Annotated in this window: 35 protein-coding genes, 1 tRNA gene, 2 rRNA genes and 1 pseudogene (1 of these 39 cut by a window edge); 17 read left to right on the forward strand and 22 right to left on the reverse strand. The window is 60.7% G+C overall.

The genetic code is table 11. The features are described from left to right. The 4 genes from araD to OVA00_RS38090 form a co-directional block, all read right to left on the reverse strand. Positions 1-1,557, reverse strand: the 5' portion of a protein-coding gene (gene araD / locus OVA00_RS38075) for an L-arabinonate dehydratase (RefSeq protein WP_268090981.1). It extends 159 nt beyond the left edge of the window; only the first 1,557 of its 1,716 coding nucleotides appear in the window; the start codon lies at positions 1,555-1,557; the stop codon falls past the left edge of the window. 165 nt (positions 1,558-1,722) lie between these two features. After that, the gene (locus OVA00_RS38080) at positions 1,723-2,499 is read right to left on the reverse strand and encodes an SDR family oxidoreductase (protein ID WP_268090982.1); all 777 of its coding nucleotides are present in this window, start codon (positions 2,497-2,499) and stop codon (positions 1,723-1,725) included. An 11-nt stretch (positions 2,500-2,510) separates the two neighbouring features. Next, positions 2,511-3,659: a galactonate dehydratase gene (gene dgoD, locus OVA00_RS38085; RefSeq protein ID WP_060530195.1), complete on the reverse strand. Its 1,149-nt coding sequence runs from the start codon at positions 3,657-3,659 to the stop codon at positions 2,511-2,513. Between the two features lie 56 nt (positions 3,660-3,715). Continuing rightward, on the reverse strand, positions 3,716-4,483 hold the full coding sequence (locus OVA00_RS38090; RefSeq protein WP_090301412.1) for a FadR/GntR family transcriptional regulator: 768 nt from the start codon (positions 4,481-4,483) through the stop codon (positions 3,716-3,718). A 182-nt stretch (positions 4,484-4,665) separates the two neighbouring features. Between OVA00_RS38090 and OVA00_RS38095 the strand changes: the two genes are divergently transcribed. The 9 genes from OVA00_RS38095 to OVA00_RS38135 all read left to right on the forward strand — a co-directional run bounded on the left by OVA00_RS38095 (position 4,666) and on the right by OVA00_RS38135 (position 13,705). Next, positions 4,666-5,649 carry an arabinose ABC transporter substrate-binding protein gene (locus tag OVA00_RS38095; protein WP_029742701.1) on the forward strand — a complete coding sequence of 328 codons (984 nt, stop codon included), beginning with the start codon at positions 4,666-4,668 and terminating at the stop codon, positions 5,647-5,649. A 174-nt stretch (positions 5,650-5,823) separates the two neighbouring features. Beyond that, positions 5,824-7,338, forward strand: coding sequence for an L-arabinose ABC transporter ATP-binding protein AraG (gene araG, locus OVA00_RS38100; RefSeq protein ID WP_268090983.1), 1,515 nt, complete (start codon positions 5,824-5,826; stop codon positions 7,336-7,338). Then, positions 7,335-8,285 carry an L-arabinose ABC transporter permease AraH gene (gene araH, locus OVA00_RS38105; protein ID WP_029742703.1) on the forward strand — a complete coding sequence of 317 codons (951 nt, stop codon included), beginning with the start codon at positions 7,335-7,337 and terminating at the stop codon, positions 8,283-8,285. The genes araG and araH overlap by 4 nt, the downstream gene beginning before the upstream one ends. A 3-nt stretch (positions 8,286-8,288) precedes the next feature. Then, positions 8,289-9,176 carry an aldose 1-epimerase gene (locus OVA00_RS38110; protein ID WP_268090984.1) on the forward strand — a complete coding sequence of 296 codons (888 nt, stop codon included), beginning with the start codon at positions 8,289-8,291 and terminating at the stop codon, positions 9,174-9,176. A 332-nt stretch (positions 9,177-9,508) separates the two neighbouring features. Next, a complete protein-coding gene (locus tag OVA00_RS38115) occupies positions 9,509-9,952 on the forward strand; it encodes a PRC-barrel domain-containing protein (RefSeq protein WP_210333416.1) in 444 nt (147 codons plus the stop codon). Positions 9,953-10,273: 321 nt separating this feature from the next. After that, a complete protein-coding gene (proV, locus tag OVA00_RS38120; protein ID WP_268090986.1) occupies positions 10,274-11,506 on the forward strand; it encodes a glycine betaine/L-proline ABC transporter ATP-binding protein ProV in 1,233 nt (410 codons plus the stop codon). Between the two features lie 22 nt (positions 11,507-11,528). Next, complete coding sequence (locus OVA00_RS38125) at positions 11,529-12,413, forward strand: ABC transporter permease (RefSeq protein WP_029742707.1); 885 nt, start codon at positions 11,529-11,531, stop codon at positions 12,411-12,413. A gap of 71 nt (positions 12,414-12,484) precedes the next feature. After that, complete coding sequence (locus OVA00_RS38130; protein WP_268090987.1) at positions 12,485-13,360, forward strand: glycine betaine ABC transporter substrate-binding protein; 876 nt, start codon at positions 12,485-12,487, stop codon at positions 13,358-13,360. Between the two features lie 78 nt (positions 13,361-13,438). Beyond that, the gene (locus tag OVA00_RS38135) at positions 13,439-13,705 is read left to right on the forward strand and encodes a helix-turn-helix domain-containing protein (RefSeq protein ID WP_226020894.1); all 267 of its coding nucleotides are present in this window, start codon (positions 13,439-13,441) and stop codon (positions 13,703-13,705) included. A 153-nt stretch (positions 13,706-13,858) separates the two neighbouring features. Here OVA00_RS38135 and OVA00_RS38140 read toward each other — a convergent pair whose 3' ends face one another. The 12 genes and pseudogenes from OVA00_RS38140 to OVA00_RS38195 form a co-directional block, all read right to left on the reverse strand. Next, on the reverse strand, positions 13,859-14,770 hold the full coding sequence (locus OVA00_RS38140; RefSeq protein WP_268090988.1) for an FAD:protein FMN transferase: 912 nt from the start codon (positions 14,768-14,770) through the stop codon (positions 13,859-13,861). A 4-nt stretch (positions 14,771-14,774) separates the two neighbouring features. After that, positions 14,775-15,356 (reverse strand): nitrous oxide reductase accessory protein NosL, encoded by a 582-nt coding sequence (locus OVA00_RS38145; RefSeq protein WP_029742711.1) that lies wholly within the window; start codon positions 15,354-15,356, stop codon positions 14,775-14,777. Further along, a complete protein-coding gene (locus tag OVA00_RS38150; RefSeq protein ID WP_029742712.1) occupies positions 15,353-16,174 on the reverse strand; it encodes an ABC transporter permease in 822 nt (273 codons plus the stop codon). Before OVA00_RS38150 ends, OVA00_RS38145 begins: the two co-directional genes overlap by 4 nt. After that, positions 16,171-16,497 (reverse strand): hypothetical protein, encoded by a 327-nt coding sequence (locus OVA00_RS38155; RefSeq protein WP_268091183.1) that lies wholly within the window; start codon positions 16,495-16,497, stop codon positions 16,171-16,173. Before OVA00_RS38155 ends, OVA00_RS38150 begins: the two co-directional genes overlap by 4 nt. Before the next feature lie 73 nt (positions 16,498-16,570). Continuing rightward, positions 16,571-17,113 (reverse strand): annotated as a pseudogene (locus tag OVA00_RS38160) (ABC transporter ATP-binding protein); the annotation flags it as partial. Beyond that, a complete protein-coding gene (locus tag OVA00_RS38165; RefSeq protein ID WP_268090989.1) occupies positions 17,037-18,365 on the reverse strand; it encodes a nitrous oxide reductase family maturation protein NosD in 1,329 nt (442 codons plus the stop codon). The gene OVA00_RS38165 and the pseudogene OVA00_RS38160, both read right to left, overlap by 77 nt. Before the next feature lie 3 nt (positions 18,366-18,368). Beyond that, positions 18,369-20,297: a TAT-dependent nitrous-oxide reductase gene (nosZ, locus tag OVA00_RS38170; RefSeq protein WP_268090990.1), complete on the reverse strand. Its 1,929-nt coding sequence runs from the start codon at positions 20,295-20,297 to the stop codon at positions 18,369-18,371. 35 nt (positions 20,298-20,332) lie between these two features. Then, on the reverse strand, positions 20,333-22,492 hold the full coding sequence (locus OVA00_RS38175; protein ID WP_112977106.1) for a NosR/NirI family protein: 2,160 nt from the start codon (positions 22,490-22,492) through the stop codon (positions 20,333-20,335). Between the two features lie 495 nt (positions 22,493-22,987). Further along, positions 22,988-23,695, reverse strand: a complete 708-nt coding sequence (ric, locus tag OVA00_RS38180; protein WP_060520879.1) for an iron-sulfur cluster repair di-iron protein — start codon at positions 23,693-23,695, stop codon at positions 22,988-22,990. A 167-nt stretch (positions 23,696-23,862) separates the two neighbouring features. Beyond that, entirely contained in the window at positions 23,863-24,192 is a 330-nt protein-coding gene (locus OVA00_RS38185) for a DUF6522 family protein (RefSeq protein ID WP_113293484.1), read from the reverse strand. Between the two features lie 490 nt (positions 24,193-24,682). Continuing rightward, positions 24,683-25,993, reverse strand: a complete 1,311-nt coding sequence (locus tag OVA00_RS38190) for an epoxide hydrolase family protein (RefSeq protein ID WP_268090991.1) — start codon at positions 25,991-25,993, stop codon at positions 24,683-24,685. Between the two features lie 134 nt (positions 25,994-26,127). After that, a complete protein-coding gene (locus OVA00_RS38195; protein ID WP_268090992.1) occupies positions 26,128-26,568 on the reverse strand; it encodes a VOC family protein in 441 nt (146 codons plus the stop codon). A gap of 289 nt (positions 26,569-26,857) precedes the next feature. Here OVA00_RS38195 and OVA00_RS38200 point away from each other — a divergent pair, with 289 nt between their 5' ends. After that, the gene (locus tag OVA00_RS38200; RefSeq protein WP_268090993.1) at positions 26,858-27,808 is read left to right on the forward strand and encodes an alpha/beta fold hydrolase; all 951 of its coding nucleotides are present in this window, start codon (positions 26,858-26,860) and stop codon (positions 27,806-27,808) included. Here the strand turns inward: OVA00_RS38200 and OVA00_RS38205 are convergent. Next, positions 27,805-28,713, reverse strand: coding sequence for a LysR substrate-binding domain-containing protein (locus OVA00_RS38205; protein WP_268090994.1), 909 nt, complete (start codon positions 28,711-28,713; stop codon positions 27,805-27,807). The two genes, OVA00_RS38200 and OVA00_RS38205, sit on opposite strands and share 4 nt — an antisense overlap. 81 nt (positions 28,714-28,794) lie before the next feature. Next, entirely contained in the window at positions 28,795-29,712 is a 918-nt protein-coding gene (locus OVA00_RS38210; RefSeq protein WP_268090996.1) for a LysR family transcriptional regulator, read from the reverse strand. A 143-nt stretch (positions 29,713-29,855) separates the two neighbouring features. On the opposite strand from OVA00_RS38210, the gene OVA00_RS38215 reads away from it, so the two are divergent. Continuing rightward, the gene (locus OVA00_RS38215) at positions 29,856-30,827 is read left to right on the forward strand and encodes a DMT family transporter (protein WP_034799075.1); all 972 of its coding nucleotides are present in this window, start codon (positions 29,856-29,858) and stop codon (positions 30,825-30,827) included. Positions 30,828-30,910: 83 nt separating this feature from the next. Here the strand turns inward: OVA00_RS38215 and dtd are convergent, their stop codons facing one another. After that, positions 30,911-31,354: a D-aminoacyl-tRNA deacylase gene (dtd, locus tag OVA00_RS38220; protein ID WP_034799023.1), complete on the reverse strand. Its 444-nt coding sequence runs from the start codon at positions 31,352-31,354 to the stop codon at positions 30,911-30,913. A 421-nt stretch (positions 31,355-31,775) separates the two neighbouring features. Between dtd and OVA00_RS38225 the strand changes: the two genes are divergently transcribed. The 6 genes from OVA00_RS38225 (at position 31,776) to OVA00_RS38250 (ending at position 37,201) form a co-directional block, all read left to right on the forward strand. Next, positions 31,776-32,423 carry a polysaccharide deacetylase family protein gene (locus tag OVA00_RS38225; protein ID WP_034799025.1) on the forward strand — a complete coding sequence of 216 codons (648 nt, stop codon included), beginning with the start codon at positions 31,776-31,778 and terminating at the stop codon, positions 32,421-32,423. After that, positions 32,393-32,761, forward strand: a complete 369-nt coding sequence (locus OVA00_RS38230) for a hypothetical protein (protein WP_268090997.1) — start codon at positions 32,393-32,395, stop codon at positions 32,759-32,761. Before OVA00_RS38225 ends, OVA00_RS38230 begins: the two co-directional genes overlap by 31 nt. Before the next feature lie 343 nt (positions 32,762-33,104). Then, positions 33,105-33,311 carry a BA14K family protein gene (locus OVA00_RS38235; protein ID WP_060580821.1) on the forward strand — a complete coding sequence of 69 codons (207 nt, stop codon included), beginning with the start codon at positions 33,105-33,107 and terminating at the stop codon, positions 33,309-33,311. Between the two features lie 142 nt (positions 33,312-33,453). After that, complete coding sequence (locus OVA00_RS38240; protein ID WP_371590285.1) at positions 33,454-34,026, forward strand: DUF1349 domain-containing protein; 573 nt, start codon at positions 33,454-33,456, stop codon at positions 34,024-34,026. Between the two features lie 232 nt (positions 34,027-34,258). Then, positions 34,259-36,616, forward strand: coding sequence for an Orn/Lys/Arg decarboxylase N-terminal domain-containing protein (locus OVA00_RS38245; RefSeq protein WP_268090998.1), 2,358 nt, complete (start codon positions 34,259-34,261; stop codon positions 36,614-36,616). A 24-nt stretch (positions 36,617-36,640) separates the two neighbouring features. Further along, complete coding sequence (locus OVA00_RS38250) at positions 36,641-37,201, forward strand: GNAT family N-acetyltransferase (protein ID WP_268090999.1); 561 nt, start codon at positions 36,641-36,643, stop codon at positions 37,199-37,201. A 72-nt stretch (positions 37,202-37,273) separates the two neighbouring features. Here the strand turns inward: OVA00_RS38250 and OVA00_RS38255 are convergent. The 3 genes from OVA00_RS38255 to OVA00_RS38265 all read right to left on the reverse strand — a co-directional run bounded on the left by OVA00_RS38255 (position 37,274) and on the right by OVA00_RS38265 (position 40,591). Beyond that, positions 37,274-37,350: transfer RNA gene (locus tag OVA00_RS38255), tRNA-Met, on the reverse strand. A gap of 206 nt (positions 37,351-37,556) precedes the next feature. Beyond that, positions 37,557-37,671 (reverse strand): 5S ribosomal RNA (gene rrf, locus OVA00_RS38260). Positions 37,672-37,795: 124 nt separating this feature from the next. Continuing rightward, positions 37,796-40,591 (reverse strand): 23S ribosomal RNA (locus OVA00_RS38265). Between the last annotated feature and the right edge of the window lie 40 nt (positions 40,592-40,631).

Consider the following 40,631-nt stretch of genomic DNA (forward strand, 5'->3'; position numbering starts at 1 on the left):
TTCCTCGTCGCTCACGTCGAGGTGGAGGCGGCGGCCGGCAACGTCGAGCTCAATCCAGTCGCCATCCCTTACCAGGGCCAGCGGGCCGCCAACCGCAGCTTCGGGTGCCGTGTGCAGGACGACGGTGCCAAAGGCCGTCCCCGACATGCGGGCATCCGAGATCCTCACCATGTCGCGCACGCCCTTTTTCAGGAGCTTCTGGGGGAGAGCCATGTTGCCGACCTCAGCCATGCCCGGATAGCCCTTCGGGCCGCAGTTCTTCAGCACCATGATCGAGGTCTCGTCGATGTTAAGATCCGGGTCATCGATCCGCGCCTTGTAGTGGTCGATGGTTTCGAACACGACAGCGCGGCCGCGGTGCTGCATCAGCGCCGGGGTCGCCGCGGAAGGCTTGATGATCGCGCCGTCAGGCGCAAGGTTGCCGCGCAGCACGGCGATGCCGCCACTCGACGTCAGCGCCCGATCGATCGGCAGGATGACGTCGTCGTTGTAGTTCTCGACAGACTCGATGTTGGCGCCGACGCTTTGGCCGGTCACCGTCAGGGCGCTGAGTTCCAGAAGCGCGGCAATCTCCTTCATGACGGCGGGCAGCCCGCCGGCATAGTGGAAATCCTCCATCAGATAGCGCCCCGAAGGCATGAGGTTGAGGATGGTCGGAATATCGCGGCCGAGCCGGTCCCAGTCGTCGAGAGAGAGCTTCGTGCCAATCCGCCCGGCGATTGCCAGGAGATGCACAACGGCGTTGGTGGAGCCGCCGATCGCACCGTTGACGCGGATGGCATTGGCGAAGGCGTCACGGGTCAGGATCTTCGACAGGCGCAGGTCCTCAGCAACCATTTCGACGATCCTCCGCCCGGTTAGCCGCGCCAGCCGGGCGCGGCCCGCATCAACCGCCGGACAGGCGGCATTGCCGGGCAGCGCAAGCCCGAGCGCTTCAACCATGGACGCCATGGTCGAGGCGGTGCCCATCGTCATGCAATGGCCTGGCGAGCGCGACATGGCGCTTTCGGCCGCCATGAAATCCTGTTGAGACATGACACCGGCACGCACGTCTTCGGAAAACTTCCAGACATCGGTGCCTGAGCCGATCGTGCGACCCTTGAAGCGGCCGTTCAACATCGGCCCGCCGGAGATGACAATCGAAGGAAGATCGCAGGAGGCGGCCCCCATCACCAACGACGGCGTGGTCTTGTCGCAGCCCGCCATGAGCACGACGCCGTCGATAGGGTTGCCGCGGATCGCCTCCTCTACGTCCATCGAGGCAAGGTTGCGGAAAAGCATGGCGGTCGGCCGCAGATTGGACTCGCCGCAGGAAAACACCGGGAACTCCAGCGGCAGGCCACCGGCCTCGAGCACGCCTGCCTTGATGTGTTCGACCAGCCCGCGGAAATGCGCATTGCAGGGCGTCAGCTCCGAGAAAGTGTTGCAGATGCCGATCACCGGCCGCCCGTCGAAGACGTCGTCGGGCAACCCGTTGTTCTTCATCCAGCTGCGATGAATGAAGGCGTCCTTGTCCAGTCCGCCAAACCAATGCTGCGATCTTAATTTCCTGGACATGTGTCCTCCCCGATTACCTCAAGCGCTCGCGCTCATTGCATTTCTCATATAATCGGAGTTATTACAAATCAAGCGATGACCGGCCTGACGGGAAGGCAAAGAAAAACCTCCGGCTGGTGAGGCCGGAGGTCGAAAACAGTGGAGGGGAGCTGTCGAAGTGGCCCTTCAGGGATGGTGCAGCACGCTCATACCGCCATCGACCGTCAGGCAGGTGGCGTTCATGAACGGGCATTCGTCCGAGATCATGAAGAGTGCAGCCTTAGCGATTTCCTCCGGTGTTGCGATGCGGCCGCCGGGATGGAGCTTCATGGTATCGGCCTCGGCGGCGACCGGATCGGGGAAACTGTTCCAGTATTCCACGGCCTTCTGCGTGCGGACATAACCCGGCGCCAGCGCATTCACGCGCACGCCCTGCCCGGCATATTCGAGCCCCAGCGCCTTGGTCATGCCGAGAAGCGCATGTTTGGCGACCGGATAGGGGAAGGTGTGCGGGATGATGGTGAAGGCGTGGGTCGAGGCAATATTGAGGATGACGCCGCCGCCCGCCTCGATCATGCCCGGCAGCACAGCCTTGCTGCAATTCCACGCACCCTTGAGATTGATGTCGAAGCAGCGCTGCCAATCGGCATCCGAGAGCTTCAACGGCTCGAAGAAGACGTTGACGCCGGCATTGTTGACGAGCGCATTCGGCTGACCGATCTCACGGGCGGCGGCAACGACGACCTGCTCGATGGCATCGGCATCGGTGATATCGGCCGTGGCGTAGCCGACCTTCCCGCCCGACATACGCAGGCGCTCGGCTTCGCTCGCCAAGAGGTCGCCATCACGGTCGATGAGGAAGAGGCTCGCCCCCTCGCCAAGGAAGGCTTCAGCGATCGCAAGGCCGATGCCTTGCGCTGCGCCGGTGACAACGACGCGTTTTCCCTCAAGACGACCCGCCATATCCGCGCTCCCTACCACTCGGCTACGCTGCCATCGGCGTGGCGCCAGATCGGGTTGCGCCAGCGATGGCCTTCCTTTGCGCGCTCGATGACATATTGCTCATCCACCTCGATGCCGAGGCCAGGGCCTTGCGGGATAGACACGAAGCCGTCCGCGTAGTGGAACACCTCCTTGTTGGAGATGTAGTCGAGAATGTCGTTGGCCTCGTTGTAGTGGATGCCGAGGCTCTGTTCCTGAATGAAGGCGTTATAGCTGACGGCATCGACCTGAAGGCAGGCGGCAAGCGCGATCGGTCCCAGCGGGCAATGCGGTGCCAGCGCCACGTCGTAGGCCTCCGCCATCGCAGCAATCTTGCGGCATTCGGTGATGCCGCCGGCATGCGACAGGTCCGGCTGCAGGATATCGACATAGCCGTCGGCCAGCACCGACTTGAAGTCCCAACGCGAATAGAGCCGCTCACCGAGCGCGATCGGCGTCGAGCAATGGTTGGCAATTTCCTTCAGCGCCTCGCGGTTTTCCGAAAGCACCGGTTCTTCGATAAACATCAGGTTGAAGGGCTGAAGTTCCTTCGCCAGGACCTTCGCCATCGGCCGGTGCACGCGACCGTGGAAATCGACGCCGATGCCGATATGCGGGCCGATCGCCTCGCGGATCGTCGCAATGGTTTCGACCGCCTTTTCCACCTTCTCCCAGGTGTCGACGATCTGCATCTCCTCGCAGCCATTGAGCTTGATGGCCTTGAAGCCGCGAGCGACGACGTCGCGGGCATTTTTGGCGACATCGGACGGACGGTCACCGCCGATCCAGGAATAGACCTTGATGCGGTCCCGCACCTGGCCGCCAAGCAGCGCATGCACCGGTTGGCCATAGGCCTTGCCCTTGATGTCCCAGAGCGCCTGGTCGATGCCAGCAATCGCCGACATGTGGACCGCACCGCCGCGGTAGAAGCCGCCGCGATACATCACCTGCCAATGGTCCTCAATCAGCAGCGGATCCTTGCCGATCAGATAGTCCGCAAGTTCGTTGACGGCGGCTTCCACGGTCAGGGCGCGGCCTTCGACAACCGGCTCACCCCAGCCGACGATGCCCTCGTCGGTCTCGATCTTCAGAAACAGCCAGCGCGGCGGAACGATGTAGGTGGTGAGCTTGGTGATCTTCATGGCGCGATATCCGCTGGGTCAAGCAAGGCGACGACGTCGGCCGCCGGGAAGGGGTTTCAGCGCGCCGACGGGGCGGGCCGGTGACGTTCTACGGCAAGCTTGAGGTCGCGGGCGGCAAGATCCAGCATGCGCGTGGAACAGTCGCGCGCCCTCGCCTTGTCGCGCAGACGCAGTGCCTCGACCAGTTCGCCATGGATATCGATTGCTTCGTCACGACGTTCGGCAACTTCATTGGAGGCATACAGCGAGAACTTCAGCGCCGCCTGGATGATGCCGACGAGTTGCAGGAAGACCTGGTTATGGCTGGCCTTGAGCAGGCAGGTATGAAAGGCGACGTCGGCGTCGGTGAAGCCGACGACATCCCGCTCGCCGTCACGCATCGCCTGCCAGGCGCGCTCGAGGTCGGCAATTTCCTGGACGGTCGCGCGTTCGGCCGCAAACTCAGCGGCCGCCGGCTCGATCGCGCGGCGCGCCTCTAAAACGCAGTTCAATAGATCGAATTCAAAGATGCGCTCGCCGATCCATTCGAGCACCTGGGAATCGAGGATGTTCCACTCGTCCTTGTTGCAGACGATCGTGCCCACCCGGGAACGGCCGCGGACCATGCCCTTCGATTCCAGCACCTTCAAGGTTTCGCGAATGACGGTCCGGCTGACGCCATAACGTTCGCAAAGGTCGTTTTCGCGCGGCAGGAAGGAGCCGACCGGAAAGACGTCGGCGCAGATGTCCGAGGCGATGGCGCGCGTCACGTTCTTTTGAACGCGAGGGCGACGCTGGCCGCGCTCCTGCGCGCCGTTGCTGTAGTCCTGCTCTTCCACCGCCATTTTCCTCCCGCTCCCGTCTCCCTGTCGCTCCATAGCGCAGACGCTTGGAGGCGACAACGCAGCGAAGCACATTATCGTTATACATCACTACCTCATTCATCATACAAAGGCAATTGACGAATATGATGATTCATCATACACAAATGTTCACTGCAGGAGGCAGTTCACCAGGGAGAGACATCATGCGCTTTATCAAGGCAGCCATTCTGGCTGGTACCGTCGCCGTGTTTGCGGCAACCTCGGCGTTCGCTGCCGACGTCAAAATCGGCTTCATCGTCAAGCAGCCGGAAGAGCCGTGGTTCCAGGACGAATGGAAGTTCGCCGACGTCGCCGCTAAGGAAAAGGGCTTCACGCTGGTCAAGATCGGTGCGGAAGACGGCGAGAAGGTTCAGTCGGCAATCGACAATCTCGGCGCCCAGGGCGCGCAGGGCTTCATCGTCTGCACCCCTGATGTCAAGCTCGGCCCCGGCATCGTCGCGAAAGCGGCCGCCAACGACCTCAAGTTGATGACGGTCGACGACCGTTTGGTCAACGCCGACGGCAGCCCGATCGAAGACGTGCCCCACATGGGCATTTCGGCGACGAAAATCGGCGAAGCTGTTGGTCAAGCCCTGGTCGACGAAATCAAGAAGCGTGGCTGGGACATGAAGGACGTCGGCGCGATCCGCGTTTCCTACGACCAGCTCCCGACGGCGGTCGACCGCGTTGAGGGCGCACTTTCAGTTCTCAAGGCCAACGGCTTCCCGGAAGCCAACATCTTCGACGCGCCGCAGGCCAAGACCGATACGGAGGCAGCACTTAACGCCTCGACGATCGTGCTCAATAAGAACGCCGGCATCAAGAAGTGGGTTGCGATCGGCCTCAATGACGAAGCGGTACTCGGCGCCGTGCGCGCAACCGAGACGGTCGGCATTGCTCCCGACAGCATGATCGGCGTCGGCATTGGCGGCGCGGACTCGGCGATCAACGAGTTCAAGAAGCCTGCAGCGACCGGCTTCTTCGGCACCGTCATCATCTCGCCGAAGCGCCACGGCTACGAGACCGCACTCAACATGTATGAGTGGATCGCCAACGGCAAGGAACCGGAAAAGCTGACCCTGACCGCCGGCCAGCTTGCGCTGCGCGACAACTACGAGGCCGTACGCAAGGATCTCGGCATCGAGTAATCGCTGCTTGCGACACGAGATCACGATTGTTTGGGTCGGACCGGCCCAAACAATCAACGTGATCGATTCTGGTAGTTTAGAGCGGGATGCGGGCGGAAAACCGCGCACACTTTCCTCATCCCGCTCTATCGGCCCGGCGGCTCGGCTGCCGGGCGTTCCGTATCGGAGCCGCATATGCAAGACTTCCTCGAATTCCAATCGATCTCCAAGGGCTATCCCGGCGTCCAGGCGCTGTCGGATGTCTCGTTTTCTGTACGCAAGGGCGCCGTCCATGGCCTCATGGGTGAGAACGGCGCGGGCAAGTCGACGCTTATCCGCCTGCTCTCGGGCGACCAGTCCGCCGATAACGGCGAGATCCGTATTGAAGGCGAAGCACAAGGCCATCGCTCCGTGCGCGATGCGTTTCGCGCCGGTGTTATCGTCATCCACCAGGAACTGCAGCTCGTTCCGGAACTGACGGTCGCCGAAAACCTCTGGCTCGGCCACTTCCCCGGCAAGGGCGGGGTCATCGATCGGCGCCAGTTGCTTCGCGTCGTCGGCGAGAAGCTTGCGGACATCGGCATTGACGTCGATCCGTCCGCCAAGATCGCCTCGCTCTCGATCGGCGAGCGCCAGATGGTCGAGATCGCCAAGGCCGTCATGCTTGATGCGCGCGTCATCGCGCTCGACGAGCCGACCTCGTCGCTGTCGTCCCGCGAAAGCGAAATCCTCTTTGCCCTGATCGAACGCTTACGCTCGAATGGCACCGTGATCCTCTATGTCTCCCACCGGCTCGATGAGATCTTCCGGCTTTGCGACAGCCTGACTGTGCTGCGCGACGGCAAGCTTGCCGCCCATCATCCTGACATTTCCAAGGTCACGCGCGACCAGATCATCGCCGAGATGGTCGGACGCGAGATCTCAAACATCTGGGGCTGGCGGGGCCGCGATCTCGGCGCGGAACGTCTGCGCGTCGACGCGATCTGCGGTCCGAAGCTGAAGACACCCTTGAGCTTCTCGGTCCGGCGCGGCGAGATCCTTGGCTTTTTCGGCCTGATCGGCGCTGGCCGCAGCGAGATGACCCGGCTGGTCTATGGCGCAGACAGACGCCACCAGGGAACCGTGACGATCGACGGCGCGATCGTGCCGGCCGACAACCCGCCACAATCGATCCGCGCCGGCATGGTCCTGTGCCCAGAGGACCGTAAGTTCGACGGCATCGTTCAGGGGCGCAGCATCGAAGAAAACATGGCGATTTCGTCGCGCCGGCACTTTTCGCCCTTCGGCATCCTCAACCGCAAGAAGGAAGCGGAACTGGCGGACCGCTTCATCGCCAAACTTCGGGTGCGCACGCCGTCCCGCAAGCAGGACATCATCAATCTCTCCGGCGGCAACCAGCAGAAGGTCATCCTTGGCCGCTGGCTCTCCGAACAGGGCGTGAAGGTGCTGATCATCGATGAGCCGACGCGCGGCATCGATGTCGGCGCCAAGTCGGAGATCTATGAAATCCTCTACGAACTCGCCGGTCAGGGCATGGCGATCGTCGTCATCTCCAGCGAATTGCCCGAGGTGATGGGCATTACCGACCGTATCCTCGTCATGTGCCAGGGCCGGATCGCCGCCGATTTCGCGCGCACCGATTTCGACGAAAGACGCATCCTCGCCGCCGCCCTTCCCGATGTTCCAACCGAGCAGGTTCAGCCGTCATGACTTCCTTGAAAAAACTTCTTCTCGGCGAACAGGGTCTGGTCGTCATCTTCGCCGTCGCCTTCGCCATCGTGGCGCTGACCGTTCCGAACTTTCTGACTGAGCGCAACATGCTCGGCCTGCTGCAGTCGGTCGTCACCATCGGCATCGTCGCCTGCACGATGATGTTCTGCCTGGCCTCGCGTGACTTCGACCTCTCGGTCGGCTCGACCGTCGCCTTCTCGGGCATGGCCGCCGTCATGGCATCGAACGCCTCCGGCTCGATCCTCGTCGGCCTGATTGCGGCACTCCTGTGCGGCGGCTTCGTCGGCCTCGTCAACGGCGTGGTGATTGCGCATTTCCGCATCAACGCGCTGATCACGACGCTTGCCACCATGCAGATCGTGCGCGGTTTCGCGCTGATTGCGTCTGACGGTCGCGCCGTCGGCATCAACGACCCGAGCTTCTATCAGTTGGCACTGTCGAAGTTCCTGGGCATCCCGACGCCAATCTGGGTGATGGGTTGCTTCTTCCTCGTCTTCGGTTTCGTGCTGAACCGCACTGTCTTCGGCAAGAACACGCTCGCGATCGGCGGCAACCCGGAAGCCTCGCGCCTCGCCGGCGTCAATGTCTCCAACATGCGCATATGGATCTTCGCACTGCAGGGCCTCGTCTGCGCTGTTGCCGGCGTGCTGCTCGCCTCGCGCATCACGTCAGGCCAGCCGAATGCGGCAACAGGTCTCGAACTCTCGGTCATTTCGGCCTGCGTGCTCGGCGGCGTCTCGCTTGCCGGCGGCAGGGCGGCGATGACCGGCGTGATCGTCGGTGTTCTCATCATGGGCATTGCCGAAAACGTCATGAACCTGCTCAACATCCAGGCCTTCTACCAGTATGTCGTGCGCGGCCTGATCCTTCTGCTCGCAGTGCTGCTCGACAATCTGCGGTCGGCAGCCGCCGGTCGTCGCAGTTAGGGCATGACGGAAGACATCGTCCTCCTCGAAAACGAAGAAGGGCTCACTGTCGAGGTGAGCCCGCCTGGCGGCGCGATCCTGTCGGCCCGCTGGCGCGGTATTCCTTTGCTGGCGCCGACGTCGGCACCGGGGCTTGCCTCGCAAGTGTTCGGCGCCGAGGCCTGCTTTCCGCTGGTGCCCTTTGGCAACCGCATTGAGGCCAATGGCTTCCAATTCGACGGTCGCGACTACAGGCTGGAAGCAAACACGATCGATCCGCTCGTTTTGCACGGAGACGGCTGGCTTGGACGCTGGTCGATCCTGCAGCGCGATCGGCAATCGCTCACCCTTCGCTTGGACCAGGAGGCAAGCGTTGCCACACCCTTTGCCTATGAAGCGATAGAGACGATCGCCATCGACGGACCGCGCCTGATCCTCTCGCTCTCCATCACCAACCGCGCCGACCAGGCCCTGCCATACGGACTGGGCTTCCATCCATTCTTTCCGCGCACGCCTGAAACGCGCCTCATCGCCCGTGCCGACCGATACTGGAGCGAACGGGAAGGTCATCTGCCAGACCGCCCCGGCCCCATCCCTCAGAACATGAACTTTGCATTCGGTTCCCCCTTGCCCCCGAACTGGCTGAACAATGCCTTCGACGGCTGGGATGGACGAGCCCGCATCGAATGGCCGGAAACGGGGCTTGCCGCTTCGCTGGAAGCCGATGGGCATTTTCGGTTCTTCGTTCTCTACTCGCCGTCGGCGACAAGCAGCTTCTTTTGCTTCGAGCCGATGAGCCATCGGCCGAACGCGCACCGCGATCAACGCGACGGCGGCCTCGTCCGCCTGCAGCCTCTCCAGACTGTGACCGGAACGATCGCGCTCAGCGTCGAGGAACTGGCGAGCGGGTAACAGTTCGCAAGGAGCGGTTTCGCATCCAGCAATCGTTTACAAGTGACCCTGGGTGAAATTGCTTCAAGTGAAAACTTTTGGTTGCTACCGCGGGGTCCTCGCGCCTGTGCGAACAGCCGATGCCAGCGCGCCACAGGCGGGATAGCTGCGATCGACCGCCCGGTCGCGGGTCTCCGGTAGAGATTGTGCAGGCATTGGGGACGAAGGCGAAAAGATCAAAGACTTCGCAAGATTGCTTATACCAATGATTCCGTGGAACTTTTTTGAGCAGGCTCCGTTTAGAAGCCGCCACGACCGCCCCGGTCGGTGGCGAGACTGAACAGGAGATATGCATGAATTATGTGACCGCCGCCGCGCTTTCCCTTGCCCTCGTTTCCAGCGCCGCCTTCGCGCAAGAACCCGCAGCAAACGGCGCAGATGCGATGCTGGTCGGCCCTGGCATCACGATGGGCACCACCGCAACGATGCCGCTGAAATATGTGGAAATCAAAGACACCGATATCGTCAATTCACAGCTCATCGGCGTCGATATCTACAACAAGCAGAACGAGACGATCGGCGAGATTTCCGACGTCGTCATCGGCGACGGCAAGTCCGTCATCGGCATCGTCGCAAGCGTCGGCGGTTTCCTCGGCGTGGGCGAGAGCTATGTCGTCATCGACCCGGCGTCAATTGCACTTGCCAACGACAACGGCACTTGGAAGGCCTATGTCGACACCAACAAGGATGACCTCTCCAAGGCACCAAAATTCGATTACGGCAAGCTGAAGAAATAACGACCGGCCCTGCCGCACGCGTTCGCTTCTCCGGCGAACGCGTTTTCGTCTTCGGGCGCCTGCACGTCCGCCACCGAATAACCGCATTCAGGATGCGCGAAAGCATTCCATTTTCTGCGACAAATACCGCCAGGACTTAGTTTTCTATTCTCACAATGTGGACATTTCTGCACGAGCGTGCCAAAAGACAATCGGATTGCGACATGATGTCGTATTTGCGCAGGCCTTTCTGGTCGTGCGCTTCTCCGTTTCGCTGATCGTTTCATCAGCCTTTCAAACACAAAGGAGAGTGCCCCGCTTCCGGAGCCGGGCCCAGAACATATGGCATTTCAAACTGAGAGCGACCGCTCGGCCGACGAGCAACCGGTCAAGATCAGTATCAAGAACGTTTTCAAGGTTTTTGGCGAGCGGCCGGACGAGGCGCTGAGCCTTCTTAAAGCCGGCAGCACGAAGGCGCAGATCCACGCCGAGACGGGTTGCACCATCGGCGTCAACAACGCGACCTTCGACATTCGGGCCGGCGAGATCTTCGTGATCATGGGGCTTTCGGGTTCCGGCAAGTCGACGATGCTGCGCCTCCTCAACCGCCTGATCGAACCGACCTCCGGTTCCATCGAGATCGATGGCAAAGACGTAGCACGCTTGCCGCGCAGCGAACTGATCGCCTTGCGCCGCCGCGACATAAGCATGGTCTTTCAGTCCTTCGCGCTGCTGCCGAACCGCAGCGTTATCGACAACGCGGCCTTCGGCCTCGAGGTCGCTGGCGTCGGCGAGGCCGAGCGCAAGGCCCGCGCCCGGACGGCTCTGCACGCTGTCGGGCTGGAAGGATACGACGACCGCCGTCCCGACCAGCTCTCCGGCGGCATGAAGCAGCGCGTCGGCCTTGCGCGAGCGCTCGCCGCTGAGCCCTCCGTGCTCCTCATGGACGAAGCCTTCTCTGCCCTTGACCCGCTGATCCGCACCGAGATGCAGGACGAACTTGTCCGCCTTCAGGCCGAACACAGTCGGACCATCGTCTTCGTCAGCCATGATCTCGACGAAGCCATGCGGATCGGCGACCGCATCTGCATCATGCAAAATGGTGAGGTCGTGCAGGTGGGCACCCCGGACGAAATCGTATTGAAGCCCGCCAACGACTATGTGCGGTCGTTCTTCCGTAATGTCGATGTCTCTCAGGTCTTCCGCGCCGGCGACGTCGCCCGCAAGACGCAGGTAACGATCATCGAGCGACAGGGTGTTTCGGCCGCAGCTGCACTCGAGCGCATGGAACATTACGATCGCGAGGTCGCCATCATTCTCGGCCGCGACAAGACCTATCACGGCATGATCAGCCGGTCTTCGTTGATCGCAACCGCCCGCGACGGCGCCGCCGATCCCTATCGGCGCGCCTTCCTGCCGGATATCGAGCCGATCCCGGCGTCGGAAAGCTTGTCCAATGTGCTTGGGAAGGTGGCTGCAAGCGCGTTCCCAATGCCTGTCATCGACGAAGCCAACCGCTACCTCGGCTCGATCAGCAAATCCGCGCTACTCGAAACGCTCGATCGCACCGTCTGATCCAGCCCTTCGGAGACAATCCATGACTTTCGATATCGGTGACGGCGTCGACAGCGCCGTCAACTACATCCTCGACAATTTCGCACCGCTGCTCGATCTGATCGCTGCCGCCATCGGCACCGTGACCAACAGCATCCAGGCGGCACTTCTCGCCGCCCCCTTGGCCCTCGGGCTCGCGATCTTCGTGCTTTTGTCGCTATGGCGCGTCGGCTTCGGCTTTGCGGTCTTTACCGCCCTTTCACTGATGCTGGTCGAACACATGGGCCTTTGGTCCGCGATGATGGAAACCCTGTCGCTCGTCATCGCATCGACGCTCGTTGCCATGCTCATCGGCCTGCCGCTTGGCATCGCCATGGCGCGCAGCGATCGCGTCGCGGCATCCGTGCGACCCATGCTGGACCTCATGCAAACCATGCCGGCCTTCGTCTACCTCATCCCGGCGGCGATGTTCTTCGGCCTTGGCGCCGTGCCCGGGACGATCGCAACGGTGATCTTCTCGATGCCGCCGGTCGTGCGGCTCACCAATCTCGGCATCCGTCAGGTGCATGTCGAGTTCATCGAGGCCGGCAACGCCTTCGGCTGCACCGCCTGGCAGCTGCTCGTGAAGGTGCAACTGCCGAACGCCATGCCTTCGATCATGGCCGGCATCAACCAGACGATCATGCTTTCTCTCTCCATGGTGGTGATCGCCTCGATGATCGGTGCGGGCGGCATCGGCAACACGGTCCTGACCGGCATCCAGCGTCTCGACGTCGGAACCGGTTTCGAAGGCGGTCTCGCTGTCGTCATTCTCGCCGTCATTCTCGACCGGATCACCCAGAGCTTCGGCAAGGAGCGCGCCAGCCCGTGGCGCGTCCTGTTCCGCCGGCGACAGGAACAACCCCGGACCTCCCCCGTCACTGCCTGACGCTGCGGACTTTCCCATCCATCTGGCAGCGTTCGTGCTGCCGCTTGCAATCGTTCAAGAAAGGAACATCCATGTTCAAGACCCTTGCGACCATCAGCCTTGCGGCCAGCATTGCCGCCGGTACGTTCGGCGCGGCTGCCGCAGAGGAAAAGCCACCCGTCAGGATCGGCTGGGCCGCCTGGTCGGACGCCGAGTTCGTCACCAAGCTCGCCGCAAAACTGATCAAGGACGAGCTCGGCCAGGAGGTCGAGCTTGTCCAAACAGACATCGCTCCGCTTTACCAGGGTGTCGGCCGCGGCGACCTCGATGCCATGATGATGGCTTGGCTGCCGGAAACCCACGCCGACTACTTCGCCAAGGTGAAGGGCAAGGTAACGACCCTCGGGACCGTTTACGACGGCGCCAGGCTCGGCTGGGTGGTTCCGAAATACATTCCCGAAGACGCAATCGCCTCGATCGACGACCTCAAGAAGGACGATGTGAAGGAGAAGCTCAAGGGCAGGATCGAGGGCATCGATCCCGGCGCGGGCCTTACGCGTCTGTCCGAGCAGGCAGTCAAGAACTACGGGCTCGACGGATACAAGCTGCAGATCTCCAGTGAGGCCGGCATGCTGACGACCATTGACCGGGCAATGCGCAAGAAGGATTGGTTTGTCGCCACGGCCTGGAGCCCGCATTGGATGTTCGGCAAGTACGAGCTTCGCTATATAGCGGATCCGAAGAACGCGCTCGGCAGGGCCGAACGTGTGGACGTGCTGGCACGCAAGGACATCGAAAAGGACAATCCGGAAGTCTCAGGCCTGCTGTCGCGCATGAAGCTGCCGATCGCCGATCTTGAAGCCGCGATGTTTAACGCCCAGCAGACCTCCTACGAAAAGGCTGTCGACCAGTACATCGCGGATCATCCCGACCAGATCAAAGCCTGGCTCGCCAAGGACGGTGGCTAAGCTCTGCCACTCGCGTCCACAACCGACGCCCGCGATCTCGTTGCGGGCGTACCTCCCGACAGAAGGATCATCGACATCATGAACGACATGCTTGCACCCCGCGCCACGGCCGACGCCACCGACGACACGATCGGTGGCCGCATTTCGCTTGCCCGCGATGCCATCAAGCTTTCGATCGAAGAGATATCCGCAATCGCGGGTGTTACCGAAGAGACCTGGATCAGCTGGGAAAATGACCGCGCAGAACCGAGGGCCAACCGCCTCGACATGATGGCCGGCATCCTGCAGGTCAACATCGCCTGGCTTCTCGATGGGCGCGGAACAGGACCAGTGGAGGCGAGGTAGTCCGCAAGCACTGCCCCGTTCGGCGCGCTCAGGAAGAACACCAACACCGTCACAGGCGATCGTCGCTGCGGTCGCAGCCGCCTACCTTTCGCCGATCGGGGTCGAGACGGATCCGACCCTTCTCAAGCCCCCGATGACCCTTGGTCGCCCACCTTAAACGGAGGCGGCTTCCAGGCGGACGCCGTCAAAACGCGCGTTCATCGCAACGATCGATCCGGCATCAGGCATCAGGCATGCGGCCGTCGCCAGCGCGTCGGCGATGGCAGCGGATGGTGCCGACACCGAGACAGAGCGCCAGTTTGCGGGCGCGGGCATTCCGGTCAGGGGGTCGAGAATATGTCCGTCTCTGGCTGCTTGATCGAAGGTCGTGCCGAGAGGGGCGGAGGTGGCGACCGCTCGCTGGCGCAGCGGCAGGCGCTCGCCTGATTCCAGTCGGACTGGCCATCCACCGCCGCCCGGTTGTCCCCCGAGCGCACGGAACTCGCCGGTATCGATCAGAATGTCCGTCAGTCCCTCACCTTCAAGCATTGCTGCTACGCGGTCGGCGACATACCCCTGGCCGATGCCGTTCAACGTCAGCGCCATGCCCGGATGCAACGTGATCGCTGCTGCATCGAGCTTGACCTTGCCCCAGCCGACGTTGCCACGCACGCGATCAACGTCCGCCGGGCCGGGTCGCGTGCCGTTTGCAGCCGATTGAGCCCAGAGCGTCCAGAGCGGCTGTACCGTCGGATCGAAGCGCCCGCCGCTTGCCAGGTGGACTACGTCGGCCAGTGACAGACATTCCAAAAGCTCGAATGGCGGGTCTTGAAGATGACCGTCGCGGTTCAACCGGCAAAGCGCGCTGTTGGCACGGTAGAGGCTAAGGATGTTTTCCAGACGGTCGATCTCCGCCATGACCCTGGAGACGATCGTCCCGGCCTCGGGGTGCGCAATGCGGATCGAGGCACGCGCGCCAAGAGCCTGACCTGTCCAGAAGCGGGTTGCCGCGTTGGCGTGGGCGATGGCGGGCGCCGTTGCGAGAACTGCAGAAATTGCAATCAAGCGGCGTCGGGTCAGCAGCATGGGGTCAACCTCCGGCTGGATGGGGCAATGCGCGCAGACGGCCGAGATAGTCTTCGTCGTCCGCTCGCGGTTCCGAGCCGGTCTCCACCGGCGTCAAAACCATGGCATCGGTAATATCGGCGAGCGCAAGCACCTGGCCGCCCTCGGCAAGAACGAAGGCCGCAGCCTCGTCGCGGCTTGAAAACGGCACGGCTTCGGGCGCACCCATGCCGCCTCGCCGGGCAGAGCCGACCACGTAGAACGCCTTGTCGGCGGCGATCCAGTTGCCGTCACCGGGCTGGTCCCACGTTGCCCCCGCAGCCCCCATGTCATTGACATAGATGACGAGGATCGGCGCAATCTGCTCCGGCCCACGCGCATAGGCGATCGCATCGCGCACCTGACTGAAGAAGAGCGGCGCGGGGCTTCCTTCCAGAAAGATCTGGGCCTTCGGGCCGGGGTGCTCCAGAAGGTTCATCTGGCAGTAATGACCGAGGGTCTCGGGCGTCATGTCCTGCGGCACGATGCTTTGGGCGACGTCCTCCTTGCAGGCGGAGAGCAGCGCCAGAGCGGCCGCGACGAGCACGAAGCGAAGTCGGGTCCTCATGGGGTCACCTTTCGGAAGGCTGCGGCGGCAAGGGCTATGGCGGCGAGTGGCCAGGCGAGAAGGGAGGCTGCCGATTGCCAGAGCGGGATCGTGCCGGCGGCGCCACCCAGTCCGCCTGCGGCAGAAACGGCTTGTGCGGCCGAGAGGTTAAAGACGCGAAAGGCGTCGGCAGGGTTGGCAAGCAGCGCAACGGGCAATGCGTGTGTGGTGAAGGCACCGCCTCCATCCGTCACGATTAACGCCAACAGGGCGAGGTCGTAGAGCACCACCGCCACCAGCCAGAGCGCGATGGCCAAGCCCGCCGCCCCCGACGGCCGTCGCGCCAAAGCCGAAAGCGCATAGCCGGTGCCAAGAAAGGTCGCACCCAGCAGCACAGAGGACCAGATCAGCCGCCATAGGGCGCCAAGCCCCGCGGTTGCTCCAGGATCGAACCAGACGGCTGCGAGCGCCGCCGCGCCGTAGCCAAGCGTCACGGCAAGACCGAGGATTGCGAGATGCGCCAGAAGTTTGCCGAGCAGAATCTGCAGGCGCGAGACGGGATAGGTGAGAAGCAGTGGCAGCGTGCCGCGTTCCACTTCGCCAGCCACCGCATCGAAACTCATCAGCAATGCCAAAAGCGGAACCAGATAGACCGCAAGCGAAGTGAGCGAGGCGACCGTTACGGAGAGCCGGTCGACGCCGACATCGCCCGTCGGGGCAGAGCCGGCGGCGGCCAGCACCAGGGCGAACAGCACCATCATGCCGGTGGCGATAGAGACCCAACGATTGCGCAAAGCGATACGGAATTCGCTGACGGCGGTGGCAAGGATGCGGCTCATTGCCCGTCCCTCCGGCTGAAGTGGCTGTAGATGTCCTCGAGGCTGGGCGGGATGACATCGAGATCGGCAATGGCGCTCCCAAGCGCCGCAATGCGGGCAAGGAGCGGCAGTTTTTCCGACTGCGAACCGCGAAGGCGCAAGAGACCGTCCTCCCCTTCCACACCCTCGGGAAAGGTCGCTGCCAGCGCCGACGCATGACCAGGTGCGGGGCGAACGGAAAAGGCGACCGGAAGTGCCGCGCGGGTCCGAAGATCGGCAAGCGTACCTTCTGCCACCAGTTCCCCACCGGAAAGGATGAGGATGCTGTCGGTGCGGGCCTCCACCTCGGATCAACACGTGGGAGGAGAGCAGGATGGCGGTTCCTTCTGCGGCCAACCCGTCGAGCAGGTCATAGAAGTCCCGTCGCGACACCGGGTCCAGGCCAGAGGTCGGTTCGTCCAGCACCAGGAGACGGGGGCGGCCGATCAGCGTCTGGGCCAGACCCACCCGCTGGCGCATGCCCTTGGAATAGGTACCGATCCGACGCCGCGCCGCGTGGCCAAGTCCGACCCTCGCAAGAAGCTCTGTGGCCTGCTTCGGGTTTTCGCCACGCAGTGCGAGATAGTGGCGAAGCTGTTCTTCTCCCGTCAAAGCCGGGTGAAAGGCGACATTTTCCGGCAGATACGCCACCTGGGTCCGCGCGGCGGGCGAACCGGGCGCCGAGCCGCAAACAGAAACCTCGCCGCTGTCGAAGGGGATGAGGCCAAGCACGATCTTCATCATCGTCGACTTGCCGGCACCGTTATGGCCGAGCAGTGCCGCGCGCCGTCCCGGCTCCAGCGCAAGGGAAACGGACTTGAGCGCTTCCACCGATTGGAAGCGCTTAGTGAGCCTGGAGATTGTCAACGTCGGTGTCATCGTAATTTCCTTCAGTCCAGCGCCCTGCGGCCTCGGCCTCATAGGCAAGGATTTCGAGCGGGACAGGGATGGTCAGGGGGCGCATCAGCGGCGCGCTGTCGCGCACGCCTCCAGGCAGCGTGGCGGGAAAATCCCGCTGGCTCCAGCGAACGATCTGCACGGCCGGCGAGCCGGTGAGCAGGCTTGCCGCGGGCTGCGACCAGAGGATCTGGTCCATCAGGTCGTTGGGGCGGTAGAAACTGTCGGCAATACCGTCGCCGTTGAGGTCGAAGGCCGGATGATCGGACCAGAAATTGCCCCGGCCTTCATGGCTCCATTCCATATTGCGGGTGCCGACGTATTTGACCTGCTCGCGGTTGGCGATGAAGGCGTTGCCTGTCAGCACATTCTTTTCCGAACCGGCGGTGAAATGTATGCCAATGCCGCAGCTCTCGAAGCGATTTCCCCAGACCAGGTTCTTGTGGGCGTTGTAGATGAACAGGCATTTCTTCGTGCCCCCGCTCACCAGATTGCCTGACACGTCGGCATTGTTGGCATAGTTCAGCATCAGCCCATGCTCGCGGTCGCCGAGGCTGAGATTGTTCAGGATCTTCGCGCGGTTGGAGAACATGATCGCAAAGCCCAGATGGTTTCCGATCGAGATGTTGTCGGAAACCTCGGTGTTGCGGGTGTACATGAAGTGCACGGCAAAGCGCAGGTCGCGCATAATGTTGCGGCGATAGATGCTGTCGGCGCTGGCGTTCGAAAAGATGCCGTCGCGACCGTAGCGGATAATATTGTCTTGAAGCAGCGTACCGGGGCTGTTCCAGACATAGATGCCGTTACCGCGCTCGTTCATGCGGGCGCTGCGCGTGCCGATGATCTCGTTTCCGGAGACAATCGTGTCGCGGCCGCCATGGACGTCGATGCCGTGCATGTTGTCGGTGACGAGCAGCTTTTCGACACGGGCGCGATCGGCGCCTTGAACGATTTTGACCCCGGCGTCGAGATCCTGGTTGATGCGACCCGAACCGGTGACGGTGAACCCCGTCAAGGTGACGTCCGACGCGGCAATCGTCACCACGCTACCCTGCTTAAGCCCATTCACCACCGCTCCGCGCGGACCGGTGATGGTCAGTGGCCGATCGATGGAGACGGGGCCGTCATAGGCCCCGTCGGTCAACACCAGCACATCGCCGGGTTGAGCCCCGGCGATGGCTGCGGCAAGACTGCCCGCACCCGGCACGACTGCGCGCTCCGCCGCTAAGAGCGGAGAGGCGAGAAGAAAGCCGATCAGGAGAACGGACAGCCGCATCGATCAGGCGCCCTTCGGTTCCACGAACATGCGGCCGCGCATTTCCATGTGCAGGGCATGGCAGAACCATTGGCAATAGTACCAGTAGACGCCAGGATTGGCCGCAACGAAGGTAACGGAGCTCGTCTGTTGCGGGCCGACCTCCATCGCCACGCCGTGATTGCCCATGGTGAAGCCATGGGTAAGGTCATCGATTTCATCGAGATTGGTGACGATGACCGTGACTTCGTCGCCCTCCTTCACCGTAAAGCTCGGCTGGCTGAAGCTGGGTGCGACCGAGGTCATGTAGACGCGAACCTTGTTGCCGTCGCGGATCACGGCCTCGGTCCATTCGTCGATGTCGACCTCATCGGCCTCGGCCTGCTTGCGGGTTTCGGCCCACAGCGGATCCTTGCGATCCCAGACCGAGCGGATGTTCGGCAGGATCGAGGGGGAGACGGCGATGGCGTCATGCGGCTCGGCGAAGGTCGGGCCGTCATGGACCAGCACCATCTTGTCACCGGAAATGTCGATCAACTGATCGTTTTCCGGCTTCAGCGGGCCGACATTCAGGAACCGGTCCTTGGAGAATTTGCACAGGCAAACGAGCCAGTCGTTGGCGGCATCGAGCGTTTCACCCATCACCGTCTTCAAGTGGCCGGGTTGATACTGAACGTCGAGCTTGTCCTTGATCGGGTTGATCTTCTCACCGGCGTAGGCGCGGATGGCCTCATCGATGTTCCACTTTACCACCTGGCTGTCGAGGAACAGCGAGGTATAGGCGTTGCCGCGCCCGTCGAAGGCGGTGTGCAATGGGCCAAGGCCCAGTTCCGGCTCCGCAACAACCGCGCTGCGCGGCTCGGCATTGTCGTAGAACAGGGCATCGAACTTCGTCACGTCCAGCACGGTGACGGTTGGCGAAAGCTTGCCGGCAACGCACAGATGCTTCCTGTCCGGCGCCATGTTGCAGCCGTGCGGGTTGTTGGCGATCGGGATGTAGCGCGTGAAGAGCGACTTTGCCTCCTTGCGCCCGTCCACCACCTTGACGCCGTTGATCTCCTCATATTGGCCGGCCTTAATGGCCTTCTCGATTTCGGCGATGTTGAAGACGACGATATGGTCCATCTCGGACTTGGTCATCTCCTCCAGCGTCATGCCCATTTCGGAGTTGTAGCTGGTGGAGAACGCCCACTTGCCCTCGTAGTCGGCATCGCAATTGTCGAGGTTGCCCGAGACCTTCACCTGCCACGCCACTTCCCACTTGTCGGCATCGACGGCGGTGAAGATGTTCACGTAGGTCGCCACGTCCGTCATCGTCGAGCCGTCGTTGACGAGCGGGGCCTCGTCCTCGCCGTTGCAGAACACATAGTTTGAACGCGGCCATTTCTGCGGACGCATGCCGTGGATGCCCTTGGCGTTGGGGATCTCCAGGATGGCGTCGGTCTTCATCACGTCGCAGCGCACGCGCGCCACGCGCGTATTGGCCTTGTCGTTCATGAACAGGTAGCGACCGTCATACTTACCGTCGGTGAAGGACATATGGACGTGATGCAGGTCGCCGTTGTCGTGGATTTTCTTGCCGTTGGCGGCAAGCTGCTTCTTCGTCTTTTCCGTCATCGTGCGCTGATGGATCCGGATCGATTCATTGGTCTGCCCCCAACCGGTGGCCGAGCAACGGTTGAACACCGGCACGCGCATCAGTTCGCGCATCGAGGGAATGCCGAGAATGCGCATCTCGCCGGTCTGACCGGAGGACCAGAAGCCGTAGTAATCGTCGAGCTTGCCCGGTGCGACCGAGCCGTCGGCACCCGCGGCCGCACGGGCCGGTGTCGCCAATCCTGCAGCGCCGAGGCTGAGTGCGGCCGGCCCTACAGTGCCCGCCAGAATGGCGCTGCCTGCAGTCGCGCTGAAAAGTGCTCGCCGGCTTAGTCCCTTGTGTTCCTTTGATTCCATGATCTGGTTCCTTTTTGCTTGAACCTTGGCTTCGATTAAACTTTGGCTGCGGGTTGATGGGTCGGCACGCCGCCCGGGCTTGCCGCAAGCTTCGCCCGCGACTTCATCTTCTTGATCACGACGGGGCAGACGGTTTCGGACTGGTAGAGCACCTGGCAGTGCAGGCAGTTGATGCACTCGTTCGGATTGATCTCGCCGGTCCGGTGGATCGCCTGCACCGGACATTGGTGGGCGCAGGTCTGGCAGGGGTTGCCGCATTCATGGTAGCGCTTGAGCCAGTCGAACATGCGTATGCGCGCAGGGATCGCGAGCGCCGCACCGAGCGGGCAGAGGTAGCGGCAATAGAACCTCTCGACGAAGAGCCCGGCGACGAGAAGTGCTGTGGCATAGGCCACGAACGGCCAGGCGCGGATGAACTTCAGGATGATCGCTGTCTTGAATGGCTCGATCTCGGCCAGATGCTCTGCCTGCTCGACGCTCATCAGAGAGACCCCGAAAAGGCCGAGGAAGATCATGTATTTGATCGGCCAGAGCCGCTCGTGCAGGCCCCATGGCAATGTCCATTGCGGGATACGCAGCTTGCGTGCGATCTGGTTGGTCAGCTCCTGCAGTGCGCCGAAGGGGCAGAGCCAGCCGCAATAGGCTCCTCGTCCCCAGAACAGGAGTGCCGCGGCAACGGCAAACCACAGGATGAAGGTGAGCGGATCGAGCAGGAAAGCCTGCCAGCTGAACCCGTTGACGAGACTGCCGAAGAGCGCCATCAGATTGACGACAGAAAGCTGCGCGTTGGCATACCAGCCAAGAAAGACCAGCGTTACTGTCAGGAAGATGATGCGAAAGATGTAGAACGCTCGCGCGTTCCTGACCGCATAGGTCTGGAAGAAGAACACGCCCGTCAGCACGACCAACATGGCGCCGAGCACGACAATCTTCAGCTTCGAGTCGTCCCAGATGCGTTTCCACAGGTCGGACTGTGCAGTCCCCTCGTCACGATCAGCAACGGCTGCAACGTCCTTCACCGGTGGTGGCACGACAGCACGCAGATACTTCTGCGGAAGCTGGTAACCCAGATCGAAGGTATGAAAGACTTTTTCGACCGGTCCAACCTCACGTTGGGCCAGGAGCTGTATGCGGAAAGGTTTTGTCGGGTCGAAGCCGAGGCCTGCTTTAATGCGGAACAGGTCCATCTCGTTGTATTCCGGCGCACCGGCAAGCGAGATTGCGCCCAGGCGACGGTGGTCGCGATCACGAAAGCGAACGGAAACATCGTCCTGGATCAGCACGATGCGATCAAAGATGCCGCCGCGCACATAGCCTGATCCCTTGAAGGAATAGAGCCCGCGTCCGACCACGGCGATCGCGTGTTCGCCTTCGCCAAGCCAAGCCTGAAGGTTTTTCTCTTCGGCTGCCCCGAGAAAGGCCTTGCCGATGGAAGGGACCGAGACCAGTGCCGCCTGCATCTCGATGAATGTCGTTTCCGGCGCTTGCGCAATCGCGCGCTCGCGGGCGCGCTCATCGGGATGGGCGGCGAAAGCAGCATTGACCTGCGCAACGTCGAGCGACAGGCGGCGCAGCGTGCCGTCACCTTCTGCCTCGACCCAGTCGGCCGGCGCGGTAGCCGCGGGATCGATTTCGAAGCGCGGGCCGGCATTGTCCGCTTCCGGTGTCAATCCGCCAAGCCCGAGCGCGCGCGCAACCTTTAGCCCGGACCGGACGATCGAATCGTCGATGACCATGACGGTCACCGTCGCGCCCGAGATGATATCTACCTCGTGGGTCGTACCGCCGGATTTCGCCTCGGCGACGAGATCAAGGCCTGCGTAGCCGGCAACAAGCGCCTTCACCTTGGCGTCGGGAATGCCGATGAGGACGATGGGTTCCGAATGTTTCACCAGCCGGACGCCGACGATCTTCGCATCCTTGTCCACCGCCACGAGCGTATGGATGGGTTTGCCGGAATAGCCGGTCGTTCCGACGAAATCCGAGGTCACGAAAACCCACGCCACCGTCTGACCGCCCTTCAGCACCGGGGCCGCCGCCACATCATCACGCACAGCGCCAAAACCGTCCGCTCCTGGCACAAGATCGGAGGCTGTGGTGGTCGGCAAAAACTCCTGAAGCACCGATGCTGCGCTGGCGGATACAGCGCCCCACAGGCTGAGGCAGAGAAGAAGGACAAGACGGAAGAGTTTCATTCCAGGGTGTTTTCCCGCAAATCGTTGCCGGAGCATTGAAACTTTGGCGCGGGACATTCTTTGATCTAGCTCAAACAAAGACAGCTTCGTTGATTGCAATCCTTGATTGTCGCATGTCGTGCACGATTTGATACTCAGATGGAGCTGGGGAAAGGACTTCGCGTCAAGCTGGCGGCTGACCGGCGCAAGAACAATACCTTTGAAGTCGGATCGCCCGGCCCATGGCCTGCCCTCCCTGCAATATCTGCCAGGGGACGGCAGGCAGCCCGCCACCCACAACTACTGCGCGGCGTGCGAACAAGTTCCGCCCTGTGAGCTCGGCTCGCGAAGAGCAAATTGATCGCCGCGGTGCCTCGTGGGGGCACGTCGGCGCCAGCTCAAAACAGTGAAAGTGTGCCCGGCGCTAAGCGCCGGGTAGGGTTGCGTGCAAAGAGATGTGTGAAGCTCCGCCTCCTCCCGTTGGGCAAAGCGATGCCGGAAAGACCTGTCAGGGCCTCACCCCGCGGAACGCGCTGCTGGCGAGAGAGCGGAACCCTCAAATGCATCAATGCCAGCGAACCGCGGAAACAGAACGCTGTTTTCCAGATGCATATGTGTAACGAGATCGTCGCAGAATTTTTGAACTCCGACATAGAGCGCCGTCCAGGACCTGCAGGCCCCGTCCGGAAGCGTAAAACCATGCGTCAAATGCTCGATCACGGCGAGGCTCCGGCTCTCGCATGCATGATCGTCCCGCATTCCGGCAATCAGATGTCGGATGTCCGGATCGGGCTCATGGCGCATCATCGGAAAGAGCGCAAGCTCTTCCCGCGCCATGTGGGGAAGAAGGTGGTCCTTGAGCTCGGCCAGCGCGTCGGCAAGACCAAGTGGCGCGGAGCGATGAGCACCGTGGACGTGCTCCACCTTTTGGGCAAGCGGGATCAACCATTCCAGATCGGTGCGGTGGGTCTGGTGATAACGCTCCAGAATATGAGCGATAAGCTCGCCTGTAGCATCCGGAGCCTCGCGTCTTGCGGCAAGCTCCAACGCCTGAAGCCGATCGAGCAGATCAGCGGCCTCTATGCCGGCATCCGCGGCCGCTTGCGCAAGCGGTACATCGCCACCACAGCAAAATCCGATACCGTGCTGTCTGAAGAGTTCCGCGGCACCGGGAAGCTCGCACGCAATCACTCCGACGGCTGTGTCCAATGTGTATTCGGTCAATGTGCTCTCCTTGGCGCCTAAAAGGTCATGATCCGCAATCGATTTCAAAGCGGGGCGATCCATGATCGTTGTTCAAGGGAGAAGCTGGGGCAGTTCTTCCGATCGTTCTTTGTCGAAACGCAACTTTATTCCGGAAGGATCGCAATCGTTGAAGATCTGAATGACCGCTAAGGGCCCTTGCCGCTGGTGCCGTGGCGACGGCGCCAGTTCGCCAAGCGCTCGCGATCGAACGTGAAGACTTCATCGATCACCGTACCATCGGAAGATACGGTTGCATTCCAGAGACGCCCGCCGCACCGAAGCGTCAACCGGAATGTGCCCAGGTGCTCCCCTTGACCGATCTCAACCTGGCTCTTGACTTCTCCCCGGCCGACGCGATTTCTGAGCTCAGTCGGGGGCAGACGCAGCGCCGACGACATGGTCGCCGCCGGCACGGAGAAATCGCCACTGGCGTCGCGCTCGACGCGCAAAACTCGTCGGTTTGTCAGTGTCAGCATAGAGCTTTTCTTTCGGATGACGTGTCGTCCCTCGCGCGCGGATGAGGCCGCGTCAGACGGTCCCGTGATGCCTCAAGGCGAACGCTAAGAAGATCGAGCAAAAAGCCGTCGTCAATGCCAGCAGCCGGGATGCTGGCAAACAGTTCAGCAACCTCAATCGTGCAATCGCATAACGTTAGATCCCTCTGTTCCATCTCGACCATGATTTGAGCCCTCCAATGTGCTCGATCCGCGAAACCCGGCTGCTCCTTGCTAGATGTTTGGCGTCAGGCCTCGTTGCGCTAACGCAAGCTTTCGACGCGGTCGTCAAATTCCTCGCCATCATCGACATCCCGGTATCGCATCGGATCAAGCACGTCGGCTACTGACTACTCGACTTAAGTATTCTGCCGCAAAGCCGATACCGATGCCGGCTGAGACCGGCTCCCTTGCTGACCGCGCGGCAATCCGCGCGGAGCTTGCTTGGCCTCTTGGGATGGCGATCCATCGTCTAAGAGCGCATAGACTTGAAGCCTGCTCTGATCTCCTCGACGAAGATTTCGGGTTCCTCCCAGGCGGCGAAGTGCCCACCCTTTAAGGCGCGGTTGTAGTAGACGAGCTTTGGATAAGCCTTTGACAGCCATGGCTTCGGTGGCCGATAGACCTCGCCCGGAAAGACGGTGACGGCCACAGGAACCCTGGCTGGCGTGAGCTTCGCGCCTGCCTTGACGTTCTCCCAATAGATACGTCCGCTCGAGGGGCCCGTGTTGGTCAGCCAATACAAGGTGATATTGTCGAGGATGGCGTCCTTGCCGAGCGCCTGTTCCGCATCGCCACGCGTGAACACCCAGTCGGCGATCTTGTCCAAGAGCCAGGCTGCAAGCCCCACCGGTGAATCGGCAAGGCCGTAGCCGATCGTTTCCGGGCGCGTACTGAGGATCGAGGCGTAGCCAAAACCGTTGTTCAGGAAGTCGCGAGCCTCGTCGAAAACCTTCTTTTCATCGGCAGACATGGTCTCGGGAGCCGGCCCGCCGTTCTTCAACGCCTTGGCAGCGTCCGCTGGAAGCGTCGTCGAACGCTCCACCCTGTTGACGTGGATGCCAAGCAGTCCGGCTGGCGCCTGACGCGCCAGGGCATCGCTGATGATTGCGCCCCAATCACCGCCTTGCGAGACATAGCTGTTATAGCCGAGTCGCTTCATGAGGGCGTCCCAGGCACGGGCGATCCGTTGCGCCTCCCAACCGGTCGTGTCTGGTTTTTGCGAAAAGCCGAAGCCTGGTATTGAAGGGATGACGAGATGGAAGGCGTCTTCGGCCTTGCCGCCATGTGCAGTCGGATCCGTCAGCGGATCAATGACGTCAAGCAGTTCAAAGATCGAACCCGGCCACCCGTGGGTCATAATCAGCGGAAGAGCGTTCTCATGGCGGGAGCGTACGTGGATGAAATGGATGTCGAGCCCGTCGATCTTCGTCAGGAATTGGGGAAACGCGTTCAGCTTGCGCTCTGCCCGGCGCCAATCATAGGAGGACTGCCAATACTGCGCGAGTTCACGAAGCTTTCGCTGCTGGACGCCCTGGGACCGATCCGCGACGGTCGCGCTGTCCGGCCAACGGGTTGCGACCAGGCGCCTTCTGAGGTCAATGAGGGCATTTTCAGGAATGTCGACGTTGAATGGTTGGATGGCATCGCCCGTCGCCGTCGTGTTCACGGCTGCGATGCCGGTTCTGGGCAGCACCGCGGCGGCTACACCGATCGCAGCGCCCCGAAACAGAAACGAGCGTCGCGTGAACGGCCCGTCACCAGCCTTGTTTTCCAGGTTCATTTCAAAAAACTCCTGCCCGCTAATCCAGAAGGCGCATTGGAGAGATCCGCGCAGAGCTCTTGTTCAAAAGATGCGCGGAAACAGGTCGAGCGGGGGGCTCGCTCCGCGCGACGGCCCCCGCACTCCATTGATCATCAAACCTCGTCGGGGCCTTTGCGGTAGACGAGAAACTTGTTGCCTTCGGGATCTCGGAAATAGGCACAATAGGGGTCACCGCCGTCCGGGCCTCTCGGGCCGGGAGCACCCTCGTCGGAACCTCCTGCGTCCAGTGCCGTGGCATGAGCCTGATCGACCTGGGCTCGAGAGCGCGCTTCAAAGGCGACCATGGTGCCATTGCCGGCAACCGCTGTCTCTCCGTTAAAGGGCTTCGTCACACCGAATTCGAGGGTACGGTGGCCGTAATAGACAGCGCGTCCGGGCTGGACGAGCACGCGGCCGATGCCGAAGACGGCAAGGAGCTTGTCATAATAAGCCGCTGCGGCATCGAGGTCGTTCGTGCCGACGGTAGAGTGGCCGGCGAGCGCTCTTGTCTTTTCCGCGATCTCCTTGTGCGGGGACGCCGTGATGTCGTTCATTTTCCTCAGTCCTTTCGTCGCGAGTGACGGTCTCGTCTCGCTGCCTCGTTCGGGATCGTCGCTAAACCCGGCGATCGATGAATGACGGGAATCTACGGATCGCACCTGCTGCCCGGTACTGAGCAAATCTGAGAGCCATCCTCTCGCTTGAATGCACTGGCGTCCACTCGAGAGCGAATTTGCCCGAGTTCAAGAGGGTGGCTCTCAAAAACTGCATCTGCCGACGGACTGCTCGATGCCCGATGCTCTGGTCACAATCACCATTCAGAGACCGGAAGGACTTAAAGACATGGCATCGCTCAAGACCGTCGTCGCAACAGCTTCTGCGATCATGGCATCGACCGCACCAGGACACGCGGGCCCAATCGGCTCCGCAACGGCCCTGAAAATCGACTTCATCACGATCGACGAGAACATAACGCTCCGACGAATGGTTTCCCGTCAGGGCAATCCGAACGGCACGGTTCTCTTCCTGCACGGCTTTCCCGAGACGCTGGGCGTCTGGACGAAGATCACGGAAACTATGGGCGCACAGTACGAAGTGCATGCGTTCGATTGGCCTGGCTATGGCCAGTCGTCGCGTCCTTCCCCGGAGCGGTTCTCCTATTCACCAAGAGACTACGCCAAGGTTCTCAAAGCCTATATCGACAGATCGGGCATCGACCGATCGAATTTGGTGATCTACGCCTCGGACATCGGCAGCCTTCCCGCTCTGCTTCTTGCACTGGAAGAACCGGCGGTCGCGAAGAAGATCATCGTCGGCGACTTTGCGCCGTTCAACAGGCCGCATTGGATGTACGAGAGCCTTCAAAATCTGAAGGCCGAACCGACGGCAACACCAACGCGCGCCTATATGAACAAGACAAGCGACGAGATCTTGGAGAACGTACATCGGCGCGGCCTTGCACCGGAAAACCAGTTCGACTTGCCGTCCGAGGTGCAATCGGACATGAAGGAATCCTGGATGCGCGACGGTGTGACGACAGCCGACGCCTTCGCATTCTATTACGCCCACTTCACGCGGGATGAAGATTATCTAGAGGCCAATCTGTCTAGGCTCAAGACCCCGATCAAGGTGATCTGGGGCGAAAAGGACGTCTACATCAAACCGGAGATGGGCAAGGAGTTCGCCAATCGAACCGGTTCGAAATTCGCCGTTCTAAAGGGTATTGGCCACTTCCCCCACCTTCAGGATCCGGCACGAACAGTCGACGAAGTTCGCCGAGCCTTCGCCGACTAGGCCTTTAAGGCCTCACTCCGCCCGAAGACAGTGCGAAGGCGAGGCAGGGCCCAGTCAATGAAGGAGCGCACCTTCAACGTGAGCATGCCCTGACCGGAATAGACGATGTGGATCGGTCTCGACGTGCCGTCGAAACCCTCCAGAACCGGCACGAGGGCGCCTGACGCCAACTCGTCCGGGATCTGGTAATCGAACAAGCGGGCGATGCCGGCTCCGCCGACCGCCGCGGCCACGCAATTGGCCGCGGTATTCACCTCAAGACGATTGCGGGGAACGGCCTCCATCGGGCGGCCGTCGACATCGAACGTCCAGAAGAACGTCCGCTTGTTGAAGAGTATTCCGTCATGGCCTTCAAGATCGCCCGGATGCGTCGGCACACCCCGGCGCTCAAGATATGCCGGGCTGGCGCAGGTCAGCAGGCGAAACTCTCCAGCCTTGACCGCATAGAGCGAACTGTCCGCGAGGCCGCCGAGACGAATGGCGATATCGACCTGCTCTTCGACAAGATGGACCGTTCTGTCGAGCGAAAGGAGGTTCAACGATACCTCCGGGTGTGTCTCCATATAACCAAGGGCGATCGGCATGATGTAGCGGGCGCCGAACTCGACCGGCATGGTGATCGTCAGCGTGCCGCGCGGTGTCTGGTATTCGCCCGAGGCTCGCCGCTCCGCCTCCTCCAGATCGCCCATGATCTTTCGGGCCGCCTCGACATATTCCCGGCCCGCATCGGTGAGTTGAAGGTTGCGGCTGGTGCGCACGATGAGGCTCGCCCCCAGGTACCGTTCCAGTTCGGCAACCTTGCGACTGACACTTGGCAGCGGAGCATTCAATTTCCTGCTTCCTGCGGAGATGCTGCCGGCATCAACGACTGCGAGCAGCATTTTCATTGCTTCGAGGCGATCCATGATACCCCCGCCAACGTGACCGCTGATTGTTTCGCGCCGTGACGCCCCTTTCGCCCTGCCAAAAGACAAGACACTCATGCGTCACTTCACTTGCAATTGTTCCGAAAACCGACCGGAAAGTGCGCGCTGCCCTTGCTTCACGATCGTCTCGAGGAAATCGCCAACAACACGAATACGTTTGGTGTCGCGAACCCCTTCATGAACGACAAGCCAAATGGCTTCCTCCTGCCTGCAAAGGTCGGGTTTGACCCGGACAAGCTCGTCCTCCGTGTCGGCAAGGATACACGGCAATACGCCGAGGCCGTTGCCCGCCTTCATCGCGAGCACCTGCGCCTGCATCGTATCGACCGTCAGGTTGGCGATGCCGCTTTCGACCCACGAGCGCAGGGTCTTGGGCACGACAAGGAACGACAGGGGATCGCCCCAGGTAATCAGCCTATGGCCGGTGATCGGCAGTTTATTTTCCCGGACGGGGTGGCTCTCAAGATAGGCTTTCGAAGCGTAGAGACCGAACGCAATCGTTCCGATCCGACGCACCACATAGTTGCCCTGTTCAGGGCGGCAGAGGCGAAGACCGATATCCGTCTCTCGCTGTGGAATCTGGGCGAAGGACGTGGCGTTGACCGAAACGCCCAACGAAAGATCGGGATAGGCTTCCTGCAAAGCAGGCAGGTTTGGCATCAGCAGGTGATGTGCGAGCGTGTCGACGGTGATAATCCTAACCGCCCCCGAGACGCGACCGTCCTGGCCGCAAAAGCTGCCTTCCAGTTCGCGCATGGCGGTTTCAATCGCCGTTGCTTTCTCGACCATCGCCCGCCCTGCGTCAGTGAGCTTGTAGCCGTCCGGCCGGCGCTCGAACAGGCGCGTCTTCAGTGCGTATTCCAGGGTCTCTATCCGTCGCGCCACCGTCGAAGCGCTCGCTTTCACTTCACGCGCAGCGCCGGTGAGGCCGCCCTGGCGTGTCACTGCAAGGAAGTAGCGGACATCGTTCCAGTTCATGTTTCTGTTTTTCGAAAACCCTCTTGCGAACTTATGCGTCGAAGCGCGCGAAGGGAAGGATTATCCCTTTAAGGATCGTGGAAACGGAGCTTGGCAACGAAAAATCGGCAAAGCTCGATCAAAACTCTGAGGCTATGCTCATGATGAACAGGCAGTTTTCGGTCGGCGTGTTTGCCGCGCTCTTTGCAGCCTTTGCCTTCTCCCTCAATTTCGTCGTGCCGTTCATAATCGGCGACTTCTCCACGTTCGACTTTGCTCTTATCCGGCATGTGGTCTCGGCGACGGTTGGGGTCTTCATTCTGTTTTCAGAACGCGAGACGGCATTGCGCCACCTGACGTTCCAAAACGCCATGGCTGCCACGGGATTGGCCTTCATCGGCTATGTCGGCTACTTCCTGACGGTAACGGGAGCGGCAATCTACGCCGGCCCGGTCATTGCGCCTGCCTTCCTTGGCCTGGTTCCGATTGTGCTTGCCGTCATTGGAAACCGGGGTCAGGCGTCACTGCCATGGCGCTTCTTGATGACACCGCTTGCACTGGTCGCGATCGGTCTCGTGCTGGTCAACGGCACGGCGTTCACCGCAGATAGTCTCGGTTCCGTTCGCTCGCTCTGGATTGGTATTCCGCTTGCTCTGGCCGCGGTCGGTCTATGGGTATGGTTCGCGATCGCCAATCAGGCAGCGCTCGCAATCCGCCCGGCGATGCCTTCGGGCATATGGTCCGCATTGATCCTGATCGGCGGTGGTCTCCAGATGCTGGTTTTCTACCCGGTCGGTGCGGCGATGGACCTTTTCCAGCTTCCGAAGCTCGGTTTCGGTTGGGAAGCCGCCGACTCCCTCTATCTATGGGGAACGTCGCTGGCACTGATGGCGACCGTGTGCGGGGTATGGGCTTGGAATGTCGCGTCGAGGACGCTTCCTGTTGCGCTCGCGGCACAGCTGATCGTGTCGGAAACGGCCTTCGGCGTAATTGGCGGACTTGTTGTCCATGCACGTTGGCCGACGATGATGGAGGCAGCCGGCGTCGCGGTGCTCATCGCTGGTGTCGTTCTTGCCATTCGCGTGTTCTACGGTCAGCAGGCCCAAATGAACGAGGCCATCGCGCAGCCATCCTGACGCTCGCGCGATGGGCTACCCCCCTGGTCATGGAGACCTCGGTCGGCCGCTTTTCTTTGATGCGCGTCCTCGCGCAAAACCGATCAACCGGCCGCCGTATCTAACCAGATCGTTACAGGACCGTCATTGGCCAGTTCCACCCGCATGTCCGCGCCGAAGACGCCATTCGCAACAGCAACGCCAAGGGTCGAGACTTGTGCAGAGAAATGCTCATAGAGGCGTTTACCCTCCTGCGGCGGCGCGGCAGTAGAAAAGCCCGGCCGGTTGCCTTTCGTCTCTGCGGCCAGGGTAAACTGGCTGACGACGAGCGCTGAGCCGCCCACGTCGACCAGGGAACGGTTCATGCGATCCTGATCGTCCCTGAAGATGCGCAGGTTGACGATCTTGCGCGCCAGCCATTCGCTTTCCTTCTCGGTGTCGCCCTTCATCGCACACACGAGCACCAACAGGCCGCTGGCGATTTCTCCCGTGACCGCGCCGTCTACCGTGACACGCGCAGATGAAACGCGCTGGACAAGTGCTCTCATGGCAAGGAATCTCCCTATGGCTTGCCGGCGTTTATCCACTCCGAGGCGATCGCAATCAAGCTCTATGCGACCCGACAGCAACCGTCTGGACGACGTCGTCAGACCTGGTCGAACGATGGGCAGACCTGGCCGGCGCTCGCTACCGTGCCTGAAGGGGGTAGCATTTTCACGCGGTGGAATGGCCGTGGACGACGGCGAGCTACCGCGTTTGATCGCGACCGTGTTGGGCTTGTCGGATCGTACGCAATGTTGAGGCAATCCGGGCGCTGTGATCTCGCCAATCAATGGAAGATTGGCGAAGGTCGGCGCATGAAGCCGCGCACTTCAAACAGGGAGCGAAACGGCCTTGAGCATTTGTGACAGCGACACGACGCAAAACGGCACTCCGCGCGCAGAAAGAGAAACCAAGCGAGGAAATGGAATGCGCACGAGGCTGGTGATGGCGGGTCTCGTGCTGCTGCTGACGCCGGCAGATCCGGCCCGGTCGCAGGCGATCGAACCCGTTTGCCCTTCTCCGCACGACAGAACGGTTGCCATCACGTTCGACGATCTCCCTTATGCCCGCGCAGGCGATGCGGGAGGGCAGGAACTCGCTGCGGTCGCGAGGGCCACGAACGAAGCCATCCTGGCCGGTCTCGCCGTTCGTAACGTTCCCGCTATCGGGTTTGTCGTCGATCGGCGTGTGCAGGCGCTGGGTGAGATCGGTCAGGCACTGTTGCAGCCGTGGAACACTGGCCAATTCGAGCTTGGCAATCACAGTGCGAACCACCCCGATAGCAATACCTTGGACGTCGATGCGTTTCGTCGCGAAGTGATTGACGGAGAGGCGACCATTCGGCCGATGGTGGAAAAGGCCGGCCGAACCCTTCGGTTCTTCCGGTTTCCCTACAATCACCTCGGAGACACGGATCAACGTCGCGAGGCGTTCGAACGGGTACTTGGCGAACGCGGTTATCATCTCGCGGCATCCACCATCGATACGTCGGATTATGTGTTTGATGCTGCTATGAACGGGCATTGGCGCGATCCGATACGGCGATGGCCCGCAGGATCGAAGACGCTTACATAGACTATAGCCGCGTCGAGATTGCGTATTATGCGGATCTGAACCGCAAGGTCCTCGGGTGCGAACCGCCCGGCATTCTCCTGCTTCATGCCAATCGCATCAATGCGGCCACCATCGATCGAATACTCGGGCTCTTCAGAAGTACGGGCTACCGCTTCGTCTCCCTGGAGGAGACGCAAGCCCACCCGGCGTACAGGCAGCCGCCTCGATTTGCCACCAAGTTCGGACCAATGTGGGGGTATCGCTGGGCAAGGGAGCGGGACCTCAAGGTGGATGGAAGCAAGGAGGAAGAGCCTCCGGCATGGGTGAGCCAATACTCCGGTCCCGACGCGCCGCTCTGATCCGCATCCGTGGCCAAGATCGAGCTCCAGCAATCGCTTGGCCGCGACGGCATAACCCTGTGCTTCGCCGCAATGTTCTCGCAACGCGTGGCCGCAAGACTCCTGAACAGTCGATTCGATATTTGAAGGAGTATGTCCCATGCGTGCGTCGGTCTTCGGTAAGGTTCTCGCGCTGACCGCAGCTTTGGGCGCGACTGCGCCTGCAGCTCCAACCGTCCTTGCTGACGATTACGATGGAGGTTGGCGCCATTGTCGGGACCTTCACGGAAGAGACCGGTGGCGTTGTGAGGAGGCGCGGCGCGATCGGTGGCGCGAGCGCCAGGAAAAACAGGACAAGAAGGATATGAAGGCTGGCTTGGCCGCCGGCGCGATCGGTTTGGCCCTCGGTGCCATCATTATCGGTGCGGCACAGGAAGCCGAGCGGAAGCGCGAGGCGGAAGCTTATCGGCGCAACGATCGCGATGCGCGGTGCCTTGCGCGCTACCGCTCCTATGACCCGCGCAGCGGAACATTCATTGGGCGTGACGGCCGGCGCTACGAATGCAGGTGAAGGCTGCGCCTCCGGCCGACAAGTCGCCCACACAGGCGTGGCGACCTTTCGCGCAGAAACCTTTACGGACGCCTGCTTCGGCCATAGATGTGCTGCAATGGTGGGTGCGTCCTGCGTGCCGATCGTAAGGCTGGAGGGAGTTTTGACGGATTTTACCTGGTTGAATGAGCCTCGAAACTGGAACGTCGAAAATGGCGTGCTAACCCTCAAAACGGAGGCGAATACCGACTTCTGGCAGACAACCTTCTATGGCTTCAGGCGCCATTCCGGTCATGCCAGACTGCAGGCGGTGAGCGGAGATTTTACCGCATCGGTGGTCGTGCGCGGTGATTATCGCGAGCTCTACGATCAAGCCGGGCTGATGCTGATTATCGACGAAACACACTGGCTCAAGACCGGCATAGAGTTCACCGACGGCTTGATGCATTTCTCAGTTGTCGTCACGAACGGAACGTCGGACTGGTCCGTAATCCCGCTTGCGCAAGCGCAGCCGAACGCCGAAGTGCATATCCGGCTGACGCGGCACGAGGCAGCGCTCAGGGTCCAGTTTCACCTTGGCGATGGTCCGTGGCAGATGGCGCGGTTATGTCCATTCTCCGGTGAAGACGCACGGATCGGTGTCATGGCCTGCTCTCCTGAGCGCGAAGGCTTTACCGCGCAGTTCGAACGATTTTGCCTGGGCGCTCCGATATCGCGCGACTTGCATGCCTCATAGGAACCCTTGCTGCTAGCAGCGGCGATCCGCTCGCCTTGATCGGGCTTTGAAGGGACGTCCGACCCGTCGTCGGTATTCCTTCGCGCGCGCCTTGCCGCAGTGGAACTTCAAGAGCGCATCGGGCGTTCCGCAACCTCCTGCGGCTCACAGATCGCGTCTAAGCAGAGCCGCCGTCACAACATCGTCACGAAACGCACGAACAACTCGCTTCGTGTAAATGGCGGAGGCACAGATGGATTACTTCAGACGCTTCACCTTTTTGTTCGCGACACCCGCCTTCGACAACGAGGATCTCGAGGGGGCCAGGTACAAGCAGATTGTCGAGGAGATCGAGCGGTCGGGTTTCGAGGTGGTCCGCGCACGGAGCCTTGAGGACGCGGAAATCGCCGTCCAGACGGACGCGGCCATCGGCTGCATGATGGTTGACTGGGGCAAGAAAGGCATGGAAGGCAAGACCGCCTCCCTCATCAATCTGATGCGCCGACGCGGTCTCGAATTCCCGATCATCCTTCTCATCCGGCGCAAGCGCTTTGAGGACGTACCGGTCGAAGTGCTCGACTTCATCGACGGCTATGTCTTTCTATCCGAAGAGACGCCTGCCTTCATCGCGAAAAACCTCATCAGCCGCCTCAAGCAATATGCCGAGACGATGAAGACGCCTTTCTTTGGCGCGCTGGTGGATTACGCCGAGGAAGGCAACCAGCTTTGGACCTGCCCCGGACACAACGGCGGCGTGTTCTACAGCCGCAGCCCGGTCGGCCGCGTGTTCATGGAGCATCTGGGCGAAGCGGTCTTTCGCGATGATCTTGACAATTCCGTGCTCGATCTTGGCGATCTCCTGACCCATGAAGGGCCGGCGCTCGCCGCCCAGAAGGAAGCCGCCAAGATTTTTGGCGCGGAGAAGACCTACTTCGTCCTTAACGGCACCTCGACTTCCAACAAAGTTGCGCTTTCCGCCCTGGTCACCGATGGCGACCTGGTGCTGTTTGACCGTAACAATCACAAGGCGGCCCATCACGGCGCGCTGATGATCTCCGGCGGCATCCCGGTCTATGTGCCGACGGCCAGAAATGCCCATGGGCTCATTGGCCCCATGGATTTAGGCGCGCTCAATGAGGAGGCGCTGCGCGAACGCATCCGCGCCCACCCGCTGGTCAAGGATCCGGATGCCTGGCAGAAACCGCGCCCGTTTCGGGTGGCAGTGGTGGAACAGTGCACCTATGACGGCACGATCCACAATGCCGAGATGATCCTGAAAGCCATCGGCCATCTGTGCGATTACATCCTGTTCGACGAGGCCTGGGCGGGCTTCATGAAATTTCACCCGCTCTATGCCGGTCGTTTTGCCATGGGCCTTGCCGAACTCGGACCCGAGGCACCGGGTATCATCGCCACGCAATCCACGCACAAGCAGCTTGCGAGCTTTTCGCAGGCATCGCAGATCCACATGAAGGATCGGCACATTACCGGCCAGAAGCGCCGGGTCGAGCACCGACGCTTCAATGAGAGTTTCATGCAGCACGCTTCGACGTCGCCTTTTTATCCGCTCTTCGCATCCCTCGATGTCGGCGCGCAGATGATGAAGGGTCGTTCCGGCGAAGTGCTGTGGGACGATACGATCCGGCTCGGCATCGAGCTTCGCAAGAAAATCCGGGCGGTGCGTAGGGAGTTCGAGGAAAAGGAGCGTCGGCCCGAGCGCCGCTGGTTCTTCGAGCCCTTCGTGCCGGACCGCGTGGCCATGCCGGATGTGGCAAGACCCGGAGCGGTACACGACGTGCCATGGGAGAGCGTCGCCACCGATCAGCTCGCCACCAATCCGGCCTTCTGGCACCTCACCCCGGGGGCTGCATGGCACGGCTTTTCCGATATGGCGCCGGGCTTCGCGATGACCGATCCCAACAAGCTCACGCTGCTCACGCCAGGTTTTGACAGGGCAACGGGCGCATATTCAGAGCACGGCATTCCCGCCCCGATCGTTGCGCAGTACTTGCGCGAGAACCGGATCGTCGCCGAGAAAAACGATCTCAACTCCCTGCTGTTTCTGCTCACGCCCGGCGTCGAGGCAAGCAAAGCGGGCACACTGATCAGCGGCCTCGTCGCATTCAAACGGCTTCATGACGACAACGCGCCTCTGGAAGAGGTCATTCCGGAGTTCTATCGCCGCCGCCCCGCCCGCTACGCGGGGGTGCGATTGCGTGATCTGTGCGGCGAGATGCATCGATTCTTCCGCGACGCCAATGTCAGCGCGCTGCAGGCCAAGCAGTTTTCCGAAGAGCATCTGCCGGATATCGCCCTTTCACCCCACGACGCGGCGCGCTGCCTTGTGCGCAACGACGTGGACTTTCTGCCGATCGACGCCATTGCCGGGCGGATCGCAACGACACCTTTTGTCGTCTATCCGCCGGGGATCGCCACAATCGTGCCGGGCGAGCGACTGACCGAGCGCGCACAGCCAATGATCGACTATCTCAAGATGTTCGAGACCTGCTTCAACACTTTCCCCGGCTTCGACGTCGAGATCCAGGGCCTTTACCGCCAAACCGACGCGTCGGGCCGCATACGACTTCATACCTACGTCGTCGCTGAATAGAATTTTGGAGTTTCGTGACCCCTCATGCGGCAGGATGAAACAATCATCATTCGCCCGTCGCGGGAGAGCGACGTTGATGCCATGCTGGCCATCTATCGCCGGCACATCCGACGCGGCATAGAAGAGGGTGTCGAAGAGGGCGACGCACCACAGCCGGACGACCTTCGCGAGCGGCGGAAGAACCTGAAAAGCCGCCGCTTGCCCCATCTCGTCGCGGTCAAGGAGGGCGTGGTGGTCGGATACGCCTATGTCGTGCTGTTTCGCAAGCGCCCCGCCTACCGTTACACGGTCAAGCACTCGATCTATGTTCACCACGAGCATCTCGGTCAAGGCGTCGGACGTCTGCTCATGCGGGGCCTGATCGACGCCTGCGCCGCAGCCGGCTTTCGCCAGATGATCGGCTACATCGACGCCGATAATGTCGCCTCCCTCACTTTGCACGAACGCTTCAACTTCGTACGCGTCGGCCTGCTTCCGGGTGTCGCCTATCGTTACGGGCGCTGGGCCGATAGCGTCATGGTCCAGCGCTCTCTGGGTCCGGGCTCGACGACGCCGCCACCGCCGCCGCCCCTTTCCACCCGATGAGGGTCGCCCCTGTGCGCGCCGTTCAAACGTCAAAAAGCCCGCTGGATTTCTCCATGCGGGCTTTTTTTGATTTGGTTGCGGGGGCAGGATTTGAACCTGCGGCCTTCAGGTTATGAGCCTGACGAGCTACCGGGCTGCTCCACCCCGCGTCCAGCGCAAATCCCTGTGGGATTTGGCGCGGTAGCGTAAACCGCTTGGCGGTTTATGCTTTTTCCGGTCCGGGTTTTGCGAAGCAAAATCCCGTTGTGTGTTTCGATTTTACCTACGCAAAAAGGCCGCTTGGTGGCGGCCCTTGCGTTTCGGCTTGGCCGAGTTTTGTGTCGAGAAGATTTCCGGATTTTCTTGCGCTTTGCAGACCTGGCAGCGACCTACTCTCCCGCGTCTTAAGACGAAGTACCATCGGCGCTGGGGCGTTTCACGGCCGTGTTCGGAATGGGAACGGGTGCAGCCACCCCGCCAGAACCACCAGGTCGGCAAAGCGCAAGATTTGCGTCTAGCGGACGCAAACCGGATGAGAAGCTGGTGAGTTGGTCGAGCCAACTCGTTTTGTTTTGAACACGTCGCTCATCTGGATGATGAGCATGAGCAATGGGAACGATCAAGCCAATCGAACGATTAGTACTGGTAAGCTTCATGCGTTGCCGCACTTCCACACCCAGCCTATCAACGTGGTCGTCTTCCACGGTTCTCAAGGGAATACTCGTTTTCAGGTTGGTTTCCCGCTTAGATGCCTTCAGCGGTTATCCATTCCATATATAGCTACCCTGCTATGCCCTTGGCAGGACAACAGGTCCACCAGAGATATGTCCATCCCGGTCCTCTCGTACTAGGGACAGATCCTGTCAATATTCCTACACCCACGGCAGATAGGGACCGAACTGTCTCACGACGTTCTGAACCCAGCTCACGTACCGCTTTAATTGGCGAACAGCCAAACCCTTGGGACCTGCTCCAGCCCCAGGATGCGATGAGCCGACATCGAGGTGCCAAACAACCCCGTCGATATGGACTCTTGGGGGTCATCAGCCTGTTATCCCCGGCGTACCTTTTATCCGTTGAGCGATGGCCCTTCCACGCGGGACCACCGGATCACTATGACCGACTTTCGTCTCTGCTCGACTTGTCAGTCTCGCAGTCAGGCGGGCTTATGCCATTGCACTCGACGACCGATTTCCGACCGGTCTGAGCCCACCATCGCGCGCCTCCGTTACTCTTTCGGAGGCGACCGCCCCAGTCAAACTACCCACCATACACTGTCCCGGATCCGGATAACGGACCGCGGTTAGACATCCATGACGATAAGGGTGGTATTTCAAGGATGGCTCCACAAGAACTGGCGTCCCTGCTTCAAAGCCTACCACCTATCCTACACATGCCGACACGAATGCCAGTGTAAAGCTATAGTAAAGGTGCACGGGGTCTTTCCGTCTGACCGCAGGAACCCCGCATCTTCACGGGGAATTCAATTTCACTGAGTCTATGCTGGAGACAGCGGGGAAGTCGTTACGCCATTCGTGCAGGTCGGAACTTACCCGACAAGGAATTTCGCTACCTTAGGACCGTTTTAGTTACGGCCGCCGTTTACTGGGGCTTCGATTCAGAGCTTGCACCCCTCCTCTTAACCTTCCAGCACCGGGCAGGCGTCAGACCCTATACGTCGTCTTGCGACTTCGCAGAGCCCTGTGTTTTTGATAAACAGTCGCTACCCCCTGGTCTGTGCCACCCCAACAGACTTGCGTCCCTTGGGGTCACGCTTCTTCCGAAGTTACGCGTGCAATTTGCCGAGTTCCTTCAGCATAGTTCTCTCAAGCGCCTTGGTATACTCTACCTGACCACCTGTGTCGGTTTCGGGTACGGTCTATACGGTGGAGCTATTTCCTGGAACCGCGTCCCCGCCCACACAATCCAATAAGTGTGAACAAGTTAAGCGATCCGTCACTACCACCAGGCCCACGAATATTAACGTGGTTCCCATCGACTACGCGTGTCCGCCTCGTCTTAGGGGCCGGCTAACCCTGCTCAGATTAACTTTAAGCAGGAACCCTTGGTCTTTCGGCGAGAGGGTCTCTCACCCTCTTTATCGTTACTCATGTCAACATTCGCACTTCCGATACCTCCAGGACCCCTCACGGGTATCCCTTCACAGGCTTACGGAACGCTCCGCTACCACACGTCTTGCGACGTATCCTCAGCTTCGGTGCATGGCTTTAGCCCCGTTACATTTTCGGCGCAAAGACCCTTATTTAGACCAGTGAGCTGTTACGCTTTCTTTAAATGATGGCTGCTTCTAAGCCAACATCCTGGTTGTTTTGGGATCCTCACATCCTTTCCCACTTAGCCATGACTTGGGGACCTTAGCTGGAGGTCAGGGTTGTTGCCCTTTTCACGACGGACGTTAGCACCCGCCGTGTGTCTGCCGACTAGTACTCCTCGGTATTCGGAGTTTGGTTAGGATCAGTAAGACGGTGAGTCCCCATAGCCCATCCAGTGCTCTACCCCCGAGGGTATTCGGTCGACGCACTACCTAAATAGTTTTCGCGGAGAACCAGCTATTTCCGAGTTTGATTGGCCTTTCACCCCTAACCACAAGTCATCCCAATCTATTGCAACAGATGCGGGTTCGGTCCTCCAGTTGGTGTTACCCAACCTTCAACCTGCTCATGGCTAGATCACTCGGTTTCGGGTCTAATGCGACGAACTGAACGCCCTGTTCAGACTCGCTTTCGCTGCGCCTTCACCTATCGGCTTAAGCTTGCTCGTCACACTAAGTCGTTGACCCATTATACAAAAGGTACGCTGTCACCCTTGCGGGCTCCAACTGTTTGTAGGCATCCGGTTTCAGGTTCTATTTCACTCCCCTTGTCGGGGTGCTTTTCACCTTTCCCTCACGGTACTTGTTCGCTATCGGTCATGCACGAGTACTTAGGCTTGGAGAGTGGTCTCCCCATGTTCAGACAGGATTTCACGTGTCCCGCCTTACTCAAGGACAATGAGTGTTCTACGTGTAAGGGGCTATCACCCTCTACGGCCGACCTTTCCATGTCGTTCCACTTTATTCCTCATTGCCACTGGCCTGGTCCGCGTTCGCTCGCCACTACTTGCGGAGTCTCGGTTGATGTCCTTTCCTGCAGGTACTTAGATGTTTCAGTTCCCTGCGTTCGCTTCTTACCCCTATGTATTCAGGATAAGATACCTTTAAACAATGCTTGGAAACCTAAGCCGTACTTGCGCACGACTTAAATTTTCCAAGCATTTAAGGTGGGTTCCCCCATTCGGAGATCCATGGATCAAAGCTTATTCGCAGCTCCCCACGGCTTATCGCAGCGTATCACGTCCTTCATCGCCTGTGCATGCCAAGGCATCCACCAAATGCCCTTTTGACACTTGATCGTTCTCATTGCCAATGCTCATCCTTAGCCGCCATCCCGAA

The sequence above is a fragment of the Ensifer sp. SL37 genome, from assembly GCF_026672675.1.
GTDB classification, from domain to species: Bacteria; Pseudomonadota; Alphaproteobacteria; order Rhizobiales; family Rhizobiaceae; genus Ensifer; species Ensifer adhaerens.

What these genes read in the sequence shown, in the direction of transcription:
- OVA00_RS38110 (WP_268090984.1), top strand. Translation starts at nt 8,289, where the DNA reads ATGACGGAAGACATCGTCCTCCTCGAAAACGAAGAAGGGCTCACTGTC.
- araH (WP_029742703.1), top strand. Translation starts at nt 7,335, where the DNA reads ATGACTTCCTTGAAAAAACTTCTTCTCGGCGAACAGGGTCTGGTCGTC.
- OVA00_RS38230 (WP_268090997.1), top strand. Translation starts at nt 32,393, where the DNA reads ATGGCCCGCAGGATCGAAGACGCTTACATAGACTATAGCCGCGTCGAG.
- OVA00_RS38165 (WP_268090989.1), bottom strand. Translation starts at nt 18,365, where the DNA reads ATGCGGCTGTCCGTTCTCCTGATCGGCTTTCTTCTCGCCTCTCCGCTC.
- dgoD (WP_060530195.1), bottom strand. Translation starts at nt 3,659, where the DNA reads ATGAAGATCACCAAGCTCACCACCTACATCGTTCCGCCGCGCTGGCTG.
- OVA00_RS38175 (WP_112977106.1), bottom strand. Translation starts at nt 22,492, where the DNA reads ATGAAACTCTTCCGTCTTGTCCTTCTTCTCTGCCTCAGCCTGTGGGGC.
- OVA00_RS38080 (WP_268090982.1), bottom strand. Translation starts at nt 2,499, where the DNA reads ATGGCGGGTCGTCTTGAGGGAAAACGCGTCGTTGTCACCGGCGCAGCG.
- OVA00_RS38190 (WP_268090991.1), bottom strand. Translation starts at nt 25,993, where the DNA reads ATGAACCTGGAAAACAAGGCTGGTGACGGGCCGTTCACGCGACGCTCG.
- OVA00_RS38200 (WP_268090993.1), top strand. Translation starts at nt 26,858, where the DNA reads ATGGCATCGCTCAAGACCGTCGTCGCAACAGCTTCTGCGATCATGGCA.
- OVA00_RS38090 (WP_090301412.1), bottom strand. Translation starts at nt 4,483, where the DNA reads ATGGCGGTGGAAGAGCAGGACTACAGCAACGGCGCGCAGGAGCGCGGC.
- OVA00_RS38195 (WP_268090992.1), bottom strand. Translation starts at nt 26,568, where the DNA reads ATGAACGACATCACGGCGTCCCCGCACAAGGAGATCGCGGAAAAGACA.
- OVA00_RS38095 (WP_029742701.1), top strand. Translation starts at nt 4,666, where the DNA reads ATGCGCTTTATCAAGGCAGCCATTCTGGCTGGTACCGTCGCCGTGTTT.
- nosZ (WP_268090990.1), bottom strand. Translation starts at nt 20,297, where the DNA reads ATGGAATCAAAGGAACACAAGGGACTAAGCCGGCGAGCACTTTTCAGC.
- OVA00_RS38245 (WP_268090998.1), top strand. Translation starts at nt 34,259, where the DNA reads ATGGATTACTTCAGACGCTTCACCTTTTTGTTCGCGACACCCGCCTTC.
- OVA00_RS38140 (WP_268090988.1), bottom strand. Translation starts at nt 14,770, where the DNA reads ATGCTGCTGACCCGACGCCGCTTGATTGCAATTTCTGCAGTTCTCGCA.
- OVA00_RS38205 (WP_268090994.1), bottom strand. Translation starts at nt 28,713, where the DNA reads ATGGATCGCCTCGAAGCAATGAAAATGCTGCTCGCAGTCGTTGATGCC.
- OVA00_RS38250 (WP_268090999.1), top strand. Translation starts at nt 36,641, where the DNA reads ATGCGGCAGGATGAAACAATCATCATTCGCCCGTCGCGGGAGAGCGAC.
- OVA00_RS38150 (WP_029742712.1), bottom strand. Translation starts at nt 16,174, where the DNA reads ATGAGCCGCATCCTTGCCACCGCCGTCAGCGAATTCCGTATCGCTTTG.
- OVA00_RS38135 (WP_226020894.1), top strand. Translation starts at nt 13,439, where the DNA reads ATGAACGACATGCTTGCACCCCGCGCCACGGCCGACGCCACCGACGAC.
- dtd (WP_034799023.1), bottom strand. Translation starts at nt 31,354, where the DNA reads ATGAGAGCACTTGTCCAGCGCGTTTCATCTGCGCGTGTCACGGTAGAC.
- OVA00_RS38225 (WP_034799025.1), top strand. Translation starts at nt 31,776, where the DNA reads ATGCGCACGAGGCTGGTGATGGCGGGTCTCGTGCTGCTGCTGACGCCG.
- OVA00_RS38235 (WP_060580821.1), top strand. Translation starts at nt 33,105, where the DNA reads ATGAAGGCTGGCTTGGCCGCCGGCGCGATCGGTTTGGCCCTCGGTGCC.
- proV (WP_268090986.1), top strand. Translation starts at nt 10,274, where the DNA reads ATGGCATTTCAAACTGAGAGCGACCGCTCGGCCGACGAGCAACCGGTC.
- araG (WP_268090983.1), top strand. Translation starts at nt 5,824, where the DNA reads ATGCAAGACTTCCTCGAATTCCAATCGATCTCCAAGGGCTATCCCGGC.
- OVA00_RS38125 (WP_029742707.1), top strand. Translation starts at nt 11,529, where the DNA reads ATGACTTTCGATATCGGTGACGGCGTCGACAGCGCCGTCAACTACATC.
- OVA00_RS38115 (WP_210333416.1), top strand. Translation starts at nt 9,509, where the DNA reads ATGAATTATGTGACCGCCGCCGCGCTTTCCCTTGCCCTCGTTTCCAGC.
- OVA00_RS38185 (WP_113293484.1), bottom strand. Translation starts at nt 24,192, where the DNA reads ATGCTGACACTGACAAACCGACGAGTTTTGCGCGTCGAGCGCGACGCC.
- OVA00_RS38145 (WP_029742711.1), bottom strand. Translation starts at nt 15,356, where the DNA reads ATGAGGACCCGACTTCGCTTCGTGCTCGTCGCGGCCGCTCTGGCGCTG.
- OVA00_RS38215 (WP_034799075.1), top strand. Translation starts at nt 29,856, where the DNA reads ATGAACAGGCAGTTTTCGGTCGGCGTGTTTGCCGCGCTCTTTGCAGCC.
- OVA00_RS38210 (WP_268090996.1), bottom strand. Translation starts at nt 29,712, where the DNA reads ATGAACTGGAACGATGTCCGCTACTTCCTTGCAGTGACACGCCAGGGC.
- OVA00_RS38130 (WP_268090987.1), top strand. Translation starts at nt 12,485, where the DNA reads ATGTTCAAGACCCTTGCGACCATCAGCCTTGCGGCCAGCATTGCCGCC.